Source organism: Pseudomonas sp. PDM03 (assembly GCF_014852385.1).
GTDB classification, from domain to species: domain Bacteria; phylum Pseudomonadota; class Gammaproteobacteria; order Pseudomonadales; family Pseudomonadaceae; genus Aquipseudomonas; species Aquipseudomonas migulae.
Window position 1 is genome coordinate 112,729 of sequence record NZ_JACVBM010000016.1, and the last position, 54,176, is coordinate 166,904.

At 60.7% G+C, this 54,176-nt stretch carries 49 protein-coding genes and 1 pseudogene (1 of these 50 running past the window's edge); 25 read left to right on the plus strand and 25 right to left on the minus strand.

Translation table 11 applies throughout. The features are described from left to right. From IB254_RS21105 to lpxC, 11 genes are all read left to right on the plus strand, one after another. Positions 1 to 273: the end of a UDP-N-acetylmuramoyl-tripeptide--D-alanyl-D-alanine ligase gene (locus IB254_RS21105; protein WP_192419234.1), read on the plus strand. 1,095 nt of this gene lie to the left of the window's left edge; only the last 273 of its 1,368 coding nucleotides appear in the window; the start codon falls outside the window, past its left edge; its stop codon occupies positions 271 to 273. Further along, entirely contained in the window at positions 273 to 1,355 is a 1,083-nt protein-coding gene (mraY, locus tag IB254_RS21110) for a phospho-N-acetylmuramoyl-pentapeptide-transferase (RefSeq protein WP_008025976.1), read from the plus strand. Before IB254_RS21105 ends, mraY begins: the two co-directional genes overlap by 1 nt. A 6-nt stretch (positions 1,356 to 1,361) precedes the next feature. Further along, complete coding sequence (gene murD, locus IB254_RS21115) at positions 1,362 to 2,708, plus strand: UDP-N-acetylmuramoyl-L-alanine--D-glutamate ligase (protein WP_192419235.1); 1,347 nt, start codon at positions 1,362 to 1,364, stop codon at positions 2,706 to 2,708. Next, on the plus strand, positions 2,705 to 3,922 hold the full coding sequence (gene ftsW, locus IB254_RS21120; protein WP_008037295.1) for a putative lipid II flippase FtsW: 1,218 nt from the start codon (positions 2,705 to 2,707) through the stop codon (positions 3,920 to 3,922). Before murD ends, ftsW begins: the two co-directional genes overlap by 4 nt. After that, on the plus strand, positions 3,912 to 4,982 hold the full coding sequence (gene murG, locus IB254_RS21125; RefSeq protein WP_008037296.1) for an undecaprenyldiphospho-muramoylpentapeptide beta-N-acetylglucosaminyltransferase: 1,071 nt from the start codon (positions 3,912 to 3,914) through the stop codon (positions 4,980 to 4,982). Before ftsW ends, murG begins: the two co-directional genes overlap by 11 nt. Next, the gene (gene murC, locus IB254_RS21130; RefSeq protein ID WP_008037298.1) at positions 4,975 to 6,435 is read left to right on the plus strand and encodes a UDP-N-acetylmuramate--L-alanine ligase; all 1,461 of its coding nucleotides are present in this window, start codon (positions 4,975 to 4,977) and stop codon (positions 6,433 to 6,435) included. The genes murG and murC overlap by 8 nt, the downstream gene beginning before the upstream one ends. Continuing rightward, positions 6,432 to 7,388: a D-alanine--D-alanine ligase gene (locus tag IB254_RS21135; protein ID WP_008025985.1), complete on the plus strand. Its 957-nt coding sequence runs from the start codon at positions 6,432 to 6,434 to the stop codon at positions 7,386 to 7,388. The genes murC and IB254_RS21135 overlap by 4 nt, the downstream gene beginning before the upstream one ends. A gap of 4 nt (positions 7,389 to 7,392) precedes the next feature. Next, positions 7,393 to 8,262 (plus strand): cell division protein FtsQ/DivIB, encoded by an 870-nt coding sequence (locus IB254_RS21140; protein ID WP_008025986.1) that lies wholly within the window; start codon positions 7,393 to 7,395, stop codon positions 8,260 to 8,262. A gap of 14 nt (positions 8,263 to 8,276) precedes the next feature. Beyond that, the gene (gene ftsA / locus IB254_RS21145) at positions 8,277 to 9,536 is read left to right on the plus strand and encodes a cell division protein FtsA (protein WP_008025987.1); all 1,260 of its coding nucleotides are present in this window, start codon (positions 8,277 to 8,279) and stop codon (positions 9,534 to 9,536) included. A 70-nt stretch (positions 9,537 to 9,606) separates the two neighbouring features. Further along, positions 9,607 to 10,800: a cell division protein FtsZ gene (ftsZ, locus tag IB254_RS21150; protein WP_008025988.1), complete on the plus strand. Its 1,194-nt coding sequence runs from the start codon at positions 9,607 to 9,609 to the stop codon at positions 10,798 to 10,800. Between the two features lie 112 nt (positions 10,801 to 10,912). Continuing rightward, the gene (gene lpxC, locus IB254_RS21155) at positions 10,913 to 11,824 is read left to right on the plus strand and encodes a UDP-3-O-acyl-N-acetylglucosamine deacetylase (RefSeq protein WP_008025989.1); all 912 of its coding nucleotides are present in this window, start codon (positions 10,913 to 10,915) and stop codon (positions 11,822 to 11,824) included. A 172-nt stretch (positions 11,825 to 11,996) separates the two neighbouring features. Here the strand turns inward: lpxC and IB254_RS21160 are convergent, their stop codons facing one another. The 7 genes from IB254_RS21160 to IB254_RS21190 all read right to left on the minus strand — a co-directional run bounded on the left by IB254_RS21160 (position 11,997) and on the right by IB254_RS21190 (position 21,888). Further along, positions 11,997 to 13,493 carry a sensor domain-containing diguanylate cyclase gene (locus IB254_RS21160; protein ID WP_192419236.1) on the minus strand — a complete coding sequence of 499 codons (1,497 nt, stop codon included), beginning with the start codon at positions 13,491 to 13,493 and terminating at the stop codon, positions 11,997 to 11,999. 147 nt (positions 13,494 to 13,640) lie between these two features. Then, on the minus strand, positions 13,641 to 14,951 hold the full coding sequence (locus IB254_RS21165; protein ID WP_192419238.1) for an OprD family porin: 1,311 nt from the start codon (positions 14,949 to 14,951) through the stop codon (positions 13,641 to 13,643). A 194-nt stretch (positions 14,952 to 15,145) separates the two neighbouring features. Continuing rightward, complete coding sequence (locus IB254_RS21170) at positions 15,146 to 15,370, minus strand: hypothetical protein (protein ID WP_008032290.1); 225 nt, start codon at positions 15,368 to 15,370, stop codon at positions 15,146 to 15,148. A 215-nt stretch (positions 15,371 to 15,585) separates the two neighbouring features. Next, the gene (locus IB254_RS21175) at positions 15,586 to 16,950 is read right to left on the minus strand and encodes a heavy metal sensor histidine kinase (protein WP_008032291.1); all 1,365 of its coding nucleotides are present in this window, start codon (positions 16,948 to 16,950) and stop codon (positions 15,586 to 15,588) included. After that, positions 16,940 to 17,617: a heavy metal response regulator transcription factor gene (locus IB254_RS21180; protein ID WP_007916978.1), complete on the minus strand. Its 678-nt coding sequence runs from the start codon at positions 17,615 to 17,617 to the stop codon at positions 16,940 to 16,942. Before IB254_RS21180 ends, IB254_RS21175 begins: the two co-directional genes overlap by 11 nt. Before the next feature lie 9 nt (positions 17,618 to 17,626). Then, a complete protein-coding gene (locus tag IB254_RS21185) occupies positions 17,627 to 20,731 on the minus strand; it encodes a multidrug efflux RND transporter permease subunit (RefSeq protein ID WP_192419240.1) in 3,105 nt (1,034 codons plus the stop codon). After that, the gene (locus IB254_RS21190) at positions 20,728 to 21,888 is read right to left on the minus strand and encodes an efflux RND transporter periplasmic adaptor subunit (RefSeq protein ID WP_192419241.1); all 1,161 of its coding nucleotides are present in this window, start codon (positions 21,886 to 21,888) and stop codon (positions 20,728 to 20,730) included. Before IB254_RS21190 ends, IB254_RS21185 begins: the two co-directional genes overlap by 4 nt. A gap of 339 nt (positions 21,889 to 22,227) precedes the next feature. Between IB254_RS21190 and IB254_RS21195 the strand changes: the two genes are divergently transcribed. The 3 genes and pseudogenes from IB254_RS21195 (at position 22,228) to IB254_RS21200 (ending at position 24,224) form a co-directional block, all read left to right on the plus strand. Continuing rightward, entirely contained in the window at positions 22,228 to 22,485 is a 258-nt protein-coding gene (locus tag IB254_RS21195) for a hypothetical protein (RefSeq protein WP_008026610.1), read from the plus strand. Between the two features lie 155 nt (positions 22,486 to 22,640). Beyond that, positions 22,641 to 22,922 (plus strand): annotated as a pseudogene (locus tag IB254_RS29970) (PAS domain-containing protein); the annotation flags it as partial. Between the two features lie 258 nt (positions 22,923 to 23,180). After that, positions 23,181 to 24,224 carry a methyl-accepting chemotaxis protein gene (locus IB254_RS21200; protein ID WP_412548231.1) on the plus strand — a complete coding sequence of 348 codons (1,044 nt, stop codon included), beginning with the start codon at positions 23,181 to 23,183 and terminating at the stop codon, positions 24,222 to 24,224. Here the strand turns inward: IB254_RS21200 and IB254_RS21205 are convergent. The 5 genes from IB254_RS21205 to norR all read right to left on the minus strand — a co-directional run bounded on the left by IB254_RS21205 (position 24,221) and on the right by norR (position 28,664). Further along, positions 24,221 to 24,970: a YkgJ family cysteine cluster protein gene (locus tag IB254_RS21205; protein WP_008037308.1), complete on the minus strand. Its 750-nt coding sequence runs from the start codon at positions 24,968 to 24,970 to the stop codon at positions 24,221 to 24,223. The genes IB254_RS21200 and IB254_RS21205 overlap by 4 nt on opposite strands. 83 nt (positions 24,971 to 25,053) lie before the next feature. Then, a complete protein-coding gene (locus IB254_RS21210) occupies positions 25,054 to 25,380 on the minus strand; it encodes a hypothetical protein (RefSeq protein ID WP_192228974.1) in 327 nt (108 codons plus the stop codon). A gap of 144 nt (positions 25,381 to 25,524) precedes the next feature. Then, entirely contained in the window at positions 25,525 to 25,983 is a 459-nt protein-coding gene (locus IB254_RS21215; RefSeq protein WP_192419299.1) for a GNAT family N-acetyltransferase, read from the minus strand. A 25-nt stretch (positions 25,984 to 26,008) separates the two neighbouring features. Continuing rightward, positions 26,009 to 26,911, minus strand: a complete 903-nt coding sequence (locus IB254_RS21220) for a chemotaxis protein CheV (protein WP_008026621.1) — start codon at positions 26,909 to 26,911, stop codon at positions 26,009 to 26,011. Between the two features lie 202 nt (positions 26,912 to 27,113). Then, the gene (norR, locus tag IB254_RS21225) at positions 27,114 to 28,664 is read right to left on the minus strand and encodes a nitric oxide reductase transcriptional regulator NorR (protein WP_192419247.1); all 1,551 of its coding nucleotides are present in this window, start codon (positions 28,662 to 28,664) and stop codon (positions 27,114 to 27,116) included. Between the two features lie 156 nt (positions 28,665 to 28,820). Between norR and hmpA the strand changes: the two genes are divergently transcribed. Beyond that, the gene (gene hmpA, locus IB254_RS21230) at positions 28,821 to 30,002 is read left to right on the plus strand and encodes an NO-inducible flavohemoprotein (protein WP_192419255.1); all 1,182 of its coding nucleotides are present in this window, start codon (positions 28,821 to 28,823) and stop codon (positions 30,000 to 30,002) included. 214 nt (positions 30,003 to 30,216) lie between these two features. Here the strand turns inward: hmpA and IB254_RS21235 are convergent, their stop codons facing one another. From IB254_RS21235 to IB254_RS21255, 5 genes are all read right to left on the minus strand, one after another. Beyond that, positions 30,217 to 30,843, minus strand: a complete 627-nt coding sequence (locus IB254_RS21235) for a transcriptional regulator (RefSeq protein WP_008026625.1) — start codon at positions 30,841 to 30,843, stop codon at positions 30,217 to 30,219. A gap of 90 nt (positions 30,844 to 30,933) precedes the next feature. After that, positions 30,934 to 32,061, minus strand: coding sequence for an NAD(P)/FAD-dependent oxidoreductase (locus IB254_RS21240; protein ID WP_192419258.1), 1,128 nt, complete (start codon positions 32,059 to 32,061; stop codon positions 30,934 to 30,936). 128 nt (positions 32,062 to 32,189) lie between these two features. Further along, positions 32,190 to 33,137: an ornithine cyclodeaminase family protein gene (locus IB254_RS21245; protein WP_192419259.1), complete on the minus strand. Its 948-nt coding sequence runs from the start codon at positions 33,135 to 33,137 to the stop codon at positions 32,190 to 32,192. A gap of 144 nt (positions 33,138 to 33,281) precedes the next feature. Next, positions 33,282 to 34,769, minus strand: a complete 1,488-nt coding sequence (rhlB, locus tag IB254_RS21250; protein WP_192419260.1) for an ATP-dependent RNA helicase RhlB — start codon at positions 34,767 to 34,769, stop codon at positions 33,282 to 33,284. A gap of 98 nt (positions 34,770 to 34,867) precedes the next feature. Beyond that, complete coding sequence (locus IB254_RS21255; protein ID WP_192419262.1) at positions 34,868 to 35,524, minus strand: alpha/beta hydrolase; 657 nt, start codon at positions 35,522 to 35,524, stop codon at positions 34,868 to 34,870. A gap of 467 nt (positions 35,525 to 35,991) precedes the next feature. On the opposite strand from IB254_RS21255, the gene IB254_RS21260 reads away from it, so the two are divergent. From IB254_RS21260 to IB254_RS21285, 6 genes are all read left to right on the plus strand, one after another. Further along, the gene (locus tag IB254_RS21260; RefSeq protein WP_008026630.1) at positions 35,992 to 37,026 is read left to right on the plus strand and encodes an amino acid ABC transporter substrate-binding protein; all 1,035 of its coding nucleotides are present in this window, start codon (positions 35,992 to 35,994) and stop codon (positions 37,024 to 37,026) included. 65 nt (positions 37,027 to 37,091) lie between these two features. Beyond that, a complete protein-coding gene (locus IB254_RS21265) occupies positions 37,092 to 38,273 on the plus strand; it encodes an amino acid ABC transporter permease (RefSeq protein WP_008026631.1) in 1,182 nt (393 codons plus the stop codon). Between the two features lie 10 nt (positions 38,274 to 38,283). Beyond that, entirely contained in the window at positions 38,284 to 39,381 is a 1,098-nt protein-coding gene (locus tag IB254_RS21270; RefSeq protein WP_008037316.1) for an amino acid ABC transporter permease, read from the plus strand. A gap of 10 nt (positions 39,382 to 39,391) precedes the next feature. Continuing rightward, positions 39,392 to 40,156: an amino acid ABC transporter ATP-binding protein gene (locus IB254_RS21275; RefSeq protein WP_090188113.1), complete on the plus strand. Its 765-nt coding sequence runs from the start codon at positions 39,392 to 39,394 to the stop codon at positions 40,154 to 40,156. A gap of 986 nt (positions 40,157 to 41,142) precedes the next feature. After that, entirely contained in the window at positions 41,143 to 41,802 is a 660-nt protein-coding gene (locus IB254_RS21280) for a FadR/GntR family transcriptional regulator (RefSeq protein ID WP_192419264.1), read from the plus strand. Then, a complete protein-coding gene (locus IB254_RS21285) occupies positions 41,792 to 43,099 on the plus strand; it encodes a CynX/NimT family MFS transporter (RefSeq protein ID WP_192419266.1) in 1,308 nt (435 codons plus the stop codon). The genes IB254_RS21280 and IB254_RS21285 overlap by 11 nt, the downstream gene beginning before the upstream one ends. Here the strand turns inward: IB254_RS21285 and IB254_RS21290 are convergent, their stop codons facing one another. The 8 genes from IB254_RS21290 to IB254_RS21325 all read right to left on the minus strand — a co-directional run bounded on the left by IB254_RS21290 (position 43,100) and on the right by IB254_RS21325 (position 51,120). Continuing rightward, the gene (locus IB254_RS21290; protein WP_192419268.1) at positions 43,100 to 43,750 is read right to left on the minus strand and encodes a DUF1120 domain-containing protein; all 651 of its coding nucleotides are present in this window, start codon (positions 43,748 to 43,750) and stop codon (positions 43,100 to 43,102) included. A gap of 125 nt (positions 43,751 to 43,875) precedes the next feature. Then, positions 43,876 to 44,499: a DUF1120 domain-containing protein gene (locus IB254_RS21295; RefSeq protein ID WP_192419270.1), complete on the minus strand. Its 624-nt coding sequence runs from the start codon at positions 44,497 to 44,499 to the stop codon at positions 43,876 to 43,878. Positions 44,500 to 44,578: 79 nt separating this feature from the next. Beyond that, the gene (locus IB254_RS21300; RefSeq protein ID WP_192419272.1) at positions 44,579 to 45,202 is read right to left on the minus strand and encodes a DUF1120 domain-containing protein; all 624 of its coding nucleotides are present in this window, start codon (positions 45,200 to 45,202) and stop codon (positions 44,579 to 44,581) included. A gap of 83 nt (positions 45,203 to 45,285) precedes the next feature. Further along, the gene (locus IB254_RS21305) at positions 45,286 to 46,428 is read right to left on the minus strand and encodes a DUF1120 domain-containing protein (protein WP_192419275.1); all 1,143 of its coding nucleotides are present in this window, start codon (positions 46,426 to 46,428) and stop codon (positions 45,286 to 45,288) included. A 10-nt stretch (positions 46,429 to 46,438) separates the two neighbouring features. Continuing rightward, entirely contained in the window at positions 46,439 to 48,907 is a 2,469-nt protein-coding gene (locus IB254_RS21310) for a fimbria/pilus outer membrane usher protein (protein ID WP_192419283.1), read from the minus strand. Positions 48,908 to 49,024: 117 nt separating this feature from the next. Then, on the minus strand, positions 49,025 to 49,741 hold the full coding sequence (locus IB254_RS21315) for a fimbria/pilus chaperone family protein (RefSeq protein ID WP_192419285.1): 717 nt from the start codon (positions 49,739 to 49,741) through the stop codon (positions 49,025 to 49,027). A gap of 50 nt (positions 49,742 to 49,791) precedes the next feature. Then, entirely contained in the window at positions 49,792 to 50,412 is a 621-nt protein-coding gene (locus IB254_RS21320) for a DUF1120 domain-containing protein (protein ID WP_192419287.1), read from the minus strand. A 66-nt stretch (positions 50,413 to 50,478) separates the two neighbouring features. Next, a complete protein-coding gene (locus IB254_RS21325) occupies positions 50,479 to 51,120 on the minus strand; it encodes a DUF1120 domain-containing protein (RefSeq protein WP_192419289.1) in 642 nt (213 codons plus the stop codon). A 354-nt stretch (positions 51,121 to 51,474) separates the two neighbouring features. On the opposite strand from IB254_RS21325, the gene IB254_RS21330 reads away from it, so the two are divergent. From IB254_RS21330 to IB254_RS21345, 4 genes are all read left to right on the plus strand, one after another. After that, positions 51,475 to 52,107, plus strand: a complete 633-nt coding sequence (locus IB254_RS21330; RefSeq protein ID WP_192419291.1) for a response regulator transcription factor — start codon at positions 51,475 to 51,477, stop codon at positions 52,105 to 52,107. Between the two features lie 114 nt (positions 52,108 to 52,221). Further along, a complete protein-coding gene (locus IB254_RS21335) occupies positions 52,222 to 52,692 on the plus strand; it encodes a nuclear transport factor 2 family protein (RefSeq protein ID WP_008026662.1) in 471 nt (156 codons plus the stop codon). A gap of 40 nt (positions 52,693 to 52,732) precedes the next feature. Continuing rightward, the gene (locus IB254_RS21340) at positions 52,733 to 53,053 is read left to right on the plus strand and encodes a GIY-YIG nuclease family protein (RefSeq protein WP_008026664.1); all 321 of its coding nucleotides are present in this window, start codon (positions 52,733 to 52,735) and stop codon (positions 53,051 to 53,053) included. Positions 53,054 to 53,141: 88 nt separating this feature from the next. Next, positions 53,142 to 54,083 (plus strand): glutathione S-transferase family protein, encoded by a 942-nt coding sequence (locus IB254_RS21345; protein WP_192419293.1) that lies wholly within the window; start codon positions 53,142 to 53,144, stop codon positions 54,081 to 54,083. Positions 54,084 to 54,176 lie beyond the last annotated feature (93 nt).

A 54,176-nucleotide genomic window follows, 5' to 3' on the forward strand; every position in this document is an offset into this window, starting at 1 on the left:
GAGTTGGGCGATTGGGCGGAGCAGGGGCACCGCGACGTGGGCGAATATGCCCGTGGCAAGGTTTCTGCGCTTTACGCGGTCGGGCCATTGATGACTCACGCCGTAAACGCTTTCGGCGAGCAGGCTTATCACTTCACCACTCAGGCTGAACTGATCAAGGCCCTCGGCGCCGAGCAAGACACAAACACCACCATTTTGATCAAGGGCTCGCGCAGCGCTGCGATGGAAAACATCGTTGCCGCTTTGTGCGGGTCCAGTCTGGAGAAACATTAATGCTGCTGCTGCTAGCGGAGTATCTGCAACAGTTCTACAAAGGCTTCGCGGTCTTTCAGTACCTGACCCTGCGCGGGATTCTCGGTGTGCTGACCGCGCTGGTTTTGTCGCTGTGCTATGGCCCGTGGATGATCCGCACGTTGCAGAACCGTCAGATCGGTCAATCCGTTCGTAACGACGGCCCGCAATCGCACCTGTCCAAATCCGGCACGCCGACCATGGGCGGGGCGCTGATCCTGTCGTCCATCGGCGTCAGCACCTTGCTCTGGGCTGACCTGAGCAACCGCTATGTGTGGACCGTGTTGCTGGTGACGTTGCTGTTCGGTGCCATCGGCTGGGTCGATGACTATCGCAAGGTCATCGAGAAAAACTCCAAAGGCCTGCCGAGCCGCTGGAAGTATTTCTGGCAGTCGGTGTTTGGCCTCGGCGCGGCGATCTTCCTCTATATGACCGCCGCGACGCCGGTTGAAACCACCCTGATCCTGCCAATGCTCAAGGACTACAGCATTCCGCTGGGCGCAGGTTTCATCGTGCTGACTTACTTCGTGATCGTCGGTTCGAGCAACGCGGTCAACCTGACCGACGGCCTCGACGGCCTGGCGATCATGCCGACCGTGATGGTCGGTGGTGGCCTGGGGATCTTCTGCTACCTGTCGGGTAACGTGAAATTCGCCGAATACCTGCTGATCCCGTACGTACCCGGCGCCGGTGAGCTGATCGTGTTCTGCGGTGCGTTGATCGGTGCGGGCCTCGGCTTCCTCTGGTTCAACACCTACCCGGCACAAGTCTTCATGGGCGACGTTGGCGCGCTGGCGCTGGGCGCGGCCCTGGGCACCATCGCGGTGATCGTCCGTCAGGAAATCGTCCTGTTCATCATGGGCGGCGTGTTCGTGATGGAGACCCTGTCAGTCGTCATTCAGGTTGCCTCCTTTAAACTGACCGGTCGCCGTGTGTTCCGCATGGCACCGATTCACCACCACTTTGAACTCAAGGGCTGGCCCGAGCCGCGTGTGATCGTCCGTTTCTGGATCATCACCGTGATTCTCGTGCTGATCGGCCTTGCCACCCTGAAGCTGAGGTAGAAACTCGTGTCTCTGATCGCTTCTGACCACTTCCGCATCGTTGTCGGCCTCGGCAAGAGCGGCATGTCCCTGGTTCGCTTCCTGGCGAACCGGGGCACGTCGTTTGCCGTGGCCGATACGCGGGAAAATCCACCGGAACTGGCCACGCTCAAGCGTGACTATCCGCACGTGGAAGTGCGTTGTGGCGAGCTGGACGTCGAATTCCTGTGCCGCGCCGATGAGCTCTACGTGAGCCCCGGCCTGGCGCTGGCGACCCCGGCCCTGCAGGCCGCCGCCGCTCGTGGCGTGAAGTTGTCCGGCGACATCGAGCTGTTCGCGCGTAACGCGAAGGCGCCGATTGTCGCCATCAGCGGCTCCAATGCGAAAAGCACCGTGACCACGCTGGTGGGCGAGATGGCGGCTGCGGCCGGCAAGCGCGTCGCTGTCGGCGGCAACCTCGGTACGCCGGCGCTGGACCTGCTTCGCGATGACATCGAGTTGTACGTGATGGAACTGTCGAGCTTCCAGCTCGAAACCACCGACCAGCTCAACGCCGAAGTGGCGACCGTGCTCAACGTCAGCGAAGACCACATGGACCGCTACAGCGGTCTGCCGGCCTATCACCTGGCCAAGCACCGGATTTTCCGTGGTGCCAGGCAGTTCGTGGTCAACCGTCAGGACGCCCTGAGCCGTCCGTTGATGGGCGAAGGTCAGCCCTGCTGGACCTTCGGTTTGAGCAAACCCGATTTCAAGGCGTTTGGTATCCGCGAAGAAGACGGCGAGAAATACCTCGCCTTCGAATTCCAGAACCTGATGCCGGTGCGCGAGCTGAAAATTCGCGGCGCCCACAATCAGTCGAATGCCCTGGCAGCGCTGGCCCTGGGCCACGCGGCCGGCCTGCCGTTCGACGCCATGCTGTCGAGCCTGCGCACGTTCGCCGGTCTCGAACATCGCTGCCAGTGGGTTCGTGACCTGGACGGCGTGAGCTACTACAACGATTCCAAAGCCACCAACGTCGGCGCCGCACTGGCTGCCATCGAAGGCCTGGGCGCGGACATCGACGGCAAGGTCGTGCTGATCGCCGGTGGCGACGGCAAGGGTGCCGAGTTCAATGATCTGCGTGATCCCGTGGCGGCCAACTGCCGCGCAGTGATCCTGATGGGCCGCGACTCCGACAAGATCGGTGAGGCCATTGGCGACGCCGTGCCGCTGATCCGCGCCGCTTCTCTGGTCGAAGCGGTGGAGCAATGCCGCGCCGCTGCGCAACCGGGCGACGTGGTGCTGTTGTCGCCGGCCTGCGCCAGCTTCGACATGTTCAAGAATTACGAAGACCGCGGTCACCAGTTCGTCCAGGCAGTGGAGGATCTGGCATGAGCCTGCTCAACATCATCAAGCCGTTTCCTTCGCCGCTCATCACCGGGCGCGGCATCGACCTCGATTTTCCGATGCTTGCCGGTTGCCTGGCCTTGCTCGGCCTCGGACTGGTCATGATCGCCTCGGCTTCGACCGAAGTGGGCGCCGTGCAGTCGGGCAGTGCCCTGTACTACATGACTCGCCACTTGATCTACGTGGTGCTGGGCCTGTCTGCCTGCATCGTTACCATGATGATTCCGATTGCTACCTGGCAACGCCTGGGCTGGCTGATGCTGATCGGTGCGTTCGGCTTGCTGGTGATGGTGATCATTCCGGGGATCGGCCGTGAAGTGAACGGTTCGATGCGCTGGATCGGTTTCAGTTTCTTCAACGTTCAGCCTTCCGAGATTGCCAAGGTGTTCGTGGTGATCTACCTCGCCGGTTATCTGGTGCGTCGCCAGAAAGAAGTGCGTGAAAGCTGGATGGGTTTCTTCAAGCCGTTCATCGTGCTGCTGCCGATGGCGGGCCTGTTGCTGATGGAGCCGGACTTCGGTGCCACCGTCGTGATGATGGGCGCGGCTGCGGCGATGCTGTTCCTTGGCGGAGTCGGGCTGTTCCGGTTCTCGTTGATGGTGGTCCTGGCGGTTGCGGCGGTGGTGTTGTTGATTCAGGTGCAGCCATACCGGATGGCGCGTCTGACCAACTTTGCCGACCCGTGGGCCGACCAGTTCGGCGCCGGTTATCAGTTGTCGCAAGCATTGATCGCGTTCGGTCGTGGCGAGTGGCTGGGCGTAGGCCTGGGCAACAGCGTGCAGAAACAGTTCTACCTGCCGGAAGCCCACACTGACTTCGTGTTCTCGGTTCTGGCCGAAGAGCTGGGCGCCGTGGGTTCCCTGTGCACCGTCGCGCTGTTCGTCTTTGTCTGTATTCGCGGCATGTATATCGGTTATTGGGCCGAGAAGGCCAAGCAGTTCTTTGCTGCCTATATTGCGTACGGTCTGTCGTTTCTGTGGATTGGTCAGTTCCTGATCAATATCGGGGTGAACGTCGGCCTGCTGCCTACCAAAGGCCTGACCTTGCCGTTCCTCAGTTATGGCGGCAGTTCGTTGGTGATCTGCTGTGCCTGTCTCGGTTTGTTGCTGCGCATTGAGTGGGAGAGTCGAACCCACCTGGGCAGTGAGGAGATGGAGTTCCATGAGAGCGACTTCGCCGAGGAGCCGACCCATGGGCGCTAACGTATTGATCATGGCGGGCGGCACCGGCGGACACGTGTTCCCGGCGCTGGCTTGCGCTCGCGAGTTCCAGGCCCGCGGTTACACCGTGCATTGGCTTGGCACGCCGCGTGGCATCGAAAACGACCTAGTACCGATGGCCGGCATCGAGCTGCACCGGATCAACGCCAGCGGTCTGCGCGGCAAGGGCAAGTTGTCCCTGCTCAAGGCGCCGTTGATGTTGCTCAAATCCGTCTGGCAGGCGCGGGCGATCATTCGCCAGTTGCGGCCGGTGTGCGTGGTCGGTTTTGGTGGTTATGTGACCGGTCCTGGCGGCGTTGCAGCCAAACTGGCCGGCGTGCCGGTGATCGTTCACGAACAGAACGCCGTGGCCGGTACCGCCAATCGGTTGCTGGTGCCGTTGGCCGCCCGAGTCTGTGAAGCGTTCCCCGACACCTTTACCCTGTCGGACAGCCGACGGACCACCGGTAACCCGGTGCGCACTGAGCTGTTCCTCGACACACCGCGACCTGCCCTGGCCGGTCGCAAGGCGCGTTTGCTGATCCTCGGCGGAAGCCTGGGCGCAGAACCGTTGAACAAATTACTGCCTGAAGCCCTGTCGCACGTCGCCCCCGACCTGCGCCCGGACGTGTTCCATCAGGCTGGCAAAAACCACGATGAAGTGACTGCAGAGCGCTATCGCGCGGCTGGCGTCGAGGCGCAAGTGCAGCCTTTCATCAAAGACATGGCCCACGCCTATGGCTGGGCCGACCTGGTGGTGTGCCGTGCAGGCGCGCTGACCATCAGTGAACTGGCTGCCGCCGGTCTGCCCTCGATGCTGGTGCCTTTGCCCCACGCGATCGACGATCACCAGACCCGCAACGCCGATTATTTGGCCCGTGAAGGCGCTGCCTTCCTGATGCCGCAAAGAACGACTGGCGCAGCGGATCTAGCCGCACGCCTGACAGAGGTCCTGATGCAACCACAACGACTCACCGACATGGCCACTGCGGCACGCCGCCTGGCCAAACCCGATGCGACCCGTAACGTGGTCGATACCTGCCTGGAGGTGGCCCATGGTTGAGAATCAGAAAGCCATGCCGCACCCGGAAATGCGCCGCATCCGTCGCATCCACTTCGTCGGTATCGGCGGCGTGGGCATGTGCGGGATCGCCGAAGTGTTGCTGAACCTGGGCTATGAAGTGTCCGGTTCCGACCTGAAAGCTTCGCCGGTTACCGAGCGTCTCGAATCATTCGGCGCCCAGATCTTTATCGGCCACCGTGCCGAGAACGCCGCTGCCGCCGACGTGCTGGTGGTATCGAGTGCGGTGAACACCTCCAACCCGGAAGTCGCCACTGCGCTTGAACGCCGTATTCCGGTGGTGCCGCGTGCCGAGATGCTGGCCGAGCTGATGCGCTATCGCCACGGCATCGCCGTCGCCGGTACACACGGCAAAACCACCACTACCAGCCTGATCGCTTCGGTATTTGCTGCCGGTGGCCTCGATCCGACGTTTGTCATCGGTGGTCGTCTGAATGCCGCGGGCACCAATGCCCAGCTCGGCACCAGCCGCTACCTGATCGCCGAAGCCGACGAAAGCGACGCCAGTTTCCTGCACTTGCAGCCGCTGGTGGCCGTGGTCACCAACATCGACGCCGACCACATGGCGACCTACGACGGTGACTTCAACAAACTGAAGAAAACCTTCGTCGAGTTCCTGCACAACCTGCCGTTCTACGGTCTGGCGGTGGTGTGCCTGGACGATCCGGTGGTGCGTGAAATTCTGCCGCAGGTCAAACGTCCGGTCGTCACTTACGGCTTCGGCGATGACTGCGATGTGCGCGCGATCAATGTGCGTCAGCAGGGCATGCAGACTTTCTTCACCGTGCTGCGTCCTGACCGCGAGCCGCTGGACGTCTCGGTGAACATGCCGGGTAACCACAACGTGTTGAACGCGCTGGCCACCATCTGCATCGCCACTGACGAAGGCGTCAGCGATGAAGCCATCGTCCAGGGCCTGTCCGGGTTCCAGGGTGTCGGCCGACGCTTCCAGGTCTATGGCGAACTGCCGGTCGAAGACGGCAGCGTGATGCTGGTCGACGACTACGGTCACCACCCGACCGAAGTCGCGGCCGTGATCAAGGCCGTGCGTGGTGGCTGGCCGGAGCGCCGCCTGGTGATGGTCTACCAGCCGCACCGTTACAGCCGCACCCGCGACCTGTACGACGATTTCGTCAATGTACTGGCCGACGCCAACGTGCTGTTGCTGATGGAAGTCTATCCGGCCGGCGAAGAGCCGATCCCGGGTGCCGACAGCCGCAAGCTGTGCAACAGCATCCGTCAGCGCGGTCAGCTCGACCCGATCTACATCGAGCGCGGTGTCGACCTCGCGCCTGTCGTCAAGCCGCTGCTGCGTGCCGGCGACATCCTGCTGTGCCAGGGCGCCGGTGATATTGGCGGTCTCGCACCGAAACTGTTGAAGAGTCCGTTGTTCGCTGGCGCCGTTGCCGCGCCAAGCGTGGGGAAGTTGAAATGACTGCTGCTTACGCCAACCTCGTCTCCACTGTCGCGCCGAAAGATTTCGGCCGCGTTGCCGTGCTGTTCGGCGGCAAGAGTGCGGAGCGTGAAGTTTCCCTGAAGTCGGGCAACGCGGTTCTCGCAGCGCTGCAAAGCGCCGGTGTGGACGCGTTCGGTCTCGATGTCGGTGATGACCTGTTGCAGCGTTTGCTCAACGAGAAAATCGACCGTGCGTTCATCATTCTCCACGGTCGTGGCGGTGAAGACGGCAGCATGCAAGGCCTGCTGGAATGCCTGGGCATTCCGTACACCGGCAGCGGCATTCTGGCGTCGGCACTGGCCATGGACAAGCTGCGCACCAAGCAGGTGTGGCACAGCCTCGGTATTCCGACGCCACGCCACGCGGTACTGAGTTCCGAGGCCGATTGTATTTCGGCGGCGACGGAACTGGGCTTCCCTTTGATCGTCAAACCGGCCCATGAAGGTTCAAGTATCGGGATGGCCAAAGTGACTTCCGCGCCGGAGTTGATCGACGCGTGGAAAGCGGCCAGTACCTACGATTCGCAAGTGTTGGTCGAGCAATGGATTCAAGGTCCGGAGTTCACCATCGCCACCCTGCGTGACCAGGTGTTGCCACCGATTGCCCTGGGCACGACACACAGTTTCTACGACTACGACGCCAAGTACGTGGCCTCCGATACCCAGTACCGGATCCCGTGCGGCCTCGACAGCAACAAGGAAAAAGAACTGATGGACCTCACGGCGAAAGCCTGTGAGGCGCTGGGTATCGCCGGTTGGGGCAGGGCTGACGTGATGCAGGACGCCGACGGGCAGTTCTGGTTCCTCGAAGTCAACACCGCACCGGGCATGACCGATCACAGTTTGGTCCCGATGGCGGCCCGTGCCGCCGGTCTGGATTTCCAGCAATTGGTCCTGGCGATCCTGGCCGCCAGTGTTGAGGTTCGAGGGTAAGACCATGCAAGGCGCACAGCTCAGACATCAGCCCCCTCCAGCACCCGGCCGCAAGCCGGTGCCGCGGGGTGCCAGCCGAATGGTGGCCAAAGAGCCGATGTCTGCGCGCCTGCCGAAAGCCAATTTTGGTTTTCTGAAAAGCCTGTTCTGGCCAGTGCTGCTGGTCGCACTGGGGTTTGGCACTTACGAAGGCGCACAGCGTTTGCTGCCGTACGCCGACCGGCCAATCACCAAGATCGCGGTGCAGGGCGACCTGAGTTACATCAGCCAGCAAGCGGTGCAGCAGCGAATCGCCCCGTACGTGGCGTCGAGCTTCTTCACCATCGACCTGGCGAGCATGCGCACCGAGCTGGAACAGATGCCATGGATTGCCCACGCCGAAGTGCGTCGGGTGTGGCCGGATCAAGTGGTGATCCGCCTGGAAGAACAACTGCCGGTGGCCCGTTGGGGCGACGAATCGCTGTTGAACAACCAGGGGCAGGCGTTCACCCCGCGTGAACTGGCGAACTACGAACACTTGCCACAGCTGTTCGGCCCACAACGGGCTCAGCAGCAAGTGATGCAGCAATACCAGGTACTGAGCCAGATGCTCAGGCCGTTGGGCTTCTCGATTGCACGCCTGGAGTTGCGTGAACGAGGCAGCTGGTTCCTGACCACCGGCGCCGGCAGTTCGGGCCCGGGGATCGAACTGCTGCTGGGCCGCGGCAACCTGGTGGAAAAGATGCGCCGCTTCATTGCCATCTACGACAAGACGCTTAAAGAACAGATTACGAACATTGCGCGCATCGATCTGCGCTACGCCAACGGCCTCGCTGTTGGCTGGCGGGAACCTGTAGCGCCTACGACAGCCCAACCCGCTGTCGCGAAGAATTAAGAGAGGCAGGACCCATGGCAAACGTGCAAAGCGGCAAAATGATCGTCGGTCTCGATATCGGCACCTCCAAGGTGGTGGCGCTGGTAGGCGAGGTCTCGGACGACGGCACGCTGGAAATCGTCGGGATCGGCACTCATCCGTCCCGCGGCCTGAAGAAAGGCGTGGTGGTGAACATCGAGTCCACCGTGCAATCGATCCAGCGCGCCATCGAAGAAGCGCAGCTGATGGCTGGTTGCCGGATCCACTCGGCGTTCGTCGGCGTGGCCGGCAATCACATCCGCAGCCTGAACTCCCACGGCATCGTGGCGATTCGTGATCGCGAAGTCAGCTCCGCCGACCTTGAACGCGTTCTCGACGCTGCACAGGCTGTGGCAATCCCGGCTGACCAGCGCGTGCTGCACACCCTGCCGCAGGATTACGTGATCGATAACCAGGAAGGCGTGCGTGAGCCTCTGGGCATGTCCGGCGTACGTCTGGAAGCCAAGGTCCACGTGGTCACCTGCGCCGTCAACGCCGCACAGAACATTGAAAAATGCGTGCGCCGTTGCGGTCTGGAAATCGACGACATCATTCTCGAGCAACTGGCGTCCGCGTACTCGGTACTGACCGACGACGAGAAAGAGCTGGGCGTGTGCCTGGTGGACATCGGCGGCGGCACCACCGACATCGCGATCTTCACCGAAGGCGCGATCCGTCACACCGCGGTGATCCCGATTGCGGGCGATCAGGTGACCAACGACATCGCCATGGCGTTGCGCACCCCGACCCAGTACGCCGAAGAAATCAAGATTCGCTACGCCTGCGCCCTGGCCAAACTGGCCGGTGCCGGTGAAACCATCAAGGTTCCGAGCGTTGGCGACCGTCCACCGCGCGAGCTGTCCCGCCAGGCCCTGGCCGAAGTGGTCGAGCCGCGTTACGACGAGCTGTTCACGCTGATCCAGGCCGAACTGCGTCGCAGCGGCTACGAAGACCTGATCCCGGCCGGCATCGTGCTGACCGGTGGTACGTCGAAGATGGAAGGCGCGGTCGAACTGGCCGAAGAGATTTTCCACATGCCGGTCCGCCTGGGCGTGCCGCATGGCGTGAAGGGTCTCGACGACGTGGTGCGCAACCCGATTTATTCCACCGGCGTCGGCCTGTTGATGTACGGCCTGCAGAAGCAGTCCGACGGGATTTCGTTCTCGGGCATCAGCAGCCGCGACAGCTACAGCAATGACGAACCGAAAGCCGCCTTGCTCGATCGCATCAAGAGCTGGGTACAAGGCAACTTCTGAAGAATTACCGCAGCACCGTTGTAGATACAGGCAGTAGGCGAAAAAACTAGAGAATCAAAGGAGAGGGAAAATGTTCGAACTCGTAGACAACATCCCCGCAAGCCCGGTCATTAAGGTTATCGGTGTTGGCGGAGGCGGCGGCAACGCTGTCAATCACATGGTCAAGAGCAACATTGAAGGCGTTGAATTCATCTGCGCCAACACTGATGCCCAGGCGCTGAAGAGCATCAGCGCGCGGACCATCCTGCAACTGGGCACCAGCGTGACCAAAGGTCTCGGCGCCGGCGCCAACCCTGAAGTAGGTCGTCAGGCCGCTCTCGAAGATCGCGAGCGCATTGCCGAAGTCCTGCAGGGCACCAACATGGTGTTCATCACCACCGGCATGGGCGGCGGTACCGGTACCGGTGCTGCGCCGATCATTGCTGAAGTGGCCAAGGAAATGGGGATCCTCACCGTTGCGGTGGTGACCCGTCCGTTCCCGTTCGAAGGTCGCAAGCGTATGCAACTGGCCGACGAAGGCATCCGCCTGCTGTCGGAAAGCGTCGACTCGTTGATCACCATTCCCAACGAGAAGCTGCTGACCATCCTCGGTAAAGACGCCAGCCTGCTGTCGGCTTTCGCCAAGGCAGACGATGTACTGGCCGGTGCCGTTCGCGGTATCTCCGACATCATCAAGCGTCCGGGCATGATCAACGTCGACTTTGCCGACGTCCGTACCGTGATGAGCGAAATGGGCATGGCGATGATGGGCACTGGCTGCGCCAGCGGTCCGAACCGTGCACGTGAAGCCACCGAAGCGGCCATTCGCAACCCGCTGCTGGAAGACGTGAACCTGCAAGGTGCACGCGGCATCCTGGTGAACATCACCGCCGGTCCTGACCTGTCCCTGGGTGAGTACTCCGACGTGGGTAGCATCATCGAAGCCTTCGCTTCCGAGCACGCGATGGTCAAGGTCGGTACCGTTATCGATCCGGACATGCGCGACGAGCTGCACGTGACTGTCGTTGCCACCGGTCTGGGCGCGAAAATCGAGAAGCCTGTGAAGGTCATCGACAATACCGTTCACACTTCCATGGCGCCGCAACCGCAACAATCGGCTCCCGCTCGTCAGGAAGCTCCGGCGGTGAACTACCGTGATCTGGACCGTCCGACCGTCATGCGCAACCAGGCTCAGGCCGGTGCTGCGACTGCCGCGAAGATGAATCCGCAAGATGATCTGGACTACCTGGACATCCCGGCTTTCCTGCGTCGTCAGGCCGATTAATGGAATGTATCAGGGCTATGAAGGTGATTGGTGTTCAGCAAAGGTCTGGTCTGCTATCATCGCCAGCCTTTGTTGATACCAGTTCGCAATTTGCGCTGAAGCGGCCCAAGCCATGATTAAACAACGCACACTGAAAAATATTATCCGTGCCACCGGTGTAGGTCTGCACTCCGGGGAGAAGGTATACCTGACCCTCAAGCCTGCACCGATCGACACCGGAATCGTCTTTCGCCGTGCCGACCTCGATCCAGTGGTCGAGATCCCGGCTCGTGCTGCCAACGTCGGCGAGACAACTATGTCGACGACGCTGGTTAACGGTGACGTGAAAGTGGACACGGTTGAGCACTTGCTCTCGGCCATGGCCGGCCTGGGCATCGATAACGCCTACGTCGAGCTCTCCGCGTCCGAAGTCCCGATCATGGATGGTAGCGCTGGACCTTTCGTTTTCCTGATTCAATCGGCCGGCCTGGAAGAACAGGACGCAGCCAAGAAGTTCATCCGGATCCTGCGGGAAGTGACAGTGGAAGACGGCGACAAACGCGCCACTTTCGTCCCTTTCGAAGGCTTCAAGGTGAGTTTCGAGATCGATTTCGATCACCCTGTTTTCCGTAACCGCACACAAAGTGCAAGCGTGGATTTTTCCAGCACTTCGTTCGTAAAAGAAGTCAGCCGCGCCCGTACCTTTGGTTTCATGAGTGACATCGAGTACCTGCGCAAGCACAACCTCGCACTCGGCGGCAGCGTTGAAAACGCTATTGTGGTCGACGCGGATGGTGTACTGAACGAAGACGGCCTTCGCTATGAAGACGAATTCGTGAAGCACAAGATCCTCGATGCAATTGGTGACCTCTACCTGCTGGGCAATAGCCTGATTGGTGAGTTCAAGGGCTTCAAGTCCGGACATGCATTGAACAACCAGCTGCTGCGCAAGTTGATTGAGCAGCCAGATGCTTGGGAAGTCGTGACTTTCGAAGACGCCAGCACTGCACCGATCTCTTACATGCGTCCGGTTGCGGCGGTGTAAGTAAAAACCTCTCTAGTTTTTAAAGGCTGCCTTCGGGTGGCCTTTTTTTATGCCCCGATTTTAACGGTGTCAGGACCGGCCCCATCGCGAGCAGGCTCGCTCCCACAGGGGAATGCATTCAAAGGTGGGAGCGAGCCTGCTCGCGATGAGGCCAGCCGAATCACCACCGATCTCACTGCGTAGCCACCACCCGATTGCGCCCACTTTCCTTGGCCTGATACAGCGCTTTGTCCGCCGCAAACAGCAACTGCTCAAGGCTGCTATCGGTGGTCGAAGTCCAGGTGCTGATGCCGATACTGACAGTAATCGGCGATTCCACGCCCGCCACAAACGGCAGTTGTTCCACCGCAGACCGAATGTGTTCAGCAATTTGCCTCGCGCCTGCGCTGTCCGTTTCCGCCAGGACCACCGAGAACTCCTCCCCCCCGTAGCGGGCGACCAGATCCGTCGGTCGCCGCACGTTCTCGGCGATCACCTTGGCCAGTGCGCGTAGCGCATTGTCACCCGCCTGATGGCCATGTTGATCGTTGAACGCCTTGAAGTGGTCGGCATCGATCATCAACACCGACAGCGGTTTGCCGGAGCGTTGCGCGCGAAACCACTCATGGCGCAGGGTTTGATCGAGCGTTCGGCGGTTGGCTACGCCGGTCAAGGCATCGGTGGCGGCCAGTTGTGCCAGCTCGTGTTCGGCGTTGTGACGCCGGCGCAATTCACGGCGTAGCAACCACGTCAGCCACAGCAGGCTTACGCACAAGGCTACGGTTGCAGAGCTGACCACCACTGCCGTGCGCTTCCAGGCCGCAAAAACTTCATCACTGGACAGCGCAACGATGACGATCAGCGGCAAATTTCCGACCTTGGAAAAGGTGTACAGACGCTTGTCACGGTATCGATCGGACATGCTGGTAAAGCTGCCATTGCCTTCTTTGACGATGCGCTGGAAATTGGGGCGATTACTGAAATCCTTGCCAATCAGCTCTTCGGCCAGGCGTGGTTGCTGGGCCAGGAGAATCCCATTCTTGCTGATCAGATTGACCGTGCTATCGCGGCCGATGCTCAAACTGTTGAACAACTGATCGAAGTAACTCAAGCGCATGGCGGCTTCGGCTACTCCCAGAAACTCGCCCTGGGAGCCGCTCAGCCGTCGACTGAAACTGATACGCCAATCCTGTTCCGGCGACCTGGCTCTAAAGGGGGGGCTGATGAACATGCCCGGGTCCGGGTTGTTCACGTGAGATTGAAAGTATTCGCGATCGGCGTAGTTGCCTTGCCTGAGCTCCACCGAAGCCGAGTCGGCGATCACGTCGCCCTTGTTGTCGAGCAACAAAATATTGCCCTTGTACGGCGCGGCAGTGGCGCGGTCGAAATAGGCCATATGGCGAATGGCTGGAGATACGCTCTTGAGATCCTCTCGCTGGGAGGCGGCGATCAAGCCCTGCAGGGAAATATCATAGAGTTCGACATTGCGCAGCACGTCGGCGTCGATCAATTGCACGATGTTGTTGGCGGCGCGAGCGGCGGACAATTCGGCGTTGGCGCGCTCACGGATCAGCAGAAACGTCACGATGCTGAGTATCGCAATCACCAACAGCACACTGCCGAGAATCAGAAGTCGCTCCGATCGTGTCGACCCGATCGGATCTTGAGATTTCACACTGCTCACACTCATGGTTCTGGCTTCTGCAAATAAGGTGTTATGAAAGTTTTTTACAAGAGTCGGGCAGAGTCCCAGCAACCGGTAGCGTCCAGAGGGCTTGTATAAAGGCCGGATAAAAAAAAGGCCAGCAAAATATGCTGGCCTTTTGCTTAGCGAAGCTTAGAAGACATTCAGCGGGTAGTCGACGATCAGTCGGTATTCGTCGGTGTCTTGATCCAGCGCGCCGTAGCCCTTGCCGCCACGGTTGGTGGCCCATTGCATGCGTACCGACAGATCCCTGGCCTTGCCGCCCTGGACCACGTACTTCAGATCAATGTCACGCTCCCAGTGCTTGGCATTTTTACCGTCGGCGCTGTACCACGACGCATAACCGCGACTCTGCGGGTCAACCTTGGTCAGGTCCAGCTCGCCCCGGGAGTAAGACACTGCCGAGGTCAGGCCGGGTAGGCCGAGTCCGATAAAGTCGTAGGCGTACTTGAGTTTCCATGAGCGTTCATTCGGGCCATTGAAGTCGGAATACTGCTGGGAGTTGTCGAGAAAAATGCTGTCGCCCTGGCTGATGTAGTCGAACGGCGTGTTGCCGTTGACCCGCTGGTAAGCGGCGGTGACGCTGTGATTGCCCACGCCGACGGTGAAATGCAGGCTGTAAGTGTTGTTGTCGATGTTGCCCAGCAGCGCATCGCCGGTGTCCTGCGTGTGATAAACGTGCAGGCCCGGATTGAGGCTGATCAGTTCGTTCAGCGCGTAGGTGTAATCCAGGTCGTAGTAGTACTGGTTCCAGATGTCCTTGAGTTCGGCGGCGTAAAGGCTGCTGGTCAACCCCGGCAGGCCGCTCCAGGCCACGCCGGCCCAGTTCAGGTGCTGGCTTTCGTCGCCCTCGGCGAGGCTGCCATAGGAAGTGCCGATCCGCGTATGACCGCTTTGGTTGTAGGGCTTGGTGAAACTCGCCTGGCCACCTTCGATCAGAAAACCGTCGAAGCTGTGATTGGTCAGGCTGACGCCGCGAAAGGTCTGCGGCAGCATGCGCGTCTCGCCGCCGGCGATCACCGGGTTGGCGAGAAACAGGTCACCGGCCTTCAGCTCGGTATCGAAGGCGCGCATTTTCAGCGTGCCACCCGCCGTTGAAAACGATCCCGGCGCTTTGCCGTTGCCATCGCCGAGCGGCAGGATGCTCGAGTTATCGGTGCCGCCTCCGCCGTCGAGCTTGAGCCCGAGCATGGCGTGGGCATCCAGACCGAAACCGACGGTGCCTTCGGTAAAACCTGATTCGAAGACCCCCAGGAAACCCTGGCCCCATTCAATGTTGTCGTCCGCCTGCTGCAGGCGGTTGCGGTTCATGTAGTAGTTGCGGGCATTGAGGTTGAGGCTCGAACCTTCGACAAAACCTTCTTGATCGGCTGCCTTGGCGTTGATCGGCATCGTTACGGCGATTGCAATGAACAGCGGGTTGAATCTTTGAGGGACACGCACTAGCGGTACAGCTCCTTGGGTCTACTGAACACTTCATTGTTTTGAAGTGCGGGATGTTTCTTGTCAGGGAAGACGAACCGGACAGCGTTTGAACCACAACAAAAAAAAGCCGCTGATAGCAGCGGCTTTGAAGACAACTTTTCAACAGGAAGAGCCGATGAAAAGTGTCGAGGGAAATAGAGCGATGTGAGCGATCAGCTATCTTTCTCGACCCGTGGCTGGGCCTGAATGGTCGACGCTTGAGGGGTTTGCGCAGCGTCCTGCGCCTTGGCCGTCATTTCGCTCTGATGTTCTTCAAACGCTGCAGCGCGCGCTGCATTGTGTGCGACGAAGGACTGCGACTCTTCAGCCATGGCGAATGGTGAGAGGAACAAAGAGGACAAAACGAAAGCGCTGGCAATACCCATAGTGTTGGACATCTTTAAAACCTTCTTGCTTGGCAAGTGCTGTTTGGTGGCGCAAAGATAAGGATCCTGGCCGATGGGAAACAGAGCCAATTCAATAAAGGACTGTTGCGGGATAAGCAAAGATCACAACCCTGTAGGAGCCGGCTTGCTGGCGATCGATCTCAAACCTGTCACCGATCTCAGGGACGCCATCGCCAGCAAGCCGGTTCCTACAGATCTACGAAAGATCAGACGGGAAGGTGAATACCGAAGGTATTCATGCCGTGGTCACTGCGCACAAACACATCCCCGCCGTGCATCAACGCAATCGCCTTGACGATCGCCAGACCCAGGCCGTGGTTGTTGCCACTGTTGCTGCGCGACGCATCGACCCGGTAGAAGCGCTCGAACAATCGCGGCAGATGTTCGTTGGCAATCGGTGCACCGGGGTTTGCCACGCCGATGCTGACTTGATGGTCCTCGACGTCGATCTGCACCTGAATCACCTGCCCGGGCTCGGTGTGTTGCACCGCGTTGCTGAGCAAGTTGATCAACGCCCGACGCAGATGTGCGATCTCGATCCGTACCTGCGCATCGCCACGGACCTGCACTTGAACCTGTGCGTCTTCAAGAATGAAATCCAGATACTCCAGCGTCGTCGCCACTTCATCCGCCAGGGAGGTGGACGTCAGTTTGGTGGCCTTGCTGCCCTGATCCGCACTGGCGAGGAACAGCATGTCATTGATGATCGAACGCAGTCGCTCAAGCTCCTCGAGATTCGATTGCAGCACTTCGAAATAGTGTTCCGCCGAACGCCCGCGCGTCAGCGCAACCTGAGTCTGACCAATCAGATTGGTCAGCGGTGAGCGCAGCTCATGAGCGACGTCGGCATTGAACGACTCAAGCCGCGAGTAAGCCTGTTCGACCCGCTCCAGCGTGGAGTTGAACGAGTTGACGAACTGATTGAGCTCCGGCGGCAACGACGATAAGCGCAAACGCCCGGAACGCAGCGGCGGCGCCAGGCGCTGAGCCTCCTGAGACAACTTGATCAACGGCTTGAGGCCGATCCGCGCCACCCAATAACCGAGAGCCGAAGCCAGCAGCACGCCGACAATCGCCAGACTGATCAGCGCAATCAGCAGATGATGTTGGGTTTGAAAAAACGTCTCGGTGTCGATGCCGATCATGAAGCGCAGCGGCGGGCGTTGATCCTTGGCCGGGAACTGGCTGACCAGCACTTTCATTGGATAAGGCTGGCCCGGCAACTGCAAATCGCGCATGCCCAGCGGGCCTTCGGCGAAGGCGCGGATCTGCGGCGTCGGGTTGCCATATTCGTAGTGCGGATCGCCGCTGGTGATCCAGAAACTGATGCGTTTGTCTTCTTCGCCGAGCAGCTTGAGCTTGTTGTTGATCTTCACCCAATGCTCGGGCGTGCCGTAACGGCCGACGGTGGATTCGAGCACGCTGTAACGTGCGTCCAGCTCGGCTTCGGGCAGCAAACCCAGGCCTTTGTCGACCTGCTGATAGAGCGCCCAGCCGATCAGCAGAAACACCAAAAGCGCCACCAGCGTGAACATTCCACTGAGGCGCAGGGCAATCGAATTACTGGACACCACGGCTCTCCAGCACATAACCCATGCCACGGATCGTGTGCAGCAGTTTCTCGTCAAACGGCCCGTCGAGTTTGGCGCGCAGGCGTTTGATCGCGACTTCGACGACGTTGGCGTCACTGTCGAAATTGATGTCCCAGACCATTTCCGCAATCGCGGTTTTCGAGAGGATTTCCCCTTGCCGGCGGGCCAGCACGCTGAGCAGCGAGAACTCCTTGGCGGTCAGGTCCAGACGCGTGCCGGCGCGGGTCGCCTTGCGGCTGATCAAATCTATCCACAGGTCGGCGATGCTCACTTGCACCGGTTCATGACCGCCGCTGCGCCGGGTCAGTGCTTGCAGGCGCGCCACCAGTTCGAGGAAGGAAAACGGTTTGCCGAGGTAATCGTCGGCGCCGTCGCGCAGGCCTTTGATCCGGTCTTCGACACGCTCGCGGGCGGTGAGCATGATCACCGGGGTTTGCTTGCGCGCACGCAAGGCGCGCAGTACGCCGAAGCCGTCGAGGCCCGGCAACATCACGTCGAGGACGATCACCGCGTAGTCGCTTTCCAGCGCCAGGTGCAGGCCTTCAACGCCGTCCCGCGCCAGGTCCACGGTGTAACCCTGTTCCGTCAGGCCGCGGTGCAGATAGTCCGCGGTTTTTTCCTCGTCTTCGATAATCAGAACGCGCATGACCCCGCCTCAGTCTGTGGTCGCCAGCACCGGTACGGGCGCTGGTTTTTTGGGCCGATGAAATAGTCGCTCCAGCCACAAGTATATGACCGGAGTGGTGAACAGCGTCAGCGCCTGGCTCACCAGCAAGCCGCCGACCACCGCAATCCCCAATGGCTGGCGCAACTCGGCGCCGGTGCCGTAGCCGAGCATCAGCGGCAGCGCGCCGAGCAGGGCGGCGAGGGTGGTCATGATGATTGGCCGGAACCGCGTGATGCAGGCCTGGAAAATCGCCTCTTCCGGTGGCAGGCCACGGTTACGCTGGGCGTCGAGGGCGAAGTCGATCATCAGGATGCCGTTTTTCTTCACGATGCCGATCAGCAGCACCAGCCCGATCAGCGCCATGATCGAAAAATCCTGGCCGCAAATCCACAGCATGATCACCGCCCCGAGCCCCGCCGAGGGCAGCGTCGAGATGATGGTCAACGGGTGGACGAAGCTCTCGTAGAGCACGCCGAGAATGATGTACACCGCCACCAGCGCCGCCAGAATCAGCCACGGCTGGCTGGCCAGCGAACTCTGGAACGCCTGGGCCGCGCCCTGGAAGTTGCCGCTCATGGCGGCCGGCATGCCGATCTCGGCCTTGGCCTGATTGAGCATGATCACCGCATCGCCAAGCGCCACGCCGGGCGCCAGGTTGAACGACAGGTTGGCGGCCGGGAACATCCCGTCATGGGCGATCGACAACGGGCCAACCGTCGGCGCATCGAATTTCGCCAGCGCCGACAGCGGCACCATTTCCCCACTGAGCGGCGAGCGCAGGTAGAAATAATTGAGGCTTTCAGCTTTGCCGCGTTGCCTGGTGTCCAGTTCCAGGATCACGTTGTACTGGTTGATCTGGGTCTGGAATTCGTTGATCTGCCGCTGACCGAACGCATCGTACAGCGCTTCATCGACATCGCTGGCGGTCAGGCCGAAACGCGCGGCGGCGCTGCGGTCGATGCTGATGTGGGTGATGCTGCCGCCCAGTTGCAGGTCGTTGGAAATGTCGCGGAACGCCGGGTTGGCGCGCAGTTTTTCCGTGAGGCGCTGGGTCCAGGTGCTGAGGGTTGCGCCGTCGTTGCTCTTGAGCACGTATTGGTACTGCGCGCGGCTCGGGCCGGAGCTGAGGTTGATGTCCTGGCCGGCGCGCAGGTACAGCACGATGCCCGGGACTTTCATCAGTTGCGGACGGATCCGGTCGATGAACTGGCTGGCCGAGACGTCGCGCTCGCTGCGTTTTTTCAGGGAAATCCAGAAGCGGCCGTTGGCGATGGTCTGGTTGCTACCGGAGACACCGACGGAGTGGGAAAACGCCGCGACCGCCGGATCTGCCGCGACGATTTCTGCCATCGCCAGGTGTTTTTTCACCATGTCGCCGTAGGAAATATCGGCGGCGGCTTCGGTGGTGCCGAGGACAAAACCGGTGTCCTGCACCGGGAAGAAACCCTTCGGAATGAAGATGTAGCCGGCGATGACCAGGGCCAGGGACATGCCGAACACCCCGATCATCAATTTCTGATGGGCGAGGGCGCGGCGCAGGAGCTTTTCGTAGCCGGCCAGCAAGCGTTCGCCAAAGGTTTTTTTGCTGTGGGCGTGATGCACCGGCGCACGCATGAACAACGCGGCAAGCGTCGGCGCCAAAGTCAGCGACACCACCACTGAAATCATGATCGTAGAGGTCGCCGTCAGGGCGAATTCCTTGAACAGCCGCCCGACCACGCCGCCCATGAACAGCAGCGGAATGAACGCCGCCACCAGCGAAAAACTGATCGAGACCACGGTAAAACCAATCTCGCCGGCGCCTTTGATCGCCGCTTCGCGCATGCCGTCGCCGGCCTCCAGGTGTCGGTGAATGTTCTCCACCACGACAATCGCATCGTCGACCACAAACCCCACGGCCACCACGATCGCCACCAGCGTCAGGTTGTTCAGGCTGAAACCCATGATGTACATCAGGGCAAAACTGGCGACCAGCGAAACACCCAGCACCGCCGACACGATCAGCGTCGCCGACCACTGACGCAGGAACAGCGCCATCACCGCCACCACCAGCATGATCGCGATCAGCAGGGTGACTTCCACCTCATGCAACGAGGCGCGGATGGTCTGGGTCCGGTCAACCAGCACTTTGACCTGCACCGACGCCGGCAGCATCGCTTCGAGAGCGGGCAGGGCGGCCTGAATGCGATCCACGGTCTCGACGATGTTGGCCCCCGGTTGCCGGGAAATCACCAGGTTCACCCCGGGCTTGTCACCGGCCCAGGCTTGCACGTAGGCATCTTCCGAACCGTTGACGACTTTGGCGACATCTTTCAGGTGAACCGGTGCACCGTCCTTGTAGGAAACGATGAGTTGGCTGTATTCCTCGGGGTGGAACAACTGATCGTTGGTCGACAGCGTCGAGATGCTCGACTCGCCATACAACGCACCTTTGGCCAGGTTGAGGCTGGTGTTTTGGATTGCCAGGCGAATGTCCGCCAGCGTCAGGCCGATGGCGGCCAGTTTGTCTGCCGAGGCTTGAACGCGAATCGCTGGACGTTGCTGGCCGGTGATGTTGATCTGGCCTACACCGTCGATCTGACTGATCTGACGGGACAGCAGGGTTTCCACCAGATCGCTGAGTTCGGGGCCGGGCATCAGGGTCGAGTTGATGCTGAGAATCAGCACCGGGCTGTCGGCCGGGTTGACCTTGCGCCAGGTCGGAAGGTTCGGCATGTCCTTGGGCAGTTTGCCGGCGGCGGTGTTGATCGCGGCCTGCACTTCCTGCGCGGCGGTGTCGATGCTTTTGTCGAGGGTGAATTGCAGGGTCAGGTTGGTCGAGCCGAGGGCGCTGCTCGAGGTCATCTGGGTCACGCCGGGAATGGCGCTGAATTGCACTTCAAGCGGCGTGGCCACCGAGGAGGCCATGGTTTCCGGGCTGGCGCCGGGCAGTTGCGCGGCCACCTGGATGGTCGGGAATTCGGCTTCCGGCAGCGGCGCGATGGGCAACCGTGGGAACGCAATGACACCGAGCAATACCAGGGCAAACGTCAGCAGGATCGTCGCTACCGGATGATCGATACACCACGCGGAAACCGAGCCGTGGCCCTTCATGGTTTCGACTCCGTTTGCACCATTTGCGCGGGGTCAGTCAGCACCTGGACCGTGGAACCGGGCTTGAGGCGCGACTGACCGTCGCTGACCAGCACGTCGCCCGGTTTCACGCCTTTGATGATGTCCTGGCCGCTGCCTTGATAGACCATCTGCACCTGGACGGTTTCAACCTTGTCACCTTTGACCCGGTACACGAAGTGTTGATCGAGGCCTCGTTGTACGACGGTGGGCGGCACCACCAGCGCATCCTTTTCCAACGCTGTCTGAATTTTTACCGTTACCAGCAGGCCCGGCCACAGCTTCTGCCCAGGGTTGTTGAATTCGGCCTTGGCACGGATGGTCCCGGTGTTGGCGTTGATCTGGTTGTCGATCAGGGTCAGGTGGCCTTCGCCCAGCAGGTTGCCGGTTTCGCCGTCGGTGTCGGCACCGATGTAGGCCTTCACCTGGGCGTGTTCCGGATCGTTGATCAGGCCTTGCAGGGTCGGCAGCATTTGCTGTGGCAGGGAAAACTCCACGGCAATCGGGTCGATCTGCGTCACCGTGAACAAGCCTTGGGTGTCGGTCATGCGCAGGAAGTTGCCTTCGTCCACCGTACGAATCCCCACGCGACCGCTGACCGGGGAGCGAATCTGTGTGTAGGAAAGCTGCACCTGAGCGGCGTCAATCGACGCCTGATTGCCTTGGGCGGTGGCTTTGAGCTGGTTGACCAGCGCTTGTTGCTGGTCGTAAGTCTGTTTGGATACGCCGTCGTCGACGCTCAGCAGTTTGTAACGCTTGAGGTTGACCAGCGCCACTTGCAGCTGCGCCTGGCTTTCGCCGAGCTGTGCGCGGGCCTGATCCAGGCTGGCGCGGATCGAGCGATCATCGATGGTGGCGAGCAAGTCCCCCTTGTTCACCAATTGACCTTCCTTGACCAGGATTCTGGTGAGGATGCCGTCGATCTGTGGACGTACCACGACGCTGTGCAGGGACAGCACCGAGCCGATGCCGCTGACATAACGAGGAACGTCTTTTTCGGCGACGTTGACCACTCGAACCGGGATCGCCGTGGGCGCGGCGAGTCTGGCCGTGGCCGGTTTGTTGGCGTACCACACGCCCAGCGCTGCCAGGACAATCAGGAGGGCGGCGAGCAGGGCGGGTTTTTTCTGAATTCGCATGCGAGTGGGGCGCCGGGGCTGGGAGGACGGAATTTTGTCAGGGTTATACCTTCCTTTATAAACCTGTTCGCCGGTCAGGAAGGTGACTGCTAACTGACGGCGCTGTCAGTTTGGAGTTTGTGTTGTCTGTTCTGGCCTCATCGCCAGCAAGCCGGCTCCTACAAAGTACACCGCGAACCCCTGTAGGAGCCGGCTTGCTGGCGATGGCGGCAGGCGGGGCACCACAAAACCCGACGGACTCACTCGCCACGTGAAGCCTGTCGCCCCCGACACAGGTATACTGCCGCCTTTCGCGGCTCGCTGACCGGGCCCGACTCTTTTGCATCACCCGGAGCTTTCATGACTTCCCCGACACAACCGCCGGTTGCCGACGCTTTGAGCGACGACCAGGCTGACCTGCCAGACAGCGTCGACTCCAGCGCAGACAGCGAAACCAAAGCCGCGATCCCGGCGTTCAAGTTCCCGTTCAAACCGGGTGAACTGGCCGCCGCGAAAACCGCCAGCCAGCCCTGGTACAAGAACGGCGCCAAGAACGGCCACACCAAGACCCCCGGCGCAGCGCCTCCTGGCACCCGTCGTTCGATGGGCAAACGCTGAGTTTTAACGCCCCTCCGCCATTGGCCATCGGCCGCGGTTTTCAATCGCGGTGATGGCTAAGTGCTCATATCCTGAGCCAGATCAACGTTTGTGGAATCAGTGCGCTTAGAGTCAGCAGCCCTGCCGACTCTTTCCATCCAACGAGCGCGCTTTCCATGAAGATCAACCTCCCGGTGACCGGCCGTAATGTCGACGTTGCGGCTGATGCGAATATCCTCTCGACCACTGATCTGACCAGCGCGATCACCTACGCCAACGACGACTTCATCAACATCTGCGGCTACAGCCGTGAGGAGTTGCTGGGCTCGACGCACAACTTGCTGCGCCACCCGGACATGCCGGCGGCGGCTTTCGCGCATATGTGGCAGACCCTTAAAAGCGGCCGCTCATGGATGGGGCTGGTGAAAAATCGCTGCAAGAATGGCGATCACTATTGGGTGAGCGCGTATGCCACGCCGGTGACGCAGAACGGTAACGCCGTGGAGTATCAGTCGGTCCGGACCAAACCCTCGGTGCGGCAGATCGAAGCCGCGGAAAAAGCCTACACACAGCTTCGCAGTGGTCGTACATCTCTGTGGCAGCGGTTGCCCGTGCTCGGTCCGGGTCTCAAGGTGACGGCGCTGTTCAGCGCGACATTGGCCTGCGTAGTGGGCATCGAAGCGTGGCTGAACCCTTCGTCAGCCGTTTTCGGCGTATTGGCGTTTGTCGTGGGCAGTGGTTTGGCAGCGGTCGGAACCGGATTAATGTTGCGTCCGCTGAAAGCGTTGACCGAGCGCGCCCGGCAGATTGCCGACAACCCGTTGAGCCAGGCTGTTTACACCGGTCGCCGCGATCAGTTCGGCCAGATCGAGTTTGCCTTGCAGATGCTCGAAGCGCAGATCGGCGCGGTGGTGGGGCGCATCGGCGATGCGTCGCAGCGCCTGGCCGGGCACGCGGCGGAACTGGTCGAACACCTGCAAGGCAGTCATAACAGCACGCTGGCCCAGCAGGCTGAAACCGATCAGGTGGCGGCGGCGATTCACCAGATGTCTGCCAGCGTGGCCGAGGTTGCCGGTCATGCGCAGCAAGCGTCCCAGGCGGCCGACCTGGCCGGCAACGAAACCCGTGAAGGTCATCAATTGGTGAGTGAAAGTCGCCATGCGGTGCTGCGTCTGGCCGAGGAGCTGGCGCGCGCCACCGAGGTGATTCATCAACTGGAGGGGCACAGCAGCGAGATTACCGGCGTACTGGATGTGATCCGCAGCATCGCCGAGCAAACCAATTTGCTGGCCCTCAACGCGGCCATCGAAGCGGCGCGTGCCGGGGATGCCGGGCGCGGTTTCGCGGTGGTGGCCGATGAAGTCCGTGGCTTGGCCCAGCGTACCCAGCAATCGACCAACGAGATTCAGCACATGATCAGCACCCTGCAAAACGGCACACGGGACGCGGTGGTGGTGATGCAACAAAGCAGCGAACAGGTGGACAACAGCGTCGAACAGGCCCGGCGCGCCGCCGATTCGCTGGACGCGATCAGTCGGCGGGTCAATCAGATCACGCAAATGAGCCTGCAAATCGCTTCGGCGGTGGAAGAGCAGAGCAGCGTCAGCGAAGACATCAACCGCAACATCATCAGCATTCGCTCAGCCTGCGAGGTCACGGTCAGCGAGGGGCAGCAAAGCCAGGCGAATTCCACCGATGTGGCGGGGCTGGCGGGGGATTTGCGGTTGTTGGCGCAAGAGTTTTGGCGAGCCCGCCGTTAAGCCGCGCGCAACGAAATGAAGGCATAGTTGAGCGGCGTCTCGGTGGCCACGTGCGCACCCGCCGCCAACACTTGCCCGGCGATGTCGTCACCCGATACGTGGAACTGCCAGTCACTGTCCGATCCTGTCAGCGGCTGTTGCGCCACCTGATCGATGACTGTGGCGAACGCGCTCATGTCCGGCAGATACGCGGTGAATCCATCGCCCTTCAGGGCCGTGGTCCGAATACCCAGTGAGGCGCAAATCGCATCTTTGGTGCGGATATCGTCGCGATCTGCCTGGCGGGAACGCTGGATGAGTCCGGCGAGTTCGTGATCGACCAATTCACCGCCAATGATCAGATCCGGGCCTTTTTCCCACGATTCGGGCGGGCATTCCTTGATCGCCGGGTTGAGGGGGATGTGCGGATTGATTTCCATCGGATAGATGCGGCACACCAGCGGCCGGCGTTCGTAGATGCGGCAGAGGTTGTCTTCGTCAAGATTCCGGCAGGGACCGACGTTGTACGCCGCAAACGTGATGGCCACGTAGGCCTCGCAGTCGCCGCTTTGAACCACCACCGAACGGCGCTCGGCATGTTCGCGTTGCTGCACCGGCAGGCCAAGGCCATTACCGAGGAAGCCTTCCACCAGCACGATCACCTGACCGCCGTCGGCCGCCCACATCCGGGCTTCGGCCAGGGTCAGGGGGACGTGATGGTCATTGCAGCATTTGCCGCAACCTACGCAGGAAAACGTTGTATTCATCGAAGGATCAGTCGCTTGTCAGGGCCCGAAATGGCGACAGAATGCCACCGCAGAAGTCAGCGACGAAGCAAGTTATGCGCCATTTACCGGGATTTGGCGGGTAGGCGGATGGAGTCCCATTCGGTCACGTAGGCGGTTTTGCTTTTTTTGTTGTAGAGGCACAGCTCGGTGCCTTGCTGGCCTTTCATGTGTTTTTGCGGGTAGCGGCCTTGCAGGAGCACGGCGGTGTAGTCGACACGGTCATCGAACTGTGCGGCTTTGCCGACGGGGGAAGCGTCCGTCAGGCCGCTGGCCTTGATGCAACTGGCGAGCGTGGCTTTGTCGAAGGCGGCCCAGGCGTCTGGGCTGGAGGCGTGGGTTTGGGTGGCGAGGGCGGTGAGGCAGAGGAAGGTGAGGGTGGTGGCTTTCATGGGTCAGGCATCCTTGGGCATGGGTGGGCCGAGTATGCCTGATGGGATGAGGTTGAATGTGTCGGCCCTTTCGCGGGCAAGCCTCGCTCCTACAGGTACGGTGATCACAATGTAGGAGCGAGGCTTGCCCGCGAAGGCGGTGTATCAGGCCGGAACCGGCTCCCGGCGGACCACAATCATCCCGGCGCTTTCATACAACCGCTGCGCCCGAAGGTTATCTTCCAATACCTTCAAATCCACAAAACCTTCGCGACGCTGCTGAAACACGTTGAATGCATTCAACAACAACGCCCGGCCCAAACCCAGACCCTGGGCTCGCGGGTGCACGACCAGATTCTTGATGTAGGCGCTGGTCCAGCACTGGCATACACCCACGATACCGTCGGCATCCTGCGCAATGAAACACAGGGAGGGATCGTATTCAGGGTCAGTCTCAAACCGCTGTTGCCAGATATCCAATGCCGGCACGCGACCGCCACCGTCCAGGTAACCCAGCTCCATCAAACGATGAACGGCTTCTGCCAGTTCTGGACGATATTCGTGCAGGACAATGCCCTGAGGCCAGGTGATTGTGGGCACAACCTCCGCCAGGTTGCGCCGCATCAGAAAACAAAAAGCCTCGGCCAACTCAGTGACCTTGTTCGGCGACCGCCTTGGCCGCTTCGATCAGGCACTTGGTCAGGTCCGGCGAAGAGAACTTGGTCAGCACCGCGTTGGCGCCGGCCAGGCGCGCTTTTTCGCTGTTCATCGCGCTGTCCAGCGAGGTGTGCAGCAACACATACAGGTGCGCAAAATCCGGGGTTTCGCGCAGGGTGCGGGTGAAGGCGTAGCCGTCCATCTCTGACATTTCGATGTCTGAAACAATCAGGTTGATCTGCTGGGCGGTGCCTTGCAGGTCCAGCAGGCAATCGATGGCTTCCTTGGCGCTGCGCGCGGTATGGCATTGCAGGCCGAGGTTGCGCAGGGTGTGCACCGATTGCTGCAGGGCCACCTGGCTGTCGTCGACCACCAGAATGCGTGCGTTGCCGAGTACTTCCGCGTCTTCCATGCTCAGTTCGGTCGGGGCCGTTTCGATCTGCGCCGGGGCGATGCCGTGGATGACCTTTTCGATGTCCAGCACCTGCACTAGCGTGCCGTCGACCGAGGTCACGCCAGTGATGTACGAGCGCACACCGCCGGAGCCGAAGGGCGGAGGACGGATGTCGGTGGTCAGGCAGTGGACGATCTTGCTCACCGCCTGAACATGCAGGCCCTGTTTGGAGCGGCTGACGTCGGTGACGATCAGGCAGCCGCCGTTCGGGTCTTCCAGCGGCCGCTCGCCGATCGCACGGCTCAGGTCGATCACCGACAACGACGCGCCGCGCAGGGTGGCGATGCCTTTGACGTGAGGATGCGACTCCGGCAGCTTGGTCAGCGGCGGGCAGGGAATGATTTCACTGACCTTGAGCAGGTTGATCGCCATCAACTTGCCGCTGCGCAAGGTAAAGAGCAGAAGCGAAAGTGAGTCTGCGCGGGCTTTGGTGGAGGACATAAAAACCTTCTGTGGAAAAAGGTGATGGGCGAATGGAAGTCGCCAAAAGCTATCGATGCCGGGTTATCGACTTGATGGGGGCAGGCTTTAGGCTAAATGCCGATGTACGGCGAAATGCTGTCCCGAACCTGTAGGAGCCGGCTTGCTGGCGATGGCGTACTCAAGGGCGCCATCGCCAGCAAGCCGGCTCCTACAAAAGCGTTCATTTCATGCCCAGTCTTTTGGCCATCCGCCCAAGATTCGCCCGATCCAAGCCTAGCTCACGCGCCGCGCTCGCCCAGTTATTGTGGTGCCGATCCAGGCAAGCGCTGATCAATTGCCGCTGATAACTTTCAGTCGCCTCGCGCAAATCCCCAGACACCAACGTCACTGGAGTCGCGGTCGGCGACTCGGGCGTTACCTCAACGCTGCCGCTGGGCAAATCCAGATCCGCCGCACTCAAGCTGAGAATCTTCGGGCGTTCCCTGCAGTTACCCAGCGCTTTCAACGCGCTGCGCCCAATCAAGTGCTCCAGCTCTCGCACGTTACCTGGCCAGTCATACGCCAGCAACGCCGCCTGGGCATCGCTGTTCAGGCGCAGGCTGTTGAGGCCCATGCGCGAACGGTTCTGCTCCAGGAAGAAACCGCTGAGCAGCAACACATCCCGCCCGCGATCCCGCAGGGCCGGCACCAATAGCGGGTAAACGCTCAAACGGTGGTAGAAGTCGGCACGATAACGGCCACTGCGCACTTCTTCGGCCAAGTCACGGTTAGTCGCGGCGATGAGCCGCACATCGACTTGATGTTCTTTATCCGAACCCAGCCGCTGCAATTGACCGCTTTGCAGTACGCGCAGCAATTTGGCCTGCACCGTCAGCGACAGTTCGCCGACTTCATCGAGAAACAGCGTGCCGCCATTGGCCAGTTCGAATTTGCCGCGACGGTCGCTGGTTGCCCCGGTGAAGGCGCCGCGCACATGGCCGAACAATTCGCTTTCCACCAGTGTGTCCGGCAGCGCGGCGCAGTTGAGGCTGATGATCGGCTTGTCGGCCCGGGGCGAGGCGGCGTGAATCGCCTGTGCCACCAGTTCCTTGCCGACTCCGGTTTCACCGGTGATCAACACGGTCAGGTCACTGCCGCCGACCAGGCTGATCTCTTCCACCAAGCGTTTGTGGGCCTTGCTCTGGCCGATCATCTCGCGGTTCTGCTGGCCGCTGGCCTGTCGGTACACCTCGGCGCGTTGATGCTCGTCTTCGACACGATTGGCCAGCCGTTCGATGCGCTCGGCGGCATTGACCGTGGCGGCGGCAAGGCTGGCGAAGGCTTGCAGGGCGTCCAGTTCAATCGGTTCCAAGCGTTCCGGGTCGAGGGCGTCGAGGGTCAGCAAACCCCACGGACGTTCGTCGATAAACAGCGGGCAACCCATGCAGTCATGGACTTCAAGGTGATCGTCGAGGCCATCGATCAGTCCGTCATAAGGATCGGGCATGTCGCTGTCAGCGGCGAAGCGGGTCGGGCCGGGGCTGCTGAGCAGGGCTTCGAAACGCGGGTGTTCGCTGACCTTGAAGCGTCGGCCGAGGGTGTCGGTGCTCAAGCCGTCGACGGCCAGCGGCACCAGCCACTCGCCATCGAGGCGCAGTAGCGCGGCGGCGTCGCAGGGGAGCAAGGCGCGCATGGCTTCGAGCAGGCGCCGATAGCGCTCGCCCTCGGGGAGTTCGCGGGACAGGTCCGAGACCAGGGGAAGCAGTGTGGTGAGCAAGGATTTTGCAGTCATAGTGACTCCGTGTAGTCGGTATGACTATAAGGTAGGGGGTGTCGTTATGACTAGAATGTTTTTAACTTGCTGATTTATAACGATTAAATAACTGGCACGGAAACTGATAAGCATAGGGCAGTCAGTTAGAAAACCAAGTCGTTCAGGAGTCACCTTATGCTTAGCGTTCAAGACCGTGCAATCGTCAAATCCACTGTGCCGTTGCTGGAAAGCGGCGGTGAAGCATTGATCACGCATTTTTACCGCATGATGCTCTCCGAATACCCGGAAGTCCGCCCGCTGTTCAACCAGGCGCACCAGGCCTCCGGTGATCAACCCCGCGCCCTGGCCAACGGTGTGTTGATGTATGCGCGCCACATCGATCAGCTCGACCAATTGGGCGACCTGGTGGCCAAGATCATCAACAAGCACGTGGCGCTGCAAATCCTCCCGGAGCACTACCCGATTGTCGGCACCTGCTTGTTGCGTGCGATTTCCGAAGTGTTGGGTGACGAGATTGCCACGCCGGAAGTGATGAGCGCCTGGGGCGCGGCGTACGGTCAACTGGCCGAGATCCTGATCGGCGCTGAAACCAGCATCTACGACCAGAAAGAACAGGCCCCGGGCGGCTGGCGCGGTGCGCGGGAGTTCATTGTCGCGGCCAAGGTCGAGGAAAGCGCTGAAATCATCTCGTTCTACTTCGAACCGGCAGACAAAGGTCCGATCCTCGCGGCAGAACCCGGCCAGTACATCGGCATGAAACTGATCCTCGATGGTGAAGAGATTCGTCGTAACTATTCGCTGTCGGCCCTGGCGAACAAAGGCCAGTACCGCATCAGCGTCAAGCGTGAACACGGTGGCCGCGCCTCGAACCATTTGCATGATCAACTGCAGGTAGGCGCCAGCATTCAGCTGTTCCCGCCATCGGGCGAATTCACCCTGACCGACAGCGATAAACCGTTGGTGTTGATCAGCGGCGGCGTCGGCATCACCCCGACCCTGGCCATGCTGGAAGCGGCGCTGGAAACCAAGCGGCCGGTGCACTTCATCCACTGCGCACGCAATGGCAGCGTTCACGCGTTCCGTGACTGGATTGATGGATTGGCCGAACGCCACCCGCAACTCAAGCGTTTTTACTGCTACGACGAAGATGACGGCGTGAGCCCGGCGGCGCACAAGGTCGGGTTGTTGAGTCAGGAACAACTGGGCGAGTGGTTGCCACAGCAGCGTGATCTGGATGCGTACTTCCTGGGGCCTAAAGGCTTCATGGCGGCGGTGAAGCGTCACCTGAAAGCCTTGGGTGTACCGGAGAAGCAAAGCCGCTACGAGTTCTTCGGCCCGGCTTCGGCGCTGGAATAAACACCAAACCCGTAGGAGCACGGCTTGCCTGCGAAGGCGTCTTTGGAATTGCATCGCCAGCAAGCCGGCTCCTACAGATTCGGGGTGCATCAACATCGTGTGACTTACGCAGAACCTGTAGGAGCCGGCTTGCTGGCGATGGCGATCTTGAGGGCGCCTTCGCCGGCAAGCCGTGCTCCTACGGGGGCGTGTGTCGCTGGCAATCCGGGGTGTTTCAGCCTTTCAATTCTTTCAGGTGTTTGTACACCGTCGCCCGTCCCATGTTCAGCACGTTGGCCACATAGTTCGAGGCGCTTTTGCCTTTGAAGGCGCCTTCGGCGTGCAGGGCCAGTACCAGTTCGCGTTTGTGGTCGCGGGTCAGCAGGTTCAGGCTCAGTTGACGTTCGCGCAGCCAGCCGTGAAGGAAGGTATTGATGCGCTCCTGCCAGTCATCGCGGAACAGTGAATCCGGTTGTGGAATCAGCTTGCTCGGCGACAGGAACAGGTCCAGCGCGGCCTTGGCATTTTCGAACAGCGAAATATTCAGGTTGATGCACAGCACCGCCAGCGGATGACCGTCGCTGTCGCGCAGCACGCTGCTCAGGCTGCGAATTTTCTGACCATCCCAATTCAACTTTTCGTACGGCCCGATGTTTCGTTCGCTGATGTCATCGCTGAGCATGTCTTCCAGCGCCGAGTCGTCACCCACTTCCCGTTTCGACAGGTTGTTGGCGATGTAGTCGACTTTCTGTGTGCGCAGATCGTGCAGCACCACCTCGGCGTGGGGGAAGAACAACGTGGCGATGGCATCGGCGATCGCGCGGAAGTTGTCCAGGGCCGGGTCTTTTACAGGTGCGTTCATACAATGGAGCTCCAGGCAGCGTCAGCGCCCTGCAAAAAGGGCGCTGGAAGTTTGCCGTAATCGTGTCGACACGTCACCTGAGGACGCCGGTCAGCCCAGGCGAGCAGGGGACAGCATCCTGGCGTCCAGGCCAAAACGCTTGAGTTGCTCGGGCAGTGCTTCGCCGCGTACCAGCGCGGCGCTGGCCTGGCCCATGGCGGGCGAGGTCTGGATGCCGTAACCGCCTTGCGCCGCAACCCAGAACAGTCCCGGCACCTGCAGATCGAAACCGGACAGCAAATCGCCGTCAGCCACGAAGCTGCGCAGGCCGGCCCAAGTGCGGGTCGGGCGGCGGATGGTCAGGGTGGTGGCTTCTTCGATCTGGTAGATGCCCATGGCGATGTCCAGTTCTTCGGGCTGCACGTCGTGTGGTTCAACCGGGTCGGCGTTGGCCGGCGAGCCAAGGAACATGCCCGCGTCCGGCTTCATGTAGAACGACTCGTCGAGGCTGACCAGCATCGGCCAATGGTGGATGTCCACGCCTTCCGGCCCGGCGAAGATGAATGCTGCACGGCGCTTCGGTTGCAGGCCCAGCGGCTTCGCGCCGGCCAGTTCGCCGATCTTGTCGGCCCAGGCGCCGGCAGCGTTGATGATGACCGGGGCGCTGAAGGTCTGGCCGTTGGTTTGAACCTGCCACACACCTTCGCCGTCGCGGGTCAGGCTCAGGACTTCAGTGTCGGTATGCACTTCACTTTTATTGCGTCGGATGCCACGCAGGTAACCCTGGTGCAAGGCGTCGGTGTCGATATCGCTGGCGGTCGGATCGTAGATCGCGCCGTGGACTTTTTCCCGGCGCAGGATCGGCAGGCGCGCGCAGGCATCGTCGGCGCTGAGCAGTTGCATCTCTGGCACCGTGGCTTTGGCGCTCAGGTATTGGTTGTTCAGTTCGGCCGGGTCGCCGGTGAAGTCCACGGTCATTTCGCCGCGCGGGGTCAGCAGCGGGTGTTCGCAGAAACCGGCAGGCGGGGCGTCGAAGAAATCGCGGCTGGCCTGGGTCAGCGCCCGGACCTGCGGTGTGCCATAAGCGGCGGTGAACAGCGCCGCCGAGCGTCCGGTGGAGTGGTAGGCCGGATGGGATTCGCGTTCGAGCACGATCACTCGGGCGTGCTGCGACAGCCAGAAACCGGTGGAAGCGCCGGCGATCCCGCCGCCGATGATGATGAAGTCTGCCTGGCTCATGAATGTCTCCTGTAAGCCGCAATATAGATCTCCTGTAGGAGCCGGCTTGCTGGCGATGCAGACGCCGCGGTTTGTCTGACCGACCGCGGCGCCTGCATCGCCAGCAAGCCGGCTCCTACAGGTATGTGTTAGTGCTGGAGTTGGTAGATGGCATTGGCCAGTGCGATGTCTTCCAGGCCCAGGCCGATGGAGCGGAAGAACACGTGACGGTCATAACCGGGGCGCTGGACTTTTTCGCTGATCAAGTCCGGCAGATCACCGACAATTGCGCTCTTGTCCCAGCCATGTTGCTCACCGGCAATCAGCATTTCACCCGCCGAGCCCGGCGTGGTCAGACGATAGTCGCAGAACACCTGCATGTCATTGAGGCTCTGTGGCGGCACTTCATGGGCGCGTGGGGCATTGGTGCTGATGGAGGTGATCAGCGCCGGCTTGCTCAGGCTCGATGGGTCGATCACCGGGCCGGCGGACGACGTGCACAGCATTATCACGTCAGCGTCCTGAACCGCGACTTCGCGTGTATCGACGAGGTTCAGCCGTGGGTCGAGAGCTCTGAGTTGCGCCAGCGCTTCAGCACCCAGTTCGCTCAAGCCCGGCGAGTAGAGGTTGATGCTCTGCCAGTCGCGCAGGCCTTTGACGTAATGCAGGTGTGCCAGCGCAACCTTGCCACTGCCGATGATCGCCAGACGCTGCGCATTCAACGGAGCCAGGGCGTCGACAGCAACGGCGGTTGTCGCGGCGGTGCGCGCGGTGGTCAGTTCGCTGGCGTCGCACAACAGCAGCGGCTCGCCGGTCTGCATCGACATCAGCAACGTCCATGCGGTCACCAGTGGGCCTTGTTCGCGGACGATGTAAGGCGAGGTCTTGACCCCGTAGACCCCGTCTTCGGCGAGCACGCCCAGATAGTTGATGAAATCGCCGGCGCCCTTGGGAAACTCCACCAGTTGTTGCGCCGGTTGTACCGCCTGCCCGGCGGCCAGGTCGCGGAACAGCTTGCGCAGGATCTGCGGAACGTCGACCTGTGCCAGCAGTTCGCGGGCCTGGGGTTGGGTGATCACATAGGGCGTGCTGGACATGGTCGGCTCCGGGAGCGGAAAGTAAACTAATTTGTCCATTATGGACTTTTGGTTCTGCTCGGCAAGCTCCTGTTGAAAAAAAACGACGAACGAAAAAAAAGCGCAGTCCGTTGCCGGCTGCGCTTCTTTTATTGCGACCCGCTGTTACGGACGCTTGCGCTCAACCGCCCGCAATAGATGCGTAGGAGGGGTTTCGCAGCTGATTTTGCGACCCAGCAGTGCCTCGATGGACGGTAGCTGGTAGGAGTCGTCTTCACCGGCAAAACTGATGGACACGCCATCGGCACCGGCACGGCCCGTACGACCGATACGGTGCACGTAGTCGTCCGGGACTTCCGGCAGGGTGAAGTTGATCACGTGGCTGATGCCGTCGATGTGAATGCCACGACCGGCCACGTCGGTGGCTACCAACACGCGGATCTTGCCTTCGCGGAAGCCTTCCAGGGTCTTGATGCGCTTGTGCTGCGGCACGTCGCCAGACAATTGCGCGGCGTTGACGCCGTCACGTACCAGGCGTTCTTCGATGCGTCGCACTTCATCCTTGCGGTTGGCGAAGACCATCACCCGCTCCCAACCGTTGTCGTTGACCAGGTTGTAGAGCAGTTTGTATTTGTCGGCACCGGCCACCGCGTAGATGTGCTGCTCGACGTTTTCGCTGGCCACGTTCTGCGACTCGATCTCGACGATCGACGGGTCGGTGGTCCATTGCTTGGCGAGGTTCATCACGTCATCGGTGAAGGTCGCGGAGAACAGCAACGTCTGGCGCTCGTTCTTCGGCGGCGTCTGGCGAATGATCTGACGCACCTGCGGGATGAAGCCCATGTCGAGCATGCGGTCGGCTTCGTCCAGGACCATCACTTCGACCATGTCCAGGTGCACGTCGCCGCGCTGGTTGAAGTCGAGCAGGCGGCCCGGGGTGGCGACGAGGATGTCGCAATGACGCGCTTCGAGGTGCTTGAGCTGCTTGTCGAAGTCCATGCCGCCGACAAACGTCATGACGTTGAGGCCGGTGTACTTGGTCAGGTCGGCGGCGTCCTTGGCGATCTGCACCACCAGTTCACGGGTCGGCGCGATGATCAGCGCCCGTGGCTCACCCATGTAGCGCTCTTTCGGCGGCGGGGTTTGCAGCAACTGGGTGATGATCGAAATCAGGAACGCGGCGGTTTTGCCGGTGCCGGTCTGGGCGCGGCCGATGGCGTCTTTGCCCGCGAGGGTGAAGCCCAGCACCTGAGCCTGGATCGGCGTGCAATACGGAAAGCCGAGGTCCTGGATGGCGTGCATCAGTTCCGGGGCAAGTTTGAAATCGTGGAATCGGGTTTTGCCTTCCTGGGGTTCGACGACGAAGTCTTCGAGTTTCCAGGGGATGACCGGCGCTTTTGGCTTGGGTTCACGACGCGGTTTGGCGGGCTTCGGCGCTTCGCTGTGTGGTTGCTCGGCAGCCGCCGCTTCAACAGGCTGGACGGCCGGTGTCGCCACAGGCTCTTGTTTCGGTGCCGCTACGGGGGCGGTCCGGCCAGGCTGATTACCGTCGGTGCGGTGGCTGGGACTGTGAGACGGAGCGCTGGAGACTGGCGCGAGCTGCTCAGTCTCGCTTTTACCGAACATTTTCTTGAGTGCTTTGAGCACGGTCATCTCATCAATTGGTTAAGGAATATACGGCGGCCAGTGTAATGCAAGAATCGGGCGCGGCGTAGGGGGATGGATCAATGGGCTGTTTTTCAGCTGAGCCGTTAACGCAAGCGCTCGCCGAGCCAGGTGCCGATGTCGCGAATCTCCTCGGGTAACACTTCGTGACCCATTGGGTATTCCTGCCATGTCACGGTGACACCATGCTGCTTTAAATACTCGTAGGCGGTCCGTCCCATCGAGTTTTGCACCACGTCATCGTACTGACCGTGCAACGACAACACCGGAATCCGCTGTTGGCTGGCCGAAAGCTCCAGTCCTTCGCTGAAGGTCGGTGCATAAGTAGAGAGGGCAACTACGCCACCCAGCGGCCCCTGCCATTTCAGGAATGCGGTGTGGAACACCACGGCGCCGCCCTGGGAAAAACCTGCCAGGAAAATTCGCGAGGCGTCTATTCCGCCGGCTCGCTGCACTTCGATCAATTCAATGATCCGGTCCGACGACGCTTCCAGCTGCTCGCGGTTGATCGCACGTGCAGGGCTCATGGCCAATATGTCGTACCAGCTCGGCATCTCGTAGCCACCGTTGATGGTGACGGCGCGGGTCGGTGCCTGAGGGAGAACGAAGCGAGTGCTCAGCAGGGTTTCCTGTAACGCTTCGGCCACCGGCAGGAAGTCGTAACGGTCGGCGCCCAGCCCGTGCAGCCAGATAACGCAGGCGTCTGCGGGCTTGACGGGTTCAAGAATCAAGGGCTCGGTCATGGCTGCTCCAATTGTGTGCGTGCGCTCTCATTGAGTGCGAGAGATGAGTGCGCGTCTGGTTGATCCGTTAAGAAGATGTCGCAAGGCTACAAGTTTTGCTATTGACCTGTCCCTTAAATGCTTTGGCGAGCGGTCTGGTACGGGCTTTGCTATAGGAAGCCTGTACGAAAAATCCCACGCCTGTCGGTAACACTATCAGGCCATTGTTCGTGGTGGGATAGCAAAAAATCCGGTGATGGATGTTCGCCAGTGGCCGCTACGGGCTTCGCGAACGTGAAAGGGCTACAGCCCGTTCGGCCGATTGGTGAGAAGTGAGTGGTCCATGATTTGGATTTTCTCCTACTAGACTCATAGCGCAGGTCCTACGTCGGTTGACCCCAAAAAAAACCAACACGGGTCGACTACGCCTCATAAGGGTGCGACTGGACTCAAGCTCCGACACAACAAGAGCAAAACTGGAGGTTTGAATGAAGATGTTGAAATCCACCCTGGCTATCGTGTCTGCAGCCGCAGTACTCGGTGTCAGCGGGTTCGCTCAGGCGGGTGCAACCCTGGATGCAGTGCAGAAGAAAGGTTTCGTACAGTGCGGCGTCAGCGATGGCCTGCCTGGTTTCTCGGTTCCGGACGCCAATGGCAAGATCGTCGGTATCGATGCTGACTACTGCCGCGCTGTGGCCGCTGCCGTCTTCGGCGACGCGACCAAGGTCAAGTTCAGTCAGTTGAACGCCAAGGAGCGCTTCACCGCGCTGCAGTCTGGCGAAATCGACATCCTGTCGCGCAACACCACCATGACCAGCTCCCGTGATTCGGGCATGGGTCTGAAATTCCCTGGTTTCATCACTTACTACGACGGCATCGGTTTCCTGGTAAACAGCAAGACGCTGGGCGTGAAAAGCGCCAAAGAGCTCGACGGCGCCACCATCTGCATTCAAGCCGGTACCACCACCGAGCTGAACGTTTCCGACTACTTCCGCGGCAACGGTCTGAAATACACCCCAATCACTTTCGACACCTCCGATGAAAGCGCCAAGTCGCTGGAATCCGGTCGTTGCGACGTGCTGACCTCCGACAAATCCCAGCTCTACGCACAACGCAGCAAGCTGGCGACCCCGAACGACTACACCGTTCTGCCGGAAACCATCTCCAAGGAGCCTCTGGGCCCGGTCGTACGTAATGGCGACGACGAGTGGCTGGCCATCGTGCGCTGGACTGGCTACGCCATGCTCAACGCTGAAGAAGCCGGCATCACTTCGAAAAACGTCGAAGCTGAAGCCAAAGGCACCAAGAACCCGGACGTCGCTCGTCTGCTGGGTACCGACGGTGAATACGGCAAAGACCTGAAAGTGAAGAAAGACTGGGTCGTGCAGATCGTCAAGCAAGTCGGTAACTACGGTGAAGTGTTCGAGAAAAACCTCGGCAAGGACACTCCGCTGGCCATCGACCGCGGGCTGAACGCTCTGTGGAACAACGGCGGCATTCAATACGCACCACCAGTGCGCTGATGGTTCTATCACCCGGTGGGCCAACCGCCGGGTGATGTTCTGTTCCATTACATCCGGGGCACTTCATGCAAAATTCAATCGGCGCACCAAAGCAGAGGCTCAGCCTCAGCGATCCCAAAGTGCGTGCGTGGCTATTTCAGATCATCACCATTGTGGCGGTGGTCTCGATGGGCTGGTACCTGTTCGACAACACGCAGACCAACCTTCAACACCGGGGCATTACCTCCGGTTTCGACTTTCTGGAGCGCAGTGCCGGTTTCGGCATCGCTCAACACTTGATCGACTACACCGAATCGGACAGTTATGCCCGGGTGTTTGTCATCGGCCTGCTCAACACGCTGCTGGTGACCTTCATCGGCGTGATCCTGGCGACAATCCTCGGGTTCATCGTCGGCGTGTCACGGCTGTCGAAGAACTGGATCATCAGCAAGCTGGCGACTGTTTATGTGGAAGTCTTCCGCAACATTCCGCCGCTGCTGCAAATCCTGTTCTGGTACTTCGCGGTGTTCCTGACCATGCCGGGGCCACGCAACAGCCATAACTTCGGCGACACCTTCTTCGTCAGCAGCCGCGGCCTGAACATGCCGGCCGCGTTGATGGCGGACGGTTTCTGGCCGTTTGTGATCAGCATCGTCGTGGCCATTGTCGCGATCGTGCTGATGAGCCGCTGGGCCACCAAACGCTTCGAAGCGACCGGTGTGCCGTTCCACAAGTTCTGGGTTGGCCTGGCGCTGTTCTTTGCGATCCCGGCGCTGTGCGCGTTGATCTTCGGTGCACCCGTGCACTGGGAAATGCCCAAGCTGCAAGGCTTCAACTTTGTCGGTGGCTGGGTGCTGATCCCGGAACTGCTGGCATTGACCCTGGCCCTGACCGTGTACACCGCGGCGTTCATCGCCGAGATCGTGCGTTCGGGCATCAAGTCGGTCAGCCACGGCCAGACCGAAGCGGCACACTCGCTGGGTCTGCGTAACGGTCCGACCCTGCGCAAAGTGATCATCCCGCAAGCACTGCGCGTGATCATTCCACCGCTGACCAGCCAATACCTGAACCTGGCGAAGAACTCTTCGCTGGCGGCCGGTATCGGTTATCCGGAGATGGTTTCGTTGTTTGCCGGTACGGTGCTGAACCAGACCGGGCAGGCGATCGAGGTAATTGCCATCACCATGAGCGTGTACCTGGCGATCAGTATCAGCATTTCCCTGCTGATGAACTGGTACAACAAGCGCATTGCGCTGATCGAGCGGTAAGGAAAAGCGCATGAGTACTCATACTTTCAAGCCTGACATGCCTCCACCGAGCAGCAGCATCGGTGTGGTTGCATGGATGCGCGCAAACATGTTCTCCAGCTGGCTCAACACCCTGCTGACCCTGTTTGCGTTCTATCTGATTTACCTGATTGTCCCGCCGATCCTGGAATGGGCAATCATCGACGCCAACTGGGTCGGCACCACCCGCGCCGACTGCACCAAGGAAGGCGCCTGCTGGGTGTTCATTCAGCAGCGTTTTGGCCAGTTCATGTACGGCTACTACCCGATGGACCTGCGCTGGCGCGTGGACCTGACCGTGTGGCTGGCGGTGATCGGCGTGGCGCCATTGTTCATCTCGCGCTTTCACCGTAAAGCCGTGTATGGCCTGAGCTTCCTGGTGCTGTACCCGATCATTGCCTGGTGCCTGTTGCATGGTGGCGTTTTCGGTCTGACCCAGGTGGCGACCAGCCAATGGGGCGGCCTGATGCTGACCCTGGTGATCGCCACTGTCGGTATTGCCGGTGCGTTGCCGCTGGGCATTGTGTTGGCGCTGGGCCGTCGTTCGAACATGCCGGCGATTCGTGTGGTCTGTGTGACCTTCATCGAATTCTGGCGCGGCGTGCCGTTGATCACGGTGCTGTTCATGTCCTCGGTGATGCTGCCGTTGTTCCTGCCTGAAGGCATGAACTTCGACAAACTGCTGCGGGCGCTGATCGGCGTGATCCTGTTCCAGTCGGCCTATGTGGCTGAGGTGGTGCGCGGCGGTCTGCAAGCGATTCCAAAAGGTCAGTACGAAGCGGCTGCGGCGATGGGCCTCGGTTACTGGCGCAGCATGGGCCTGGTGATTCTGCCGCAAGCCCTGAAGCTGGTAATCCCTGGCATCGTCAACACCTTCATTGCGCTGTTCAAGGACACGAGCCTGGTGATCATCATCGGCCTGTTCGACTTGCTCAACAGCGTCAAACAAGCCGCCGCCGACCCGAAATGGTTGGGCATGGCCACTGAAGGCTATGTGTTCGCGGCCCTGGTGTTCTGGATTTTCTGTTTTGGTATGTCGCGCTATTCCATGCATCTGGAACGCAAGCTCGACACTGGCCACAAGCGTTAGGAGTTCTGTAATGAGCGAAGCAATCAAAAAGCCTGTGAGCCCTGAAGGCATTATTCAGATGCAGGGCGTGAACAAGTGGTACGGCCAGTTCCACGTATTGAAAGACATCAACCTCAACGTTAAACAGGGCGAGCGTATCGTCCTGTGCGGCCCGTCGGGTTCCGGTAAGTCGACGACCATTCGCTGCCTCAACCGCCTGGAAGAACACCAGCAGGGTCGCATCGTGGTCGATGGCGTGGAGCTGACCAACGACCTCAAGCAGATCGAAGCGATCCGTCGTGAAGTCGGCATGGTGTTCCAGCACTTCAACCTGTTCCCGCACCTGACCATCCTGCAGAACTGCACCCTGGCGCCGATGTGGGTGCGCAAGATGCCCAAGCGCCAGGCCGAAGAAATCGCCATGCATTACCTGGAACGCGTACGCATTCCGGAGCAGGCGCATAAATTCCCGGGGCAACTGTCCGGTGGTCAACAGCAGCGTGTGGCGATTGCCCGTGCCTTGTGCATGAAACCGAAAATCATGCTGTTCGACGAACCGACTTCGGCCCTTGACCCGGAAATGGTGAAAGAGGTGCTGGACACCATGATCGGTCTGGCCGAAGACGGCATGACCATGCTCTGCGTGACCCACGAAATGGGCTTCGCCCGCACCGTGGCCAACCGCGTGATCTTCATGGACAAGGGCGAAATCGTTGAACAGGCCGCGCCAAACGACTTCTTCGACAATCCGCAGAACGAACGCACCAAACTGTTCCTGAGCCAGATCCTGCATTGATCGAAGCCAGGCCGTGAAAAAAACCCGGACGCTGTTCCGGGTTTTTTTGCCCGAAGAAACGCACCTCGATCCCTGTAGGAGCCGGCTTGCTGGCGATGGCGGTGGGTCAGGCGACATCCATGTGGGATGTCGGACCGAATCGCCAGCAAGCCGGCTTGTGTCATGTGCGAAATGACGAGCCGGGCGCGGAATTGTAGGAGCCGGCTTGCTGGCGATAGCGGTGGGTCAGGCGACATCCATGTGGGATGTCGGACCGAATCGCCAGCAAGCCGGCTCCTACAGGGGTTGTGTCGTGTGCGAAATGGCGAGCCGGGCGCGGAATTGTAGGAGCCGGCTTGCCGGCGATGGCGGTGGGTCAGGCGACATCCATGTGGGATGTCAGACCGTATCGCCAGCAAGCCGGCTTGTGTCATGTGCGAAATGACGAGCCGGGCGCGGAATTGTAGGAGCCGGCTTGCTGGCGATAGCGGTGGGTCAGGCGACATCCATGTGGGATGTCGGACCGAATCGCCAGCAAGCCGGCTCCTACAGGGGTTGTGTCGTGTACGAGATGGCGAGCCGGGCGCGGAATTGTAGGAGCCGGCTTGCCGGCGATGGCGGTGGGTCAGGCGACATCCATGTGGGATGTCGGACCGAATCGCCAGCAAGCCGGCTTGTGTCATGTGCGAAATGGCGAGCCGGGCGCGGAATTGTAGGAGCCGGCTTGCTGGCGATAGCGATGGGGCAGGCGACATCCATGTGGGATGTCGGACCGAATCGCCAGCAAGCCGGCTTGTGTCATGCACGAGATGGCGAGCCGGGCGCGGAATTGTAGGAGCCGGCTTGCTGGCGATGGCGGTGGGTCAGGCGACATCCATGTGGGATGTCGGGCCGAATCGCCGGCAAGCCGGCTCCTACAGGGTTGGTGTAAACCGTTTGCCCTGTGGGGCGATGCTGACTAAGATGTCAGAAAATTCATCCTATGATTGGATGAAAGGGCGAATCTTATGTTAGACATGTCTCCACTCATTAAACGTTCCCTGGTTGATCAGGCTCTGGACCAGTTGCGCCTGCGTATTACCGAAGGCGTCTGGTCCGTCGGTCAGCGCCTGCCCACCGAGCCTGAGCTGTCTGCCGAATTGGGCATCAGCCGCAACACTGTCCGCGAAGCCATGCGCGTGTTGGCGTTTTCCGGTTTGATCGAAATCCGCCAGGGTGACGGCAGCTATCTGCGGGCGGTGATCGATCCGCTGGACACCCTGAAAGCGTTGTCGCGCTGCTCGCTTGAGCAGGCCAGGGAAACCCGGCACATCCTTGAAGTCGAGGCCATCGGTCTTGCCGCGCTGCGCAGGACCGACGAAGACCTCGTGGCCTTGCGCGAAGCGCTCAACGTCAGCGGCGATCACTACCACGGCGATCTCGACAGCTACATTGCCTGCGACCTGGTGTTTCACCGTCGTCTGGTAGACGCCGCGCACAACCCCACCCTCAGCGAGTTGTATCGCTATTTCTCCAGCGTCGTCGGCGCACAGCTGCGCCAGACCTTGAGCATCACGCCACGCCGCCAGGAAGTGTTCGACCTGCATATCGAACTGCTCGATGCCGTCGAGCAACGCGACCCGGAACGCGCGAAAGCCTTGTCGAGGCAGTTGATCAATGAACCTTGAAACCGAGAACGCCATGTCCAGCAGCCACAGCACGATCACCGAAGCCAAACGCACGGCGGAGCTCGAAGAGCTGCTGATCGACGCCGAGGCCGATGACGAGCAGGTCCAGCAAAGTCAGCCAATCCTGCGCCGCCCGTGGCTGTTGCTGCTGGGGCTGATTCTGGTCGCGCTGAACTTGCGTCCGGCGCTGTCGAGCATGGCGCCGATGCTCAGCGAGGTCTCGAAAAGCCTGGGATTGTCGGCGGCGCAGGCTGGTTTGCTGACGACGTTGCCAGTGCTGTGCCTCGGTCTTTTTGCGCCGTTGGCGCCGATTCTGGCGCGACGGTTCGGCGCTGAGCGCGTGGTGTTGGGCATCCTTCTGACATTGGCTGGCGGGATCATTCTGCGCAGTTCGTTCGGTGAAATCGGCCTGTTTGGCGGCAGCGTGCTGGCCGGCGCGAGCATCGGCGTGATCGGCGTTCTGCTGCCAGGCATCGTCAAGCGCGACTTCGCCAAACATGCCGGAACCATGACCGGCGTCTACACCATGGCCCTGTGTCTGGGGGCTGCGATGGCGGCCGGCGCGACCGTGCCGTTGAGCGAACACTTCGACAAGAGCTGGGCGTTGGGGCTTGGCTTCTGGGTAATTCCGGCGCTGGTGGCAGCAATCTTCTGGTTGCCGCAAGTCGGTCAGAAACACGGCGCACACAACGTAGCTTACCGGGTACGCGGTCTGTTGCGTGACCCGTTGGCCTGGCAAGTGACCTTGTACATGGGCCTGCAATCGTCCTTGGCGTACATCGTGTTCGGCTGGTTGCCATCGATCCTGATCGGTCGTGGCCTGACGCCAACCCAGGCGGGCCTGGTGCTGTCGGGGTCGGTGATCGTTCAACTCGCCAGTTCGCTGGCCGCACCGTGGTTGGCGACGCGCGGCAAGGATCAGCGCCTGGCGATCGTCATCGTCATGGCGCTGACCCTTGGCGGTCTGTTCGGTTGCCTCTATGCACCGATCGACGGCCTGTGGGGCTGGGCGATCCTGCTCGGCCTGGGGCAGGGCGGTACGTTCAGCTTGGCGTTGACCCTGATCGTCTTGCGCTCGCGGGACTCGCACGTGGCCGCCAACCTGTCGAGCATGGCCCAGGGCTTCGGTTACACCCTGGCGTCGATGGGGCCATTCGCGGTCGGCATCGTGCATGACTGGACCGGCGGCTGGAACGCCGTGGGCTGGATCTTCGCTGTGATCGGTCTCGGCGCCATCCTTGCCGGCCTCGGTGCCGGGCGTTCGCTGTACGTGCAAGTGGTCAGCGAAAAGGTCTGACTACAGGTAAACAACGTCCAGCGTTGCCGAACCGTCGAGTTGTACCTCAGCGCTGAGGTCCAGCTCGGAGGTGGGCGCGATGACCGTTTCCACCGTCACCCGGCTGGTCAACGTGCGGATGGCAATCGGGCCGGCGCTGCTCCCGGCAATGTCAGTGAATCCGAGATAACTTCTGGCGCCAATCGGAATGGCCTGGCTGTTCGACGAGCTCCAGGCCTTGCCGCCCGTGGTGGAATCGGTTCGATAGACCTGCGTCAGGTCGTCCACCACGGTGCTGGCCGGATCGAAGTTCAGTGAATACAAGCCGATTTTATTGTGGCTGTGGTCGTGGTTCAGGCCGTAGTAAATCTCGCTGTTGACGATCGCCGAGCCGTCGCGGTTGTCGCGCATCAGCAGGGCAAAACGCGCGGGTGCATTGCACTGAATAGTGAGGTCGAGGGTCTGGTCGCGCAGTCGTGTGCGTTTGTCGACGCTGAGGTCCTGCCGGGAGATTTTTCCGTAGTCGACCAGGCCGTTGTTGGACAGCATCGGTGTGCAGGCGAGTGGGGTGAGGGTGCCTTTGACGGTCAGGTCAACGGTGGACGCCGCGAAGCTGTGTTGGGTGGTGCTGATGAGCAAGGTTGCCGCAAGGACAGCGAAGTAATGATTCATTTGTGAAAGTCCTTTTCGTTGATTTCAATCTGCCGGTGCCGGGAATCTGCGGAGCCAAAGGCACCCGTCGGCGCTGAACCGGTCTCTTTACCGAAACTGCCATTCGATCGGCTCAACGCGTTGACTCAGGGGAGGTACTTGATTTCAAGCGTCATGGAGCCATCGATGGGCACTTCCTCAGTCAGAGTCAGGCTATCGGTGCGAGCAATGTAGGTACTGATCCACAGAAGCATTGAGAGATCTTTTACTGCAATGGGGGCGGTGTTGCCGATAGTGCTTGTTGCCAGAAGTTCATTCGAGTTGATGGTGGTGGCGCGGGTCCAGCTTCCTCCGCCATCCCTTGAGCGAATCGCGTCTACGCGCTGACCGTCTGCTAGCAGGTTGCCGACGTATGGCCAGAAATACCCCAGCTTTTCGTCCGCGGGGGTCAGTCCCAAGCCGAAAAAAAGAGGTGAAGCTATGTTCGTGTCGGGTCTATTGTCGATCGACTTCACGGCGAACACGACCGGTGCATCGCAGTTCACGTTGAACGACATGTAGTGCTTGCCTACTTCCGTGTTTAAGGTTGGATTGAGGTTCTTTACCGGGACTTTGCCGATGTCGATGTTGCCGCCGTCGGCCAATGTCGGTGTGCAAGCATTCGGCGTGATGAGGCCTGTCACCGTCAGGTCCGTCGACGAGGCGGCGAAGGTGAGTGGGGACGTCAGGACGATGAACGCCATCGTCAGAGAGTGTGAGATTTTTTTCATGGAACCGGTTTCGCTGTGTCGGGTGAGCGGAATCAGTCCTTGCCCGAAGCAGGACCTCGGGCAAGGTCGAGCTACGGTGTTATGGGTAGGCGATGGTGATGGTGGCCGAGCCGTCGAGAGCGACTTCGTTGGTCAGGTCCAGTGAGTCGGCGCGGGCGATTTGAGTCGTTACCCTAAGGTCTGTCTGCAGATCCTTGATGGCAATCGGCGTGGCCGGTCCCCCTACAGCGCCGAATGCGGAGAGCAGGTTAGGCTCCACAACAGGGCTGGCGAACCAAGTATTTCCATTGTTATTGGAACCCAACGGTTGTACGGCAACACCATCTGCAATGGGGGTCCTGATTCTTACATAGAAAAGACCAAGCTTCTGATCACCATTGATATAACCCAGGCCGAAATCGCCGCCATCATGACTCGTGCCGGACTTGTTATCGGTCGGCAACAACCTGAACGCAGTCGCTGCGTCACAGTTCACGGAGAGCTGCAATGTCACCGCGGGCAGTGCCGTGGCTTGGTCCGGCTTCAAGTCTTTGGCTGAAAACTTGCCATGATCGACGATCCCGCCACCGGAAAGCGTCGGGGTACAAGCGTTCGGGGTAATAATGCCAGTCACCGTCAAATCAGTGCTCGAAGCCGCCAGCGCATAAGGCGCAACACCAATCAGTGCGGTGGCGGAAAGTGCTGCAAAGTACTTTTTAAACATTTCTTACTCACTTCTATGGTTATTGTCCTGACTGCCCCGAGCCGCTCAAGTGCGCCCCGGATCCAGCAGGATCGGGTTGGGTGTTACAGGTAAATAATCTCGATCGTCCCCGCGCCATCGAGCTCGATGGCGGTGCTCAGATCCAGGCTGTTGGTGGGGGCGATGACGGCGTCGACGGTCACCGTGGTGCTGAGGTTCTGGATCAGCACCGGGCCGGCGCTGCTGCCGGCGTTGTCGGTGAACGCCAGGTAACGGGTCTGGCCGATGGGGATCGGCTTGGCGCTGCCGGTGCTCCAGACGGTGCCGGCGGTGCTGGAGTCGGTTTGATAGAGGCGGGCGAAGCCGTCGGCATTAGCGCCAGCCGGGTCCACGTTCAGTGAATACTGGCCAATCTTGTTGCCGCGACTGTCCTTGCCCAGGCCGTAGTAAAACTCGCTGTCGAGCGTCGCCGAGCCTGAGCGGTTGTCATGCATGATCAGGGCGAAGGAGGCCGGCGCGTCGCAGCCGACCATCAGCGTCAACGACCTGGGTGGCAGGCGCGTGTCCTTGTCCGCGTTGAGGTCTTTTTTCGACAGGGTGCCAAAGTCGACCACGCCGCCGTTGGACAGCACCGGCTCGCAGGCCGCCGGGGCGAAGCGGGCGCGCAAGGTCGCCTCGCGGGTGCGTCCGGCGCCGATGGCGTCGAACACCCCGAAGGCTTCCCAGGTCACCGCGTCACGCACCTGCGTGCCTTGCTCTTGAACCCAGGCGGTCAGCTCAAGTTGCGCCGAGAAACTGCGGCCCTGTACCGGCACGCCAGCCTGCACCGGCACGACCCCGTGTTCCGGTCTCCAGATCAGGTTCGATGCCGTTTTGGACGGTGGCTGACCGGCCCCGGCAATCAAGCCGATCTCCACCGACTGGCCGTCGAGCACGGCGTCGCGAATGCGTACCTGATAGCTGCCGCGTTCGGCAAAGTGAAAGCGTTCGGCGGTCGCGGCCATCGCCTGGTAGAACAGGCTCATGTCGATGGGCTGCGCACAGCTCACGGTCAGGCTGAGCGGACGCTCGCCGAGGTGTCGTTCCGGTGCCGCATCGGGGCGTATCGCCCGGTTCATCAGCCCGTAATCGAGCACCGGCTGGCTCAGGTTGAACTGACAGTCGTCGGTGGACGCCGAGGCCAGTGGCGTGAATCCGCTCAGTGCCAGGGGCGCGAGGGTCAGCAGCAAATAGCGCGACAGGTTCATGAAGTCATCCTCAGAGGGCTCGGCACTTGGCGGGGGCGGTTTCGTAGTACGCGTTGGTGTCCGCGTCGGCGGGCAGTTCGAAGCGCAGTTCGCAGCGCTCCAGCCCCGGTGCGCTGATCCACAGCGCACGGCGGTCGAGGACGTTGGGCAAAAACACCAGGCCGCCGTCCTGCACCAGGGTCACGAACTCGCCGTCCTCGGTGTTCACGGCGGCCCCGCGTGGCAGGGGCGCGCCGTTGGCGGTGGTGGCCTTGAGCAAAGCTCGACGGGTCATCGTGATGCCGAATTCAACGTTGTCGACGGCGCCGCGACCGGCCGAAATCACTGCCAGCCCGTTGTGAATGTCGGCGTTGCGCGGTAGGGTTTTGGTGTCGACTTCCACCGGGCTGCGGCCGTACGCCGCCACTTGCGGGATCACCGCCTGACCTTGCCAGTCGGTCCAGACCGGACCGCTGGGCGTCGACACTTTGATCGAACCCATGTCGCCCACCGACAGCAGGGCAAAGGTGTCGCTCACCGGGTATGGCGACAGCGTCAAGCCGCCGCCATGCAACACTGCGCCGCCGCGAGCGCCGGCCTGATAGCTGGAGCGTTCGTCATCGGCGCGGGTGTAGTTGAGATCGAGCTGGGTGTAGCGCGGCAGCAGCGAAACGCCGGCCGTGGATTGCACCTGTTTGTTGCGTGTGTCGTGTTCGACGCCGACCCGGTAACCCAGCTGATCGTTGACCCGTTCACTCAAGCCGACGCCGCTGCGGTAATCACCGGCGGAACTGCGCACCCAGGTGCGCGCCCGGCGGTTCTCGCCCAGTGGAATGCTGAGGTTCAGGTAAACGCTGTCGTCGTTACGGTTGGCGCCGCTGACCTGCCATTCGGCGGTCGCCGAGACCGACACGCCACCGAAACTGGTGCCCCAGGAGGCGAGGGCGCGGCTGCTGCTTTGGCCGTCGAACGAACTGGATCGGCTGAAGCCGCTGCTGAACGCGCCGAGCCATGGATGCGACCACGACAGGGCCGCGCTCTGCTGATCGCGGTAACGGGAGTTGCTGTTGTCGGACGTGTTGTCGGACGTGTTGTCGAACACCGCCTCTTCCAGTTCCCGGTAGCCGAGGGTTCGGTAAGAGCTGCCGGCATTGAGCGCCCACTGTTCGCTCAAACGGTGCGAGACGCTCAGGTCAGCCTGAAGTCCCTGACTGGCTTGCTTGCCGCTGGCGTGCGCGCCGGTCAGCGTGGCTTGCACCTGGGTGACGGGCGAGGGCAACAGGCCGACACTGGCACCCGCCGCGCGGTAGTCGGCGGCGCCGGTCAGGCCGGCGCTGAGCAACACTTGCGGGGTGAGCGCACCGCTCCAGCCGCCGCTGATTACCCAGGGATCGCCCGCCTGCGCATCACCGACACTGCGCACCTGACCGGCCCCCAGCGAATAACCGGGCGCTGGCAAACTGACCCCCAGCATCGCGGCCTGCACGGTAAAACTGCGCTCGCTGCCATCGGCCTCCTTGATCGTGACTTCCACGTCGGAACGCGTGTTGAGCCGCCGCACATTGGTGAGCGCGAACGGGCCGGCGGGCACCACCGTGGAATGGATCAGCGAGCCGTTCTGGCGGACCTCGATCTGCGCCTGACTGTTGGCGATCCCTTCAATGACCGCGCTTTGCCCTTCGACCTGCAGCGCCTGCTCGTTCAGCACTTGCACGCCGGTGATCTGCGCACCGGCCAGCACCGGGTTGTAGAGGTTGATCTGACCCGCCTGCAGCACCGCTTCCTGACTGGCGAAGGTGCGCTGGGCGTAGGCCGCAATGTGTGTGGTGCGGGAAATGTCGTCCTGCCAGGTCTGTACCTGACGGCTGCGCACGATCCAGTCGCCGGCATTGAAACCGAGTACAGTGTTGGCCGAGGCGTAGCGGCTCGAACTGTCGCCTGAACGGCTATGCAAACCGGTGACGTCGTAGTTGATCAAACCGGCAATACCGCCGGTTTGATAACCGGAAAAATCCCGGGCCGTGGGGCGTATCGCGTCAGTCGGTACGATCAACGACAGGGCGAGGTTCGCGGGGTCCGGTTCGATGACGGCCTGCGGCGCGCTGCCAAGAAAATCGTGGCACTGACCATCCTCCAGCGTAAGCGCGGGCACCGTAAGGTTCGCGGCATCGAGCAGCGCCCGATCGAAGCACAACGCCCCGTCGCGATTGAACGTGACGTCGACCCGGCCATGGCGCTGGCCGTTGACCGTGAGCGTGACTGGGTGCCGGCCGGCCGTGAACTGCGGCGCCTGCATCAGCAACGTCGCCAGCGCCGGATCGATGCCGCGCTGCAGCAACGTGTCCTTGTCGAACGACGCCTCTCCGTGGGCGTCGAGCATCATCAGCGCGTTGCTCAGCAACAATGCCGTTGTGGTTCGCCGCCGCCATGGATAAGGGCGAGCGGCGCCCCGAATAACGGGCACGGCTTCGCCATCACGGTATATCGATACTGTGTTCATCGGGTTCACTTGGGTTATTGCGGCGTGCGGCTACCGGCACGCCTGTGGCAACGACCAGATGGCCGTCGCCTTGAAACATGGGCGCTCATCCGTCCGTGATGACGCCGTCAGGGTGGTTCAGGACTGGATGGGCGCCTCGTAATGCGGCACCGCAAAACCGTAGACCGTTGCCGGTTGAAAGCGCACCTGCGTGGCGGCGCCTTCGGGCACCTTGATGCTGATGTGCTCACCGGGCAGCACGTAGGTTTTCGGCAACATCGCGTTGCCCGCCGTCGGCAACAATTGCACCTCCTGGCCCAGACGGACCACATAAGGCGTGTCGTTGCGCACGGTCAGTTGACCGTCCTTCAGCGACCATTGCAGGTCGGTCCACGGCGTGCGATTGGGCGCCAGGCCTTTGGGGTGCAGGATCACCGGCAAGTTCTGGCGCACCGTCACGCCGACCCGGGCCTGCCCGGCTTCCGCGGGGGCTTTGCCCTGGGGGATGCCTTCAAAGATCACCCGCTTCAAACGCTGGGTGAGCAGGGGCTTTTCCGATTGCAGAATGAACCGCACCAATTGGGTTTTGCCCGCTTCGACGCGCGCCAGAGGCGGCGTCACGAACACCAGCGATTCGCTGTCCTCGGCAATGTCTTCGAGGGTGACGTGCATCAACGCCAGGTTGGTATCGGTGTTGGTCACGGACACGGACGCTTCGCCGTCGGCCTCGTTGACGATGACCACGGAAGTGTTCGGCACCATGCCGTCGGCCTGAGCCTGTGCGCTCAGCAGCAGGGCAAATGCGCCGAGGCCGGAATGGAACAGATGACGGGTGACTCTGGAAAACATCGTCATGACGTGTCTCGTTGGATACTCGAAAAAATGGAACCGGCAACGCCGGCCTATCAATAGTTCAGTTGCACAGTTACATGCCCGTCGATGGGGATTTCGTCGGTCAGCGTCAGGTCGTTCGCGCGCACGATGGTGGTAAACGTCGTGAGCCGCGCACGCAGATCCTTGATGGCGATCGGTGTGCTCAGGTCGCTCAATGCCGCGAACGCGGTCTGGCCGGCGTGCCCCAGGTAGGAAGACACTCGCCAGGTGGCACCGTCGTTGAGAGAGATGATGGTTCTCACCGTCGCCCCATCGGCCACCGCATCGAACAGGCCGAACGCAACACTGCCCAGGTTCTGGTCGTCGTTGATGACGCCCAGCCCGTGACTATTGGGGTGAAAGGCGGAAGAGCCTTCGCGGTTGTCGATCGTCGTCAGGGTAAATGGCGTGGCGCCATCGCAGTTCACCTCCAGGTACAGCGTGCCGTCTTGCAAGGCAGTCGGCTGGTCTGGTTTCAGGTCTTTTACTGTCAATTTGCCGTGGTCGACGATGCCGCCACCGGAAAGGCTGGGTGTGCAGGCGCTGGGGGTGATCAGGCCAGTGACGCTCAGGTCCGCGCTGCTGGCGGCGAAGGCCACCGGAGCGCAGGCGATCAACAGGGGCGTCAATAGAGCGAGGGAGCATCTTTCCATGATGGGTCGTCCTTTGAGTGAGCGGGCAACGCCGTGGGGCTGGCGTTGCTCGTTGATGACGGAGGGTTACAGGTACTCGATCTGGAGCGTTGCGGAACCGTCGAGTGTGACTTCGTCGGTCAGGGTCAGACTGTTGGCGGGGGCGATCTGGGTATGCACCGCAATATCGACCGTAACGTTCTGAAGGAAGTCAGGTGTCCAGGTGCTACCGCTCTGGTTGCCAAACGCCATCCAATAGGCCGGCGTAAGTGGTTCGTCATCCCAAAGCCGATTCCAGGTATCACCCTTGTCTCTTGAATACACCGCTGTCACTGGGGCATCGGCAACTGGGTTCATGAAAACCATGTTGTAGTAGCCCAGTTTCTCATTCGCGTTAATCAAACCCAGGCCGAAGTTCCCATTAACGGAACCACCCAAGCTTGCGGTCCCCTCCCGGTTATCAGATGTTTTGAGCGCAAATTGTGTGGAGGCATCGCAGTTCACAGTCAGTTGAATGGTCTCCACTCCAAGTGGAGTGTGGGCGGTCGGATTCAGGTCTTTCGCGGATTTCTTTCCGTAATCGACGACACCACCATTGGCCAGGCTTGGTGTGCACGCAACAGGAGTGATGATGCCCGTCACAGTCAGATCAGTACTGGAGGCGGCAAAAGCGGATGAGGCGCCGGTCAGCAGCAAAGCAGCAGTCAGAAGGGATAAACGCTTGTTCATGTGTTGGCTCTTCCTTGATGAACGATTGTTGGGAGTTGCCCTGTTATGGACAGGGCGCAATCTATCGATCGAAGTAGCCAGGCGGAATGCAACTAATACGAAAACGAACGGCTCGCTGTATGAAAACGTGTTGCGGGATACAAATCGCCCTCCTGCATCGCGTTGTCTGTAGTCCTTCTGTGTGGCCGATGTAGCTTGCAAACGTAGGGCGGTTCTTTTTGTTTTATAGGAGAAAGAACACCCCCCCGATTACATTGGACGAAGTGGTTTTACGGTCGGGAACGGACGTTGTGATGGGAACAGGACGGCGCTATTTTTCGCGCATTCCAGTCACCAAACAGGATAAATCCGACAATGCGCGTAATCATTGCTGACGACCATCCGGTCGTTCGTATCGGCTTGCGGATGCTCGTCGATCTGAACCGGACATGTGTGGTGGTGGGGGAGGCCGATGGTCCCGACAGCCTGTTGAGCCTGCTGTGCACGACGCCTTGTGATCTGTTGATCACCGACTTTTGCATGCCGGGCAACTTGCAGGCCGACGGACTGAAGATGCTGAGCCGGGTGCGACGTGGCTACCCGACGATGCCGATCATTCTGGTCACGATGTTTGCCAACGTCACTACCCTGAGGGCGGCGTTCGCACAAGGCGTGGTGGCGATCATCGCCAAAGGCGCGTCGGCGAAGGAACTTCCCCTGGCGATCAAGTCCGTGTCTGAAGGGCGACGTTATATCAGCGAGTCACTGCGCACGGCGCTGCTTCAGGCCGACGCCCGGGCCCGGTCGAGTTGCGCTGCACTGTCGGCAAAAGAGCACGAGGTGGTCCGAATGCTCGCCAGCGGAATGACCGTCAGTGAAATCGCCGGCCACTTCAAACGCAGCGTTTCGACCATCAGCAAACAGAAAAACATGGCCATGCAGCGGCTGGGCATTTCCACGGATGTGGACCTGTTTGCGTATGCCCGTGAGAGTGGCATGGTGCATTAGGCTTCGGCACACCTGAGGGTATTCCCGCCACGAATGCCGGTAGTGTTTCGAACATTAGTTGACTATCGTGCAGGCAATTCTACGAATCCAGTTTTCAAACCAGGGAGCTTGCCCATGAGTGATGCCCACAACGCCTTGATCACCCGATTCTATGAGGCCTTCCAGCGCCTGGATGCCGAAGCCATGAGCGCCTGCTACACCGACGACGTGGTGTTCAGTGATCCGGCATTCGGCGAATTGCGCGGGCGCGACGCGGGCGACATGTGGCGCATGCTCACGACCCGGGCCAAGGATTTTTCCCTGACTTTCGATAACGTGCGCAGCGATGATCGCAGCGGCGGCGCGCATTGGGTGGCGACGTACCTGTTCAGCCAGACCGGCAATACCGTGGTCAACGATATTCAGGCGCGTTTTGTGTTTCGCGACGGCAAGATCTGCGAGCATCACGACCGTTTTGATCTGTGGACCTGGTCGCGTCAGGCGCTGGGGTTCAAGGGCCTGCTGCTGGGCTGGACACCGCTGGTGAGAAACGCCGTTCGTGCTCAGGCCTTGAAGGGGCTGAAGGCATTTCAGGCCAGTCGCTGATAAGATCGCGGCTTGTTTTCTTTCAAGCCCTGATCGTCACGTGAACACGCCGAGCGAACCCGCCGCCATTGCCGCCGAACCGACGCTGCCCGCCAGCAAACCCTGGTTCGTCTACCTCGTTCGTGCGGCCAACGGTTCGCTCTATTGCGGGATCAGCGACGATCCCGTCCGCCGCTTCGCCACTCACCAGAGCGGCAAAGGCGCACGGTTCTTCCTTTCCAGCCCGGCGGTGGCATTGGTCTACACCGAAGTCTGCCGCGACAAAAGCGAAGCGCTGCGCCAGGAACGGCTGATCAAAAAACTCAAGAAAAGCGCCAAGGAATGTCTGGTGGCGACCTTTGCTGCGGGCTTATCAATCTGATTGATCAGTTCCCATCAGGCAGATCTGTAGGCTGCTCGCGGATTGCGCGCTAAGCTGCAGATTCCTGATTCGTGCGGCGGAGCCGAGCATGTCCGAGTTGATTCTTCACCATTACCCGACGTCCCCTTTCGCCGAAAAGGCCCGCCTGCTGCTGGGCTTCAAGGGCCTGTCCTGGCGCTCGGTGAAGATCTCGCCGGTGATGCCAAAACCCGATCTGACGGCTTTGACCGGTGGCTATCGCAAGACGCCGGTGTTGCAGATTGGTGCGGATATTTATTGCGACACGTCGCTGATCGCCCGTCGACTGGAGCAGGAAAAAGCCTTGCCGGCGTTCTTCCCGGAAGGTCAGGAAATGATCACCGCGAGCTTCGCCGCGTGGGCGGATTCGGTGGTGTTCCAGCATGCCGTGAGCCTGGTGTTTCAGCCTGCGTCGGTCGCGGTGCGTTTCGGCCATTTGCCGCCGGAAGCAATCAAGGCGTTCCTCGCCGATCGCGCCAGTTTTTTCAGCGGTGGCAGTGCGACAAAGTTGTCGGCCGAACAGGCGCGGCATCAATGGCCGACGATCATGACACGCCTGGAGCAACAGCTGCAGCGCGAGCAGGGCGACTTCCTGTTCGGTGAACCGTCGATTGCCGACTTCGCCCTGGCTCACTCGCTGTGGTTCCTGAAAGCGACACCGGTGACTGCGCCGCTGGTCGATGCGTACCCGGCGGTTGCCGCGTGGCATGCACGGGTCTTGGGTTTCGGGCATGGTGCGTTCAGCGAGATGACATCCGAGGAGGCGCTGGCGGTGGCGCGCAATGCCACGCCTGCCGCGTTGCCGGATGAGCAGTTCGAAGAGCCTAACGGGTTTGAGGCGGGTCAGCAGGTGGTTATCACGGCGACCGATTACGGTGTTGATCCGGTGGCCGGGGAGTTGCTGTTTGCCGGGCGTGAGGAATTGATCCTGCGCCGTGAAGACGAACGTGGCGGGGTGGTGCATGTGCACTTTCCGCGGTTCGGGTTTCGGATCGAGCGCATTAACAGCTAACGACGTACACCGACCTGTAGGAGCCGGCTTGCTGCGGGCGGCGTTCCGACGATAGCGGTGTATCAGTCAACATATTCATCGACTGACCCACCG

Coding starts and splice junctions, on each gene's coding strand:
- IB254_RS21255 (WP_192419262.1), bottom strand. CDS start 35,524: ATGACCGAGCCCTTGATTCTTGAACCCGTCAAGCCCGCAGACGCCTGC.
- IB254_RS21190 (WP_192419241.1), bottom strand. CDS start 21,888: ATGCGAATTCAGAAAAAACCCGCCCTGCTCGCCGCCCTCCTGATTGTC.
- murG (WP_008037296.1), top strand. CDS start 3,912: ATGGGCGCTAACGTATTGATCATGGCGGGCGGCACCGGCGGACACGTG.
- IB254_RS21325 (WP_192419289.1), bottom strand. CDS start 51,120: ATGAACAAGCGTTTATCCCTTCTGACTGCTGCTTTGCTGCTGACCGGC.
- IB254_RS21280 (WP_192419264.1), top strand. CDS start 41,143: ATGTTAGACATGTCTCCACTCATTAAACGTTCCCTGGTTGATCAGGCT.
- mraY (WP_008025976.1), top strand. CDS start 273: ATGCTGCTGCTGCTAGCGGAGTATCTGCAACAGTTCTACAAAGGCTTC.
- IB254_RS21335 (WP_008026662.1), top strand. CDS start 52,222: ATGAGTGATGCCCACAACGCCTTGATCACCCGATTCTATGAGGCCTTC.
- IB254_RS21330 (WP_192419291.1), top strand. CDS start 51,475: ATGCGCGTAATCATTGCTGACGACCATCCGGTCGTTCGTATCGGCTTG.
- murC (WP_008037298.1), top strand. CDS start 4,975: ATGGTTGAGAATCAGAAAGCCATGCCGCACCCGGAAATGCGCCGCATC.
- rhlB (WP_192419260.1), bottom strand. CDS start 34,769: ATGACCGTGCTCAAAGCACTCAAGAAAATGTTCGGTAAAAGCGAGACT.
- IB254_RS21235 (WP_008026625.1), bottom strand. CDS start 30,843: ATGAACGCACCTGTAAAAGACCCGGCCCTGGACAACTTCCGCGCGATC.
- lpxC (WP_008025989.1), top strand. CDS start 10,913: ATGATTAAACAACGCACACTGAAAAATATTATCCGTGCCACCGGTGTA.
- IB254_RS21245 (WP_192419259.1), bottom strand. CDS start 33,137: ATGTCCAGCACGCCCTATGTGATCACCCAACCCCAGGCCCGCGAACTG.
- IB254_RS21195 (WP_008026610.1), top strand. CDS start 22,228: ATGACTTCCCCGACACAACCGCCGGTTGCCGACGCTTTGAGCGACGAC.
- IB254_RS21135 (WP_008025985.1), top strand. CDS start 6,432: ATGACTGCTGCTTACGCCAACCTCGTCTCCACTGTCGCGCCGAAAGAT.
- IB254_RS21215 (WP_192419299.1), bottom strand. CDS start 25,983: ATGCGGCGCAACCTGGCGGAGGTTGTGCCCACAATCACCTGGCCTCAG.
- IB254_RS21285 (WP_192419266.1), top strand. CDS start 41,792: ATGAACCTTGAAACCGAGAACGCCATGTCCAGCAGCCACAGCACGATC.
- IB254_RS21315 (WP_192419285.1), bottom strand. CDS start 49,741: ATGACGATGTTTTCCAGAGTCACCCGTCATCTGTTCCATTCCGGCCTC.
- ftsA (WP_008025987.1), top strand. CDS start 8,277: ATGGCAAACGTGCAAAGCGGCAAAATGATCGTCGGTCTCGATATCGGC.
- ftsZ (WP_008025988.1), top strand. CDS start 9,607: ATGTTCGAACTCGTAGACAACATCCCCGCAAGCCCGGTCATTAAGGTT.
- IB254_RS21140 (WP_008025986.1), top strand. CDS start 7,393: ATGCAAGGCGCACAGCTCAGACATCAGCCCCCTCCAGCACCCGGCCGC.
- IB254_RS21210 (WP_192228974.1), bottom strand. CDS start 25,380: ATGAAAGCCACCACCCTCACCTTCCTCTGCCTCACCGCCCTCGCCACC.
- hmpA (WP_192419255.1), top strand. CDS start 28,821: ATGCTTAGCGTTCAAGACCGTGCAATCGTCAAATCCACTGTGCCGTTG.
- IB254_RS21260 (WP_008026630.1), top strand. CDS start 35,992: ATGAAGATGTTGAAATCCACCCTGGCTATCGTGTCTGCAGCCGCAGTA.
- IB254_RS21180 (WP_007916978.1), bottom strand. CDS start 17,617: ATGCGCGTTCTGATTATCGAAGACGAGGAAAAAACCGCGGACTATCTG.
- norR (WP_192419247.1), bottom strand. CDS start 28,664: ATGACTGCAAAATCCTTGCTCACCACACTGCTTCCCCTGGTCTCGGAC.
- IB254_RS21265 (WP_008026631.1), top strand. CDS start 37,092: ATGCAAAATTCAATCGGCGCACCAAAGCAGAGGCTCAGCCTCAGCGAT.
- IB254_RS21320 (WP_192419287.1), bottom strand. CDS start 50,412: ATGGAAAGATGCTCCCTCGCTCTATTGACGCCCCTGTTGATCGCCTGC.
- IB254_RS21185 (WP_192419240.1), bottom strand. CDS start 20,731: ATGAAGGGCCACGGCTCGGTTTCCGCGTGGTGTATCGATCATCCGGTA.
- IB254_RS21310 (WP_192419283.1), bottom strand. CDS start 48,907: ATGAACACAGTATCGATATACCGTGATGGCGAAGCCGTGCCCGTTATT.
- IB254_RS21220 (WP_008026621.1), bottom strand. CDS start 26,911: ATGTCCTCCACCAAAGCCCGCGCAGACTCACTTTCGCTTCTGCTCTTT.
- IB254_RS21205 (WP_008037308.1), bottom strand. CDS start 24,970: ATGAATACAACGTTTTCCTGCGTAGGTTGCGGCAAATGCTGCAATGAC.
- ftsW (WP_008037295.1), top strand. CDS start 2,705: ATGAGCCTGCTCAACATCATCAAGCCGTTTCCTTCGCCGCTCATCACC.
- IB254_RS21290 (WP_192419268.1), bottom strand. CDS start 43,750: ATGAATCATTACTTCGCTGTCCTTGCGGCAACCTTGCTCATCAGCACC.
- IB254_RS21345 (WP_192419293.1), top strand. CDS start 53,142: ATGTCCGAGTTGATTCTTCACCATTACCCGACGTCCCCTTTCGCCGAA.
- IB254_RS21240 (WP_192419258.1), bottom strand. CDS start 32,061: ATGAGCCAGGCAGACTTCATCATCATCGGCGGCGGGATCGCCGGCGCT.
- IB254_RS21270 (WP_008037316.1), top strand. CDS start 38,284: ATGAGTACTCATACTTTCAAGCCTGACATGCCTCCACCGAGCAGCAGC.
- IB254_RS21305 (WP_192419275.1), bottom strand. CDS start 46,428: ATGAACCTGTCGCGCTATTTGCTGCTGACCCTCGCGCCCCTGGCACTG.
- IB254_RS21170 (WP_008032290.1), bottom strand. CDS start 15,370: ATGTCCAACACTATGGGTATTGCCAGCGCTTTCGTTTTGTCCTCTTTG.
- IB254_RS21295 (WP_192419270.1), bottom strand. CDS start 44,499: ATGAAAAAAATCTCACACTCTCTGACGATGGCGTTCATCGTCCTGACG.
- IB254_RS21275 (WP_090188113.1), top strand. CDS start 39,392: ATGAGCGAAGCAATCAAAAAGCCTGTGAGCCCTGAAGGCATTATTCAG.
- IB254_RS21160 (WP_192419236.1), bottom strand. CDS start 13,493: ATGAGTGTGAGCAGTGTGAAATCTCAAGATCCGATCGGGTCGACACGA.
- IB254_RS21300 (WP_192419272.1), bottom strand. CDS start 45,202: ATGTTTAAAAAGTACTTTGCAGCACTTTCCGCCACCGCACTGATTGGT.